This window comes from Chimaeribacter arupi (genome assembly GCF_002858805.1).
Taxonomy (GTDB): Bacteria; Pseudomonadota; Gammaproteobacteria; order Enterobacterales; family Enterobacteriaceae; genus Chimaeribacter; species Chimaeribacter arupi.
On record NZ_PJZI01000041.1, the window covers coordinates 1 to 41791 of the forward strand.

Genomic DNA, 41791 nt, shown 5'->3' on the forward strand with positions numbered 1-41791 from the left:
GGGTGAGCGGGCAGGACGCCCGCGAAAGACGCCCATGACAGGGACTGTCATTAGCGGCGGCCCGAAAAGCCCGGAGGACGCTGGAGGGGAGGCGCGGTAGCGGCCAATAATTCTGCCGGGACACCCAAAGCGCGGGGATGCAAGGGGCGGGCGCTTACGCGCCCCTTGCGCGGTGGCGGCAGCGGGGTTACAGAAGGCGTGCGGACGTATGCCAACGCAACCTTCGCCGATCTAAGAAAAACAGCCAACGCAACATACCTCGATCCCAATAACGTTAAAAATCGCCCGTCTGGCGATCCCCAGACGAAAAAAAACCCACATCGGACAGTGGGTTTGGTTGCAACCGGCAACAAAGGAGGAACTGCTCTTCCTCGCCGACAAGCATACCCGGTTCCCCCCGCGCTGAGATAACCCCAATTGAAAAGTAATTGTGAAGAGTTGTGAGAGCACAAAATGGATACGCCAAAATGTGACAGAGTTTACCAAGGTAACAATCACCTATAGGTAAGAATATTTCCCTGGAAATAGGAATAAGTTTAAAAGACTCTTCTGAGTTATGCGAAATGTGACGCAGATCAATACGGATTTGTGCGAGAAATGCTGGTGCCCGCGGCGCGGTGCCTGCGCTAAGATGTAGTCCTTTGAATTATTTTGCTATTTTTCCTTACAATACTCTCACATGAGTTAAGAAAACGCTTCTCGTATAGTGTCCCTCTTATTTGAGAACGACTGTTCTCGCTTTTCAACCAGAGTGAATACTATGCGCCGCAAACTTCTCTCCATGAGCATTGTGATGCTTCTTTCTGCGTGCGACCAATCGGCTTCCTCCTCTGCCGGCGCGTCTGCGCAGGCACAGGCCCCGGCCGTTGATGTCGTGACGCTGCATGCCCAGCCCGTCAGCCTGACCAGTGACCTGCCGGGTCGCACCAGCGCTGTGCGTACCGCAGAAGTACGCCCGCAGGTCAGCGGCATTATCCAGAAACGTTACTTCACCCAGGGCAGTGAGGTCAAAGCCGGCCAGCCGCTTTACCAGATCGACCCGGCCACCTACCAGGCGGCCTACGACAAAGCCCAGGCCACGCTGCGCAATGCCGCGGCCCTGGCGAAGCGCTATAAGCCGCTGGCCGAGGCGCATGCCGTGAGCAGCCAGCAGTATGAAGATGCCGTTGCGGCACAGAAAGAAGCCGAAGCGGATCTGGAAGCCGCCCGCGTTAACCTGAACTACACCCGCATCACTGCGCCGATCAGCGGCCACATCGGGCGCACGCTCTACACCGAAGGTGCACTGGTCACCAACGGGCAGACGTCTTACCTGACCACCATCCAGCAGCTCGACCCGATCTATGTCGACGTCAGCGAATCCTCGCAGGATCTGCTGCGCCAGCGCCGCGCCCTGGCAACCGGCCAGCTCGCCTCAGACGGTGCCAACGCCGCCAAAGCGACCCTGACGCTGGAAGACGGCACGCAATATTCCCTGCCGGGCCGCCTGGAGTTCTCGGAAGTCACGGTTGACCAGGGCACCGGCTCCGTGACCATGCGCGCCTCCTTCCCGAACCCGGACGGCGAGCTGCTGCCGGGGATGTTCGTGCATGCCACCCTGCAACAGGGCGTGCAGAAGCAGGGCATCCTGGTGCCGCAGGAAGCGATTGGCCATGACGTGAAAGGCAAGCCGTATGTCTACGTGGTGAAAGCAGACAGCACCGCCGAGCAACGCACCATCGAAACCGGCGAGATGATCAACGGCTTTTGGCTGGTCAACAGCGGCCTGAAAGAGGGCGAGCGGGTGGTCACCAATGGCCTGCAAAGCGTGCGCAGCGGCGTCAAAGTCACGGCGACCGAGCAGGCGAAACAGGCTGATGCTGATTCCACCAGGAATCTTTCCCTGACCGATCCGTCCGCACAGTAAGGTTAACGCATGTCTAAATTTTTCGTCGAGCGTCCGATCTTTGCCTGGGTTGTGGCAATCATCGTGATGCTGGCCGGTGCGCTCTCTATTATGCACCTGCCGATCAACCAGTACCCGAACATCGCCCCGCCGGCGATCTCGGTCACCGTGACCTATCCGGGCGCATCAGCCCAGACGGTACAGAACACCGTGGTCCAGGTGATTGAACAGCAGCTCAACGGGCTGGATAACCTGCGCTACATCGAGTCACAAAGTAACAGTGACGGCAGCGCCACCATTATCGCCACCTTCGATCAGGGCACCGACCCGGACATCGCCCAGGTTCAGGTGCAGAACAAGGTGTCACTGGCGGAATCCCAGCTGCCGACTGAGGTGGTGAACCAGGGGATGCGCGTCGCGAAGTACCAGTCGAACTTTATGATGGTGGTCAGCTTGATCGCCGACAGCGGGTCGATGAGCAACTCCGACCTCAGCAACCTGCTGGTGACCAAACTGGAAGACCCGATCACCCGTACCAAGGGCGTCGGCGACTTCCTGATGATGGGCTCCGAATACGCGATGCGCATCTGGCTCGACCCGGCCAAACTCTATAAATACCAGCTGATCCCGAGTGATGTGACCGCCGCGATCAACCAGCAGAACGTGCAGGTGTCGTCCGGTAAGCTCGGCGGCCTGCCGACGGTGAAACAGACCAAACTCAGCGCCACCATCATCGGCAAGACCCGCTTCACCTCCACCCAGCAGTTCAAGGATGTGTTGCTGAAAGTCAACCCGGACGGTTCACAGGTGCGCCTGAGCGATGTGGCCAACATCGATCTGGGGCCGGAAAACTACAGCATCGCCTCGACCCTGAACGGCAAGCCCTCTACCGGTATCGCCCTGCGTCTGGCGAGCGGCGCCAACATCCTCGACACCGCCAAAGCGGTGCGCGAAACGCTGGATGGCCTGAAATCCTCGCTGCCGGAAGGCGTGCGCATCGAGTTCCCGTATGACACCTCGCCGGTGGTCAGCGCCTCTATCGAGGAAGTGGTGAAAACCCTGCTGGAAGCGATCGTGCTGGTGTTCTGCGTGATGTTGCTGTTCCTGCAAAACCTGCGCGCCACCCTGGTGACCACGCTGGTGGTGCCGGTGGTGCTGCTCGGCACCTTCGGCATCCTGGCGGCCTTTGGCTACTCGATCAACACCCTGACGATGTTCGGGATGGTGCTGGCGATAGGCCTGTTGGTGGATGACGCCATCGTGGTGGTGGAGAACGTCGAACGTGTGATGCACGAGGAGAAACTCGACCCGAAAGCCGCCACCATCAAATCGATGGAGCAGATCCAGGGCGCACTGTTCGGCATCGCGCTGGTGCTCTCTGCCGTGCTGATCCCGATGGCGTTCTTCGGCGGCTCAACCGGCATCATCTACCGCCAGTTCTCGATCACCATCGTTTCTGCGATGGCGCTCTCGGTGCTGATGGCGCTGATCTTCACCCCGGCACTCTGTGCCACGATCCTCAAGCAGTATGACGAGGAGAAAGCGCACACCGGTTTTGCCGGTTGGTTCAACCGCATGTTTGACGCGGGCACCCTGCATTACACCCGCAGCGTGCAGGGCGTGATCTCGCGCCGTAACCTGTTCCTGGTGATTTACCTCGGCATCGTGCTGCTGACCGGGTTCCTGTTCACCCGCGTGCCGACCTCCTTCCTGCCGGACGAAGACCAGGGCGTGATGCTGGTGCAGGTGACCCTGCCGCCGAACGCCTCCTCGGAGCGTACCCAGGCGGTGCTCGACACCATGCGCAGCTACCTGCTGGACAAAGAGGGCGCGTCGGTGAAATCGGTGTTCACCGCCAACGGCTTCAGCTTCTCCGGCCGCGGCACCAACGTCGGTATCGCCTTCGTGTTGCTGAAAGACTGGAGCGAGCGCGGTGCAGACCAGACGGTACAGGCGCTGGCCGGCCGTTCCATGGCGCACTTCTCGCAGCAGAAAGAGGCCAAAATCTACGCGCTGGTGCCGCCGGCGGTGATGGAGCTGGGTAACGCCACCGGCTTCGACTTCTTCCTGCAGGACACCAACAACGCCGGGCACGAGGCGCTGATCGCCGCGCGTAACCAGTTCCTCGGTATGGCCGCGAAAGACAAACGCCTGACGGCAGTGCGCCCGAACGGCATGGATGACGAGCCGCAGTATGAGCTGATGATTGATGACGAACGCGCCCGCGCCCTTGGCCTGAGCCTGGAAGACATCAACGACACGCTCTCCGCTGCCTGGGGCTCCAGCTACGTCAACCAGTTCATGTACCAGGACCGCGTGAAGAAGGTGTACATCCAGGGCCGCGCCGCCTCGCGCGTGACGCCGGAAGACCTCAACAAGTGGTATTTCCGCAACAGCAGCGGCCAGATGGTGCCGTACTCCGCCTTCGGCAGCGGCAAATGGGGCTTCGGCTCGCCGCGCTTTGAGCGTTTCAACGGCGTGTCGTCCGTGGAACTGATGGGCTCCCCGGCCAGCGGCTACAGCTCCGGCGACGCCACCAAGGCGGTGATGGAGATTGCTGCCAAGCTGCCGAAAGGGTTCCGCGTGCAGTGGCACGGCATCTCCTATGAAGAGCAGATCTCCGGCTCGCAGGCCCCGGCGCTGTATGCCATTTCCGTGCTGGTGGTGTTCCTCTGCCTGGCGGCGCTGTATGAGAGCTGGAGCATCCCGTTCTCGGTGCTGCTGGTGGTCCCGCTCGGCGTGCTGGGCACCATTGGGGCAGTGCTGATGCGCGGCCTGCAGAATGATGTCTTCTTCCAGGTGGGGCTGCTGACTACGGTGGGGCTGGCGGCGAAAAACGCCATCCTGATTGTGGAGTTTGCCAAAGAGCTGCATGAGCGCGAGGGCAAAGGGATTGTCGAGGCCGCGGTGGAAGCCGCCAAGCTGCGTATCCGCCCGATCATCATGACCTCGATGGCGTTCATCCTCGGTGTGGTGCCGCTGACTCTCTCGCACGGCGCGGGGGCAGGCAGCCAGCACTCCATCGGCACCGCCGTGGTGGGCGGGATGATCACCGCGACCTTCCTGGCGATCTTCTTTGTACCGATGTTCTATGTGGTGGTGGTACGCCTGTTTACCCGCCGCCGCGCAGACCAGACTAAACCTGTGACCGCCAATGGCCACGCGATTGAGAAAACAGACCATGAATAAGCCACTCCGCCTCTCCCTGATGGCGCTGGTGACCCTCGCCACCCTGAGCGGGTGTACGCTTGCACCGGACTATAAACAGCCGGCGATGCCGGTGCCCGCCAACTGGAACCTGCCCACCCAGGGCGTGGCCAACGGCGCGGACATCGGCTGGAAAACCTTCTTCAACGATCCGGCGCTGCAACAATTGGTCAGCCTGACGCTGACCAACAACCGTGACCTGCGGGTGGCGGCACTGAACGTCGAGAGCGCGCAGGCGCAGTTTGATGTAGACCGCGCCGCGCTGCTGCCGACCGTGGCCCTCGGGGCCGGCGGCACCGGGGCGCACCTGCCGGGCGGGCTGTACAACACCCGCACCACCGGCCCGGTGACTTACCACCAGTACCAGGCCAACCTCGGCGTGACTTCCTACGAGCTGGACCTGTTCGGCCGGGTGCGCAGCCTGCGTGACGAAGGGCTGGAAACCTACCTCCAGACCGACGCCACCCAGCGCGCCACCCAGATAAGCCTGGTGGCGCAGACGGTATCCGGTTACCTGTCGCTGTGTGCGGACCGTGACCTGCTGGCGCTGGCGCAACAGACGGTGGCGAGCCAGACCGACTCCTACAACCTGACCAAAGCCAGTTACGATCAGGGCGTGGCCACCACCCAGGATCTGGCGCAGGCCGAAACCACCGTGCGCAGCGCGCAGGCGGACGTGGCGAGCTACAGCCGCCAGGTGCGTCAGGACATCAACGCCCTGAACCTGCTGGCCGGCACCACGGTACCGCAGGCGCTGATTGACGGCGCGACGCTCAAGCGTGACTGGCACTTCCCGGCGATCCCGGCCGGGCTGCCGTCTGACCTGCTGACCCGCCGCCCGGACATCGTCGCGGCGGAACATGCGCTGAAAGCGGCCAATGCCAACATCGGCGCGGCGCGCGCGGCCTTCTTCCCGAGCATCACGCTGACCGGGCAGGGCGGCACCACCAGCGCCAAACTCGGTGACCTGTTCTCCGGCGGCACTGGCTCCTGGTCGTTTATGCCGTCAATCAACCTGCCGATCTTTGACGGCGGCGTGAACCGCGCCAACCTGACCATTGCGGAAGTGTCGAAGAAGATTGAAGTTGCCCGCTATGAGAAGGCGATCCAGCAGGGGTTCCAGGAAGTCTCTGACGGCCTGGCCGGTCAGGCGACCTACCAGGATGAGCTGAAAGCGCGCGAGCTGGACACCGCCGCCAACCAGCGCAACTACGACACCTCAGAGTTGCGTTACAAGCAGGGCGTGGACAACTACCTGAATGTGCTGGTGGCCCAGCGTTCGCTGTATGCAGCGCAACAGGCGGAGATCACCACCCGCCTCGGCCAGCTCAACCAGACCATCACGCTCTACAAAGCCCTCGGCGGCGGCTGGAAGCCTTAATGCCGGCGATGTGAATGAGTGAGTGACTACCCCCAAAGGGCGCCCCGGCGCCCTTTTTTACGTCTGGGGTTCAAGCCCGGCGGTGACCAGGTTGCGGAAGGCGGCGAGCGCCGGGTTGTCACAATCCTGCCGCCACGCCATGTAGACGTCCGCCACCGCGCCCGCCTGCGGCAGCGGGCGGAAGGTGACGCCCTCCATCCGCAGGGACTGCGCCGACGCCGGGACAATCGCCATCCCCAACCCGGCTTTCACCAGCGCCAGGATAGTGTGGGTCTGGCTCAGGAACTGCACATAGCGCGGCAGCACATTGGCCTGGCTGAACAGCGACACAATGCAGTCATAGAAATATTTCCCCTCATTCGGCGAGTACATAATAAACGGCTGCCGGTGCAGCGCCGACAGGCTGAGGGTAGGGGCGGCCGCCAGCGGGTCCGCGGCGGGCAGGGCGATCACCAGCGGTTCACGCAATACCCGCAGGTACTCCAGCGGGAACAGCGGTTGCGGCTGGCGCACAAACGCCACATCCAGCGTGCGCGCCACCAGCGCCTGCACCTGCGCCGCCGACACCATCTCTTTTAAGATCATCTCCACGTCCGGCAGCACCCGGCTGGCCTGGGCGATCAGCGCCGGGATCTGGCTGTAGGCACACACGGCGGTAAACCCCAGCGTCAGCCGCCCGGCCACCCCGGCCGCCACCCGCCGCGCCGAGATCTCCGCCTGTTGGGTAAACGCCAGGATCTGCCGCGCATCACGCAGAAAACTCTCGCCGGAGGCCGTCAGGCGCACCTGCCGGTGGCTGCGGGTCAGCAGCGTGACGCCCAGCGTATGTTCCAGCAGCTGGATCTGGCGGCTCAGCGGCGGCTGGGTCATAAACAGCCGCCGGGCGGCACGGCCGAAGTGCAGCTCTTCCGCCACCGCCACAAAACAACGCAACTGGCTAAGCTCCATGATTCAATTCTTGTATCGGTTGATAGTGTTTCTAACTTAGACCGATATCGATGATGTTTCTATGATGTTAAGTGAATGATAGAAAGATGTTTTAACCGGTAGAGGGTCTGACAGGCCGCCATACCGGGAAACAACCCTAAAAAGCCGTAATAAAAAACACCCTAAAACAACGCCTTATTTTATTTTTTGATAGAACAGTCCCCCTGCCAGCGACGGCATCCAAGGCATAACGCCGCGATCAAGGATGAAAATAACCATGATGATGTGGAGACGACGATGACGACCCCTACCTCTGCCACTTCGCCGGCACAACAGAATCCCCCACGGGCGGCTGTGATTGAGCAGGCGCAGCCGGGCCACTTCCGTTATGTGGTGCTGGCGATGATTTTTCTGATCACCGTGATCAACTATGCCGACCGGGCAACGATGTCGATAGCCGGGACGGAAGTCTCACGCGTGCTGGGCCTCGACCCGATGATGCTCGGGCTGGTGTTCTCCGCGTTTGCCTGGGCGTACGCGCTGGGGCAGATCCCCGGCGGCTGGCTGCTCGACCGCTACGGCGCACGCCGCGTCTACGGTTGCAGCCTGCTGCTCTGGTCGGTGTTTACCATGATGCAGGGCACCGTGGGCTGGTTCGGCGTCACCGGGGTGTATGCCGCAATGGTGCTGTTTGCCATGCGCTTTATGCTCGGGCTGGTGGAGGCCCCGGCGTTCCCGGCCAACTCCCGGATCGTGGCCTGCTGGTTCCCCACCAATGAGCGCGGCACCGCGTCCTCGCTGTTTAACTCCGCGCAATATATGGCGGTGGTAGTGTTCACCCCGCTGATGGCCTGGCTGACGCACGCGCTCGGCTGGGAACATGTGTTTATCTGGATGGGGTCGCTGGGTCTGGCGATCGGCGTGGGCTGGTTTGTGTTCTATAAAGAGCCGCACACCAGCCCGCACCTCGGCAAGGCGGAGCTGGAGCATATCCGCGCCAACGGCGCACTGGTGGATCTGGAGCAGAACCGCCGCCGTGACCGCCGCCGCTTTACCTGGCAGGAGGTGCGGCAACTCTTCACCAACCGCACGTTGTGGGGCATCTATATCGGCCAGTACTGCATTACCGCGCTGAGCTACTTCTTTATCACCTGGTTCCCGATTTACCTGATCAAAGGGCGCGGCATGTCGATCATGGAGGCGGGCTGGGTCGCGGCGCTGCCGGCCATTTGCGGCTTCAGCGGCGGGGTGCTGGGCGGGATGCTCTCCGACTACCTGATCCGCCGCGGGGTGCACCCGTCACCGGCGCGTAAAACCCCCTTTGTGCTCGGCATGTTTATGGCGTCGATGCTGGTGTGGGCGAACGTGGTCTCCACCGACAGCGCGGTGATTGCGCTGATGGCGGTGGCATTCTTCGGCAAGGGGCTGTCCGCCATCGGCTGGGCGGTGATGTCTGACACCGCGCCGGAACAGATGATCGGCCTGAGCGGCGGTGTGTTTAACTGCCTGGGCAACATCGCCGGGATCATCACCCCGGTGGTGATCGGCTACCTGGTGGCGACCACCGGCTCGTTTGAGACGGCGCTGTGGTTTGTGGGGGCGCATGGCCTGCTGGGGATGTTCGGCTATCTGGTGGTGGCCGGGAAATTTGAACGGCTGGTGATTAAGCCACCGGCCGGGAAAGCCTGAACCAGGGCAGGTTGCCGCCACGCAGGCGGCAACCTGAGCATCAGGCGAGGATCACAAAATCGCAGTGCTGTACAGACAGCGTACGGGTACAGACGTCAAACCCATTGCCCGACCCCTGATTGTCCGCATTGCCTTCCACCGTCTGGAAGGTGTGGTCCACCCCGTCAAACGCGAGGCCGGTATGCCGCCAGTGGTCCGGCCCCTGTTTCACCAGGAACAACCCAACCTGCGCCACATCGCTCCACGGCGTGTTGCCGCTGTCGATATGCACTCCGGGAATAAACCGCCCCTGTTCTCTGGCGCTGCGCGCCAGCGCATCACAACTCAGCGATAACGCCAGCGGCAGCGGGATCTCCTGCACGGCACAGGCCTGGCTCAGCACCACATTCACAAAGCCGGCGCACCACGGGACGCCTTCGCCCTCCTGCCCATTGCAATAGAGCCGCACCCACGGGCCGCGGTTCTGACCGCCCAGTTCAACCGGATGCACGGCCAGATGCTGGCGCGCCACCTTCAGCAGGGTTTCCGGCAGCGTGGTCGAGCGGGCGGGCAGCTTCAGCACCCGCAGCATTGGGGCCACCAGCTGCGCCCAGTCCTCGCTGTTTACCGGCCCGTTATCCTGTAACCCGGCAGATTGCCGGAACGCCGCCAGCGCCCGTTGGGTCGCGGCGCCGAAATCGCCGTCAATCACCAGCCCGTGGCCGTGGAACGTCAGCCACTCCTGCACACGCTTCACCGCCCCGGAGCGCGTATCCTGCGCCACCGGGCCGGGGTAATGGGTTTCCGCCTGGATAACATCAAGAGAAGGGTAATCAGACATGGTGTTTACCTCACTGTAGGGAAAACGCCCCGGCCGGGCCGGGGGCCACTGGGTTAAGTTAAAAACCGGGCCAGATTTGATTAAAAACTAACCGTTTGAGGGTAAGGTAAACCGGATACCTGATAAAAAACAGGCGGGCAGCCCCGTTGCCGGAAGGCACATTGATTGTATTGATAAATTACCCTGATGAATCGGAATTTCCTTAGGTTTATGCGCCCGCCAGGCGCTTTCCCACCCCGGCCGGGGCGGGGTAACTCCCGGTTACCGCACTGATTTTTTGCAATCACCCCGATTCACCCCATACTTGGTTAAGCGTCGCCCCCCGACGGCGCGCCTCCCTTTACCGTTATCAGCCAGGAGCCAATAATGAGTAATGCGTTTCTTGAATCGATTACCGCCCGCCGCAGTATCTACTCACTGGGCAGTGAGTTGCCCTGTTCCGAATATGAAGTGATAAGCCTGATCACCCAGGCGGTGAAGCTCAGCCCCTCTGCGTTTAACTCCCAAAGTTCCCGCGTGGTGATCCTGTTTGATGAGCAGCACCACCAGTTGTGGGAGATCGTGAAACAGGAACTGAAAAAGATTGTGCCGCCCGATGCGTTCTTCACCACGGAGAACAAGATCAGCTCGTTTGCTGCCGGGGCAGGCACGGTGCTGTTCTTTGAAGACGACCACGTGATTGATGATTTGCAAAAGCAATATGCGCTGTACGCCGATAATTTCCCGGTCTGGTCGGAACACTCCACCGGCATCGCGCAGTTCTCGGTCTGGTCGGCGCTGGCGCAGGTGAAAATCGGTGCCTCACTGCAACACTACAACCCGCTGATTGACGAGGCGGTACATCAGCAGTGGCATCTGCCCGCCCATTGGCGGCTGCGCGCCCAGATGCCGTTCGGCAGTATCCTCCAGCCGCCGGGTGAAAAGAGTTATATGGCGGACGAAGAACGTTTCCGTATTTTTAAATAAGGGTAATTTGTTTCATCAGGGATTTATAAAAATCCAATATCATTCATAAATTACTTGCCGGGCGAGCAATAGATAGCAGCCTCCCAATAACCCCGTCCGGCATTTTTCCGTTCCCCCCATCCTTGCTGCCGTAACGTGCGGGCAATCAGTCGGTTCATTATGTCGTGCCCCATCAGCAATACCGGGCCATCCCCATGCTCTGCCAGGCTTATCAACCGGGCGGCCGCTGCCTGCGCCCGTTGGTTGGCGGCGATGCGGGATTCCGCCTGCCTGCTGTAGCCGCAGAGCCAGAGCAGGCGCAACAGCAGTGCCCAATGAAAAGGTGACAGGCGCAGCCCGACGGGGTGGAGCTGCGGAAGCTCTGCCTCACGAAACAGGTGCTCAACCCACCTGGGTTGCAGGCCCAACGCCCGCAAGGAAGAGAGCGCTCTGGGCAACGGGCTGCTGACCACGCAGGTGGCGGCCATCGCCTCATGGCGGCTCGTGGCGGGGGGCGTGTCATGGCCGGTCTCCGCCTGATCATACTCTTCTGTCCACCGAGCCATTTCCCCGGCGGTAATGTTGCGCGTCGCGTTAAGGCTGGGTTTTCCATGCCGCATCAGAATGATATCCATCGTCTCTCCGGTGATGTCCTGTTAACGAGGCTACCACAAAACCCTTAACTGCCCGCTCCCCTGTGATTTTCCGATGCTGTCTGTTTTTCAGTCAGTGCGTTTTTCAGCCATACTTAACCCGGCAGAATAACCAGGGCGGATGCTATGTATACACACCGGCTGATTTTTCCCGGCAGCGTGCTGCGCGGGCGTGGGGCGATTGCCCATCTGGGGCGGATGTGCGGGCGGCTGGGGCAGCGCGCACTGTTGGTCGGCGGCAAACGGGCGCTGGCCTTTGCTGAGCCGCTGGTGGTGCGCCAGCTGGAAGAGAGCGGCGTCAGTTACCTCGGCAGTGAGTGGTATGGCGGCGAGTGCAGCGAAACGCAGATCCTGCGGCTGTCCGATCTGCTGGAACGGCACGGGGTGGAAGTGGTGATTGCCGCCGGGGGCGGGCGGGCGCTGGATACCGCCAAAGCCGCGGCCGTGCAGTGCCATATCCCGGTGATGACGCTGCCTACCGTGGCCTCGACCTGTGCGGCAATGACGCCGCTGGTGTTCCGTTACCATGACGACGGCCAGTTCCGCGATATGCAGGCGTTGCCGGAAGGCCCGGCCGCGGCGGTGATTGATGCCGACATCCTGGCGCGCACGCCGCTGCCGGGCTTTGCCGCCGGGCTGGGGGATACGCTGGCAAAATGGTACGAGTACCGCGCCGTGAGCGCAACGCAGGCGAACCAGGCACTGGCGGGGGTGGTGCGCGCCCACAGTGAGCTGTGCCATACGCTGATTGCCGCGCACGCTGCCGATGCCTGTGCCGCCGTGCGGGCCGGGCAGGCCAATGCCGCGCTGGAACAGGTGCTGGATGCGGTGTTCCTCTACGCCGGGCTGACCTCGGTGATGAGCAACGGCGGCCACACCGGCGCGGCCCATGCCCTGTACGAGGGGTTTACCGGCAGCCCACGCACCCGCCATGTGGCGCACGGCCTGCTGGTGGGGTTCGGCAACCTCTGTTTGCTGGCGCTGGAGCAGCGCCATGACCACGAGCTGATTGCCGCCATCGGGCTGGCGCGCGCCGCCGGGATCCCGGCCAGCCTGGAGGAGATCGCCCCCGGCCTGACGCCGCCGGAGATCGCGCCGGTGTTGCAGCGCGCCGTGCGCTCAGCGGACATGGCCAATATGCCGTTCCCGGTGGATGTCCCGATGTTGCAGGCCGCGATTGACCGGGTGCACCGGCTGGCCGCGCAGGGGGTCTGAGGCGTTGCGTCTCGCCAAAACCGGCGTACAATGGCGCCGGAAAAATTCCCCAAGGAGGGAGAGATGAAAAAAATGCCGACAGAGAACGTCTCCCGTCTGGGTTTTATGGCTGGAGTCATCTCCGTACCGGAGAATTTTAACGAGCTGGGTGCAGAAGAGATTGCCCTGATGTTTGGGTAAAAATAGCGCCGGTTGAAAGCGTTGCCATGACCTCGTCCATTAAAAAAGCCGGCATTTGCCGGCTTTTTTGTCTTTACACGCCGGGTGGCGCTTATTGCGGGTACGGCACCCAGTCACCGCCGTTCAGCCGGATATAGGGTTTGCCCTGGTACTGCATCACGATGGCGTTGGCATTCTCAGACACCACCGGCGTTTGCGGCAGGTTCTGCGTCAGGGTTGACCAGTCCACGCTCGGCGCGGTGAAGATTTTGCCGTCCACCGAGCGCGCCACCAGCTCCGACACCGCCAGGTAGCTGCTGGGGGTGGTGATGGTCAGCGGCGTGCTCTGGTGCGGGGCCTGCATCCCGAAGAAGCGGATCCCAGCCGGGATGTGGGTAATGCTCGGGCTTGGGATGTCGCGCAGCCCGGACATCTGCATCTTGTCGCCGGTGACCGCCGCGCCGTGCTCCGGCACAAACACCACCATCACTTTCCGGCCCGATTTCTCCAGCTGGTCAAAGAAGGTGTTGAGTTGGCTGAGCAGCGTGGTGGCGCGGGTTTTGTAGTCCGCTGATTTGGTGGAGCCGATAAAGCGGTTGCCGTCGTGCAGCGCAATCAGGTTAAAGAACGTGGCGCTGCGCGGGCCTTCCTGTTTGGTACCGAGCCAGCGGTTCAGGATCTCCAGGTCGTTATAGATCGGTTCGCCGTCAAACGAGGTCATCTCATGGCCGATGCCCTGTTGCGACATCAGCGGGGACTGCATGTTGGCCTCTTTGCGCAGGTCATCAATGTAGCCGCCGAAGACGCCGGAGTGGTCCATCATCAGCTGCGAGGTGAAGCCGAGTTTAGCGAGGTTGTCGAACAGGTAGCACTGCTGGCCCGCCGGTTTATAGAGGTCAGCGTGTGACGGCTGGCCGCAACTGGCACGCAGCAGGCGGATAGAGGCCGGGCCGCTGTAGGCAGTGGCGGAGTTGAAGTTGTCAAATTTCACGTCAAAGCGTGACCAGAACGGCGAGCTGTCCTGGCCTACCGCCTGCATATCCGCCCAGGCCAGCGAACAGATGTTGATCACCAGAATATCAAACGGCTGGGCATCGGCCGGTAACTGCGCCGGGAAGGCGGTGGCCCGTGCGCGCTCCTGATCGTAAAACTGGTTGAGGTAGGCCGTCAGGTTGGCATTGGTGGGCGGCAGGGTCTGCGCCGGGCCGGCCCCGGCGGCCACCGTGGCGGCACCCGGTGCCGCAGCCGGTGCCGGTGTGCCCGCCGGCGCGGTGGTGACCACGGCAGCCCCCGGTGCAGCGCTGGTCATGCGTTCCGGCAGTACCTGCACCGCCACCAGCCACGCCAGCACACCGACGGTAAAGGTGGTGACGCGCACCCACTGGGAGATAAACAGGTAGGCCACCAGCATCGCAAACGCGATCCCCACCCACTGCCAGTTGATAAAGCGGTCAGCGAGATCCAGCAGGTACCCTGGGCTGAAGCCCGCGACCTGTGTCCCCTCAGACAGGATGGAACGGTAACCCGGCAGCCAGGTGTCATGGTAGAACAACCCCAGCCCGACCGGGATGGCGATAATGTGCCGCCAGCGGTGCAGCCGGGCTGACGGCAGCGGGAACAGCAGGAAGGCCACAAAGATCAGGTTGCTCACCAAATCGAAGTTCAGGTAGCCGTTCCACAGCAGGGCGAACTTCAGCAGGTAATAGTAGTTCCAGGCACCCAGCCCCCGCCAGTGTCGCCACAGGCCGGGTTGGGCGGCAGGCGCGTGCCGCGCGGCAGTATTCTCACTCATGATCGATGGTTTTCTCTTTAGTCGAGCCGTCACGCACCCAGACGCCGGCGGATTTCAGGTAACGGGTAGGGAAGATCCGGGCCTGAAGGCCCTGCCAGAGCCGGGGCAGCGCGGCCCGGCCGGCCCACCCCAGGAAGAAGAAGACAACCGCGGCAATCAGGGAAACCTGGAGAAGATCGGTCATATTCATGGCGCGCCCTCCGTGTGCCCGTGGATGACAGGCAAACTCAGCGGCTGAGGTTGCCGGCGCGGCGGTGCGGCAGGCGCGGCCGGTGCCACCGGGGCGGCGGCCGTGACCGGCAGCGGCGCCTCCTGGGTATCCGGCGCATCCTGCGCGATACGGCTCAGCTGCTCGAGGATGGCGGTGTCCTCATGCCATTCGCGGCGGCTGGTGAAGGCGTCCGTTACCGGCAACTGGAACACGGACTCCAGCGCAATCTCCAGATCCGGCAGGCGGCAGTTGGAGAGGAACAGGTGCAGGTGATGGGCGTCCACCGTCACCAGATCGCCGTCCCGCCGCAGGGTGCAGAGCGACAACGCCTGGCGCGGCAACAGCCCCGGCACCGGCCGCATCGACAGCAAAATGCCTTTGGTGTCCTCCGCCAGCAGGCTGCTGTCGAGCAACGAGCGCACGGTGTCGCAAAAGGCCGGGCGCGCCAGCACGCCGCGTACCTGCAACGGGCGCATCCCGGTAATCAGCCGCTCGACGTCATCCGGCAGGGGGCGGCTGTAACGGCTGCCCTGAATGCCGTCCAGCAGCGTCAGGAAGGTCGACAGCGAGGCGACATGCGGCACCACCAGGTTGGCACCGCAGGCCTGCAACAGCTTCTCATCGGTATAACGCAGGCTCACGGTCATCTCACGTACCGCAATCTTCAGGCCGTTGCCGCCCACCAGCCGCACATGGTGGATCTCACGCGCCAGCGCCGGAATGGCCTGGTTGCTGTGCAGGGCAAAGATTAAGGTCGCGGCGTGCAGGGTTTCCCCACGGCGTGCCAGCTGGGCGTTGTCCTCAAACAGCTGCCAGTTGTTCGAGAGCGGCGGTGCGCCCTCCAGCACACTGCGTTCAGCCAGGTACCAGCTGTCATCACTGCCGCGGAAATCCCCGGTGGGCTGGTCATCCTGCAACGCAAACCCGCCTTCCGGCAAGGTACGCAAATTAAAGCGCTGGTTGGTCACCACGCCTTTATCCGCCGCCCACCAGGCAACCTGATAATAGTTATTCTCCACCTCGCTGCTGAGCGAGGAAAAGCCGAATAAAAGCCGGTGCTGTGATATTAACGCGCTTTTTATTTTATTTGCCCCGGCGCTGTGGCAAATAATAAAAAGTGTGCTACCGAGCTTATTGACGACGCGCCGCATTGCCTGAAGCCATTGCACAATGGCCTCCTGGCCCAATTCCAGCATCAGGGTGGCGGGGGCGTAATAGATAATTAACCCACCGGGTTTTCTGATTAACCGCGCGGCTTCCAGCGGCAGGCGTAATAACGCGGCTTTCTGGGCCGGCAGGGTAAATAACGGCAGGCGCGCAACCGCCGCGCCGGGCAGGGTGCCGAGCACCTCCCTGGGGGGTTCGCCACTGCAAATCAGCGAAATATCAGTGCCTTGCGCCTGGCTTGCCACCACTTGGCGGCACAGCGCACGCGCATTCTCCTGCGTGTCACTGTTTACCCAGTAAAGGCCGCGCACCTGCATGACCGATAATTCATCCCAAAGCTGTTTAATACCGAAGGGAAATGATAGCGCCATGAAATTTTCTGCTTTATGAAAAGTTTGCGGAGGTAAAAACGGAAAAAACTTATAAATGAGTCTAACATTGCCATTTGTAATCACCAACTTTACGCCTAAAAAATAATGACCCGGTAACCGCGGCCCACGGCGGTTCTCCGGTTTTTTAGCGCCGTCTGGCGTGTTGTCCCGTTTAAGGTAACAGGTATGGATAATAAACATCAGCTTACGTTTCAGCCGGACGCCCCGGCTATTAGTGATGATTTTTATGTGCTGCGAAAGACATTTGAGATCCCCGCATTCCGTTATGTCGATATTTCCCGTGCATCACGTATCCCGGCATTATTGGCCCGCTGGCCGCTGCTGGGTGAATTGAGCGTGCAACCCGACCCAGCCATGCCGCCTGCCGGTGATGGGGAGCCTGTCTGAGATGCCGGTGATTGCCATTCAGGGGGTACGGGGCGGTGCCGGCGGCAGTGCCGTGACGGCCGGGCTGGCCTGGGCGCTGCATCAGCTGGCGGAGTCGGTGCTGGTGGTTGACCTCTCGCCGGATAACCTGTTGCGCCTGCATTTCAATATGCCGTTTACCGATGGCCGTGGCTGGGCACAGGCGTTGCACAACAATCAGCCGTGGCAGAACGCCGCCCTGCGCTACAGCGGCCAGCAGGGCGCTGCACCGCTCGACCTGCTGCCGTTTGGCCGGGTGCCGCCGGGGCCATTGCCGGCGCACGTGCCGGACGTCGCTGCGCTCTGCCGCGCCGGGCACTACCAGTGGGTGCTGCTCGACCTGCCCGCCGGGCAGGAAAGCCCGCTTGCGTTGCAGGCGCTGGCGCAGGCTGACCGGCTGTTGCGGGTGGTCACCGCCGAGGGCAATTGCCATGCCCGCCTGCACCAGCAGCCCACCCCGGCCCACAGCGCGCTGCTGGTCAACCAGTTCACCCCGGCCAGCCAGCTCCAGCAGGATATTTTGCTGCTCTGGCAGCAGAGCCTGCCGGGGCTGCTGCCGTTTGTGGTACACCGCGATGAGGCGGTCAACGAGGCGCTGGCCGCCAAGCAGCCGGTAGGGGAATACCGTTCACACAGCCTGGCCGCCAAAGAGATGACGGTGCTGGCCAACTGGTGCCTGATCAACCTGAAAGGGGGCGCGGCATGAACCCGTTACGGCTGTTCCTGATGCCGCCGGTGATGGCGGCGCTGCGCGCCCGTTACCAGGATTACCGCCGCCACCGGGCCGGGGTCGCGGCCAGCGCGCTGATGACGCTCTGGGTGGCGCTGGCCTGGCTGGTGCTGAAGCTGGAATCCCCGGTGTGGCAGCCGGTACGCGCCCACCCGCGCCACTGGTTCCCGCATATTGCGCCGCATAAGCCGCAACTGCTGGATGGCCTGCGCTATCTGTTGCAGGCGGGCTGGCTGTTGCTGACGCTGCCGGGGCGGCAGGTACGCACCCCGCGTGAACGGCGGCTGGTGCCAATCTACACCCGCTGGCGGCAACGGATGATTGAGCGGCTCAACCAGTTGCCGGCGCAGATCGGGGCCGGGCGGCTGGCCAGAAAGGCGCAGCGGCAGGTCGGGCGGATGCCGCCCCTGCTGCGGCGGGTGCTGTATGGCATCACCTGTGCGCTGGCACTGGTGCTGGCGTGGTTCTGTATCTCCCAGCCGTTCGGCCTGTTTGCCCAGTTCACCTTTGTGCTGCTGCTGTGGGGCATCGCGATGCTGGTGCGCAACATTCCCGGCCGCCTGCCGACTTTGATGCTGATCGTGCTGTCGCTGACCATCTCCTGCCGTTACCTCTGGTGGCGCTATACCCAGACGCTGAACTGGGATGATTCCCTGAGCCTGATCTTCGGCCTGACGCTGCTGGTGGCGGAAACCTACGCCTGGGTGGTGCTGGTGCTCGGCTACTTCCAGACCATCTGGCCGCTGAACCGCAAACCGGCCCCGATGCCGGAGGACATCAGCACCTGGCCGCATGTGGATGTGATGGTGCCGACCTATAACGAAGACCTCAGCGTGGTGCGATCCACCCTGTATGCCGCGCTGGGGATGGACTGGCCCAAAGACAAGCTGGAGGTCTGGCTGCTGGATGACGGCAACCGCCCGGCGTTCCGCGCCTTTGCCGAAGAGATTGGCGTGCGTTATGTCGCCCGGCCTACCCATGAGCACGCCAAGGCGGGGAACATCAATAACGCGCTGAAACAGGCCACCGGCGACCTGGTGGCGATCTTTGACTGTGACCACGTGCCGACACGCTCCTTCCTGCAAATGACCGTGGGCTGGTTCTTCAAGGACAAGAAGCTCAGCATCGTCCAGACGCCGCACCATTTCTTCTCGCCCGACCCGTTTGAGCGCAACCTCGGCCGCTTCCGCCAGGCCCCCAATGAAGGGGCGCTGTTCTATGGGCTGGTACAGGATGGGAATGACCTGTGGGACGCCACCTTCTTCTGCGGCTCCTGTGCGGTTATCCGCCGGAATGTGCTGAATGAGATTGGCGGCATCGCAGTGGAGACGGTCACCGAGGATGCGCACACGTCGCTGCGGATGCACCGCCACGGTTACACCTCCGCCTATATCCGCATCCCGCAGGCGGCCGGGCTGGCAACAGAGAGCCTGTCGTCACATATCCGCCAGCGCATCCGCTGGGCGCGCGGCATGGTGCAGATCTTCCGGCTCGATAACCCGCTGTTCGGCAAAGGGCTGAAGCTCTCGCAGCGGCTCTGCTATGTCAACGCCATGATGCACTTCCTCGCCGGGGTGCCGAGGCTTATCTTCCTGCTGGCCCCGCTGGCGTTCCTGCTGTTCCACGCTTACATCATCTACGCCCCGGCGCTGGCGATTGTGCTCTATGTGTTCCCGCATATGGTACATGCCAGCCTCACCAACTCACGCATCCAGGGCAAGTTCCGCCATTCGTTCTGGAGTGAGATCTACGAGACGGTGCTGGCCTGGTATATCGCCCGGCCCACCACCGTGGCGCTGTTCCGCCCGCATGGCGGGGTGTTTGACGTGACGGCCAAGGGCGGGCTGGTGGAAGAGTCCTATGTGGACTGGAAAATCTCCCAGCCTTACCGGGTGCTGATGCTGCTGAACCTCGCCGGCCTTATTTTTGCGGTCTGGCGGTTCGTCTGGGGGCTGCCGGATGAGCGCTTCACCGTGCTGGTGAGCGTGGCCTGGGTTATCTACAACATGATTATCCTCGGCGGTGCCACGGCAGTGGCGTTTGAGGCGAAACAGGTACGGCAGGCACACCGCGTCGAGATCACGCTGCCGGCCGCGCTGATGCGCCCGGACGGCCATATGTTCCCCTGTACGCTGCGTGATTACTCCGACGGCGGCGTGGGGGTGGAGGTGGACGATGCCGCCGAGCACTTCCGCCGGGGGGAGAGTATTCACCTGCTGCTGCGGCGCGGCGACCAGGAGTTCATCTTCCCCTGTGTGATCACCCGCCAGTTCGGCAACCGGCTGGGGATGCACACCGATAACCTCACCGTGCAGCAACAGATCGATTTTGTGCAGTGCACCTTTGCCCGCGCCGATACCTGGGTTATCCAGGGCGACAGCTTCCCCGAAGACCGGCCGCTGGCCAGTTTGCGGGAGGTGATGGCGCTCGGCATCCGTGGCTATCTGCGGATGGCGGAACACCTGCCGGCGTTTATCCGCCCGGTGGTGCAACTCTTTACTTCTCTTTTCGCTGGGGTGCTGTCACTGGTTCCCCGCGGCGTATCGGCTCTACCCGTGGCGCATGGGGCGCAACGGGCAGCGAACTCACCAAGATGATGACACCCATGATGAGACTATTGACCTGTTTTATTGCCGCCCTGTTCAGCCTGAATGCGATGGCCCGGCTTCCGGTAACGCCCCTGGCCGCCTCCCCGGAGACGGTAACCCCGGAGACCGGCAGCGCCCCGGCCCCGGTACGTGACAGGCAGATCGCTTTCCCGCAACTCGCGCCGCCGCCCGGTGCCTTTGTACTGCGCGGTATCGCCCCGGAAGGGCAGATTGAATTCGGGGTACGCAGTGATGAGGTGGTGACCCAGGCGACCCTGAACCTCCAGTTTACGCCGTCACCGTCCCTGATCCCGGTGGAGTCCCAGCTGAAGGTCTACCTGAATGACCAGCTGATGGGGGTGGTCGCCATCGGTGCCGATCAGCTGGGTAAACCCAACCAGGCCCAGTTGCCGATCGACCCGCGCTATATCACCGATTTCAACCGGCTGCGGCTGGTGTTTATCGGCCATTATCAGCGTATGTGTGAGAACCCGTCCAACAGCACCCTGTGGGTGGACATCGGGAAAGGCAGCTCGCTGGATCTGCGTTACCAGAAACTGCCGGTGGATAACGATCTCTCCCATTTCCCGGAGCCGTTCTTCGACGCGCGGGATAACCAGCCGCTGACCCTGCCGATGGTGTTTGCCGCCCAGCCCGGCCTCGGGATGCAACAGGCCGCGGCGAAACTCGCGTCCTGGTTCGGTACCCGCGCACAATGGCGCGGACAGCATTTCCCGGTGCTCTACAACCAACTGCCGGAGAGCCATGCGGTGGTGTTCGCCACCAATGACCAACGCCCCGATTTCCTGCGCGCACTGCCGCCGGTCACCGGGCCGACGGTACAGATGATGTCGCACCCCGATAACCCCTATGTGAAGCTGCTGGTGGTGATGGGGCGTAACGATCAGGACCTGGTGCAGGCCGTGACCGGCATCGCCCAGGGGAATGTGTTGTTCCGCGGGCAACAGGTGGCGGTGAATAAAGTCGAGCAACTCGCGCCGCGCCAGCCGTACGACGCGCCGTTCTGGGTACGTACCGACCGGCCGATGACCCTGGGCGAACTGAAAACCTATCCGGAACAGCTCCAGGCCGACGGTATCCAGCCTTACCCGATTGCGCTCAGCCTGAACCTGCCGCCGGATCTGTTCCTGATCCGCAGCTCCGGTATCACCATGCAGCTGAAATACCGCTATACGCCGCCGGAGCTGGCGAACACCTCCCGGTTGAGCGTCCACCTGAATAACCAGTTTGTGCGCGCCTTCACCCTGCAAACCGGCACCCGTGACAGTACACAACTGCTGCGCCTGCCGCTGCTTGGCCTGTCAGAAGCGGGGCAGAAAGTCTCTATCCCGGCGCTGAAGCTCGGCGCGCTGAACCAGATGCGCTTTGACTTCGAATACACCTCGCTGATTTCCAGCAGCCGTACCGACCGCTGTGAGACCTTTACCAGCGTCAATAACCATGTGGTGGTCGACGACAGCTCTACCATCGACTTCTCCGGCTACCGCCACTTTATGGCCATGCCGGATCTGCGCGCCTTTATCAATGCCGGTTTCCCGTTCAGCCGGCTGGCCGACCTCTCGCAGACGCTGGTGCTGGTGACGCCGCAACCGCAACCGGCACAGCTGACGGCGCTGCTCGATACCCTCGGGCGCATCGGTTCACAGACCGGTTACCCGGCACTGGGGGTAACCATCAGCGATGACTGGGCGAAAGCGAAACAGGCGGATGCCGATATCCTGATGATTGGCGCACTGCCTGCCGACCTGCGCAGCGACAAGTCGATGAGCCTGCTGATGGACGCTACACAAGGCGCGGTGACACAACCGAAACGGCAATCGCCGCTGCCGGATAACAGCGGGCCGGATGCCGATGCCCAGCCCGACAGCCGTACCACCATCAGCGCCGCTGACCCTGTGGCCGCGCTGGTGGGCGTGCAGTCGCCTTACCATGAGCAACGCAGCATTGTGGCACTCCTGGCAGATTCCACCGCCGGGCAAAGCCTGATGAATGACGCCTTGCAGGACAGCGGCAAACGCGCGGCGGTAAGCGGCTCGGTGGCCGTGGTGCGCGCCTCCGGGGTCAACAGCCTGCGGGTCGGCGATGTTTATTTCGTCGGCCACCTGCCGTGGTGGGAACAGGCCTGGAACATGCTGGCCACCCATCCGGGCTGGCTGGCCGTGATGGCCGCGGTGCTGGTGGTGCTGGTGGCATTGCTGCTGTGGCGTGCGCTGCGCCTGCTGAGCCGCCGTCGCGTGATCTCTGAGGATTAACCATGCGGACTTCTTTTCTGCGGCCGGTTTTGCCGCTGGCCCTGAGCCTGACGCTGATGCCGCTGGCCCAGGCGGTGGAGCAGGCCGTTGCGCCGCCGGCGGCCGGGGCCGTTTCCCCCGAAACCTGGCTGCTGGAGCAGGTACGGCTGGGCGAGGCGACCTTCCAGGACGCCCTGGTGCAGCAGTCCCTGCACCGGCTGGAGCTGATGAGCCCCAACAACCCGCAGGTGATCGCCGCGCACCTGCGGCTGGCGCTGCGCCAGGGCAATGTCCCGCAGGCGCAACAGCAGCTCACCAAATTACAACAGATCGCCCCGGATGCGGCGATCACCCGGCAGTCTGCGGTACTGGTGGCGCTGACCCAACCAACGGGCCGCCAGCAGCTGCAACAGGCGCGGTTGCTGGCGACCGCGGGCAGGCTGGTTGAGGCGCGCGCCGCCTATGACGCCGCCTTTAACGGGCCGCCGCCGGGCATCGATCTGGCGGTGGAGTACTGGCGGCTGGTCGCCCGGCTGCCGCAACAGGCCCCGGAGGCGATCCGGGCGTTGCAGGCACTGGACCAACAGACCCCCGGCAACAGCCAGTTACGGCTGGCGCTGGCGCAGATGCTGTTCAGCCAGAACCAGGAGGACGAAGGCTATGCGATGTTGCAGAAGGCGGCGCAGGATGCCACCGGGCGTGACGCCGCCGGGGAACTTTGGCTGGCCCGTATAAAACAGCAGACCGTGACGCCCCAGAGCCTGGCCGCGCTGGACCGCTACCTCACGGTGTTTGACAGCGGCGCACCGGCCACCGCCGGGCAGCAGGAGCGGGCGCGGCAACAGGCCATGCTGGCTGACCCCAACTATCAGGCGCGGCTGCGCGGGCTGGCACAGGTGGAGGGCGGCAGCGGCAAAGAGGCGATTGCGGCGCTGCAACAGGCGTTACGCGCCTCACCGGACGACCCGGATGTGCTGGGCGCGCTCGGCATCGCCTATGCGCGATCCGGCGACCGGGCGCGGGCGATCACGCTGTTTGAGCAGGCGCAAAAAGTCGATAACAACGGGTTCGAAGGCGACAAATGGATCAGCCTGATTAATTCCAACCGTTACTGGTTGCTGATTGAGCAGGGCGACAAGGCGTTACAGGCGAAAGACATCGCCGGGGCGGAGCGCGCCTACCAGCAGGCGGTGCCGCTGGAGAAAGAGGACCCTTATGCCACGCTGGGGCTGGGTGATGCCGCGCTGGCCCGCAACGATCCGGCCGCCGCAGAGCGCTATTACCAGCAGGCGCGGCGCATTGACCCGGCCAATGAAGGCGCGGTGCGCGGGCTGACCAACGTTTACCTGCAACAGTCCCCGGAGAAGGCGCTGGCGTTTATCAATGGCCTGTCGGCGGCGCAGCGCAAACCGCTGGCCGACACCCTCAACCGGTTGCAGGGCGATATACTGAGCGCGAAGGCCGATCAGTTCAGCCAGCAACAGCAGTGGCGTGAGGCGGCTGCCGCGTATGGTGAAGCCCGGCGTTACGCGCCGGATGACGTCTGGCTGGCGTACCGGCAGGCCGGGGCGCTGCGGCAGATCGGGCAGGGTGCGGAGGCGGACCGGCTGTTCCGTGATTTCATGGCTGCCCATCCGCCCGGCGAACAGCAAAACTACGCGTACGCGCTCTATCTCTCCGGCCAGGATCAGGATGCACAGGCGCTGGCGACCCTCAACCGCCTGCCGCGCGCCCAGTGGTCACAGAACATGAAGGAGCTTGAACAGCGGCTGCAACAGCAACAGACGCTGGATCGCGCCCTGGCACTGCGTGCCGCAGGCAACCGGGCGGCGGCCGAAGCCCTGTTACGCAGCCAGCCGCGCCAGACCGCCATTGACCTCACGCTGGCTGACTGGGCGCTGGAAGATGGGGACTACGCGGCTGCCCGCCAGGGCTATCAGGCGGTGCTTACCGCTGACCCTGCCAATCTGGATGCGCAACTGGGGCTGACGGATGTGGCGGTGGCGCAAGGTGACAACGTCACGGCGCGTACCCAGCTACAGCAGCTGGAGAGCCGCCCGGCAGACACCCTGACCCTTAACCAGCAGCGCCGCATCGCCACTGCCTGGCAGGCCGTGGGCGAGCCGCAACGTGCCGCCCGGCTGCTGACGGCGCTCAAACCGGCTGCCCGGCAGGCGGAGCCGGGGCTGACCCCGGCGCTGATCTTCCGGGACAGCGCCCGTATTGAACAGCAGCAGGGGCAGTATGCACTGGCGCGCGAGGATTACGGGCTGGCAATGGTCGCCAGCGGGATAACGCCCGCGGTGCCGCAAGACAATGACAGCTACACCCGGCTGACGCGCAACCAGGCCACGGATGACTGGCTGAAACGCGGCATCCGTGCCGATGCAGCAGACGCATACCGCCAGCAGGACGTCACCTTTACCCTCGACCATGACAACTCCGCCTCCAGCGGCACGCCGGGGTATTCCGATTTCAGCGCCAACACCACCATGGCGCAGGCTGATATGCCGCTCTATGACGGCCACGCGTTTTTACGCAGCGACTATGTGCACATTGATGCCGGCACCTTTGAGACCAGCGACGGCAGTTACAGCGAAGATTTCGGGACCTGTTCCAGCGTCGCCTGTACCACGGACAGAAGCCAGACCGCCAGCGGCGCAAGCATTGCCGCGGGCTGGCGTAACGACCGCTGGAACGCCGACATCGGCACCACGCCACTGGGCTTCGAGGTAGTCGACTGGGTGGGCGGCATCAGCTACAGCGGTGACTGGCGGCAGATTGGCTGGACGGCCACCGCCTCCCGCCGCCCGATCTCCAGCTCGCTGCTGGCGTTCGCCGGGGCCAAAGACCCGAACACCGGCACCACCTGGGGCGGGGTACGCGCGACCGGCATCAGCCTGAGCGGCAGTTACGATCAGGGCGAGGCAAACGGCGTCTGGAGCGATCTCAGCGTCCACCAGATCACCGGCAAAAACGTCGAGGACAACCAGCGTGAACGCCTGATGGCCGGTTACTACTACAAGCTGATTAACGAGGACAACCGCCGCGCCACCATCGGCCTCAACAGCATGTTATGGCATTACCAGAAGGATCTCAGCGGTTACTCGTTGGGACAGGGCGGTTACTACAGCCCGCAGCAATACTTCTCCCTGGCGGTGCCGGTGAACTATCGCCAGCGCACCGAGAACTGGTCATGGCAGCTGGGCGGGTCGGTATCGTGGTCACGCTCGAAAACCGAAAGCCAGCGCCGCTACCCGCTGGGCGGGCTGATTCCCACCGCCTACACCAACCGGGATGACGTCAGCGAGGGCAGCAGCAGTACCGGCATTGGTTACACGTTGCAGGCCCAGCTTGAGCGGCGGCTCACTTCCCACTGGACGCTGGGTGCCGGGGTCGATATCCAGCAGGCCGAGGATTACACCCCGAGCCATTTCCAGATCTATCTCCGTTATTCCGTCGGCGGCTGGCAAGGGGATCTGGATACTCCGCCACAGCCTTTGACACCGTATGCGGATTTTAAATAACAGGTAATAATCGCCACAAGGTTAATTAATCAAGTAAGCAGCACTGTTAATTCGGGGCTGCTTTCTTTTTTGAGTAAGCAGGAAAATAAATTGATTGCCGTTGCTTTATTCTGCGAAGATTGTGCGCCTGACGAGATAACTATGACGAGAAAAAGATAAACTAATCCGGGCCCTAAAAAGGAATGAACAAACGCGGACGGTCTTTGATATCGCCTGGATTGGTTCAATTTTTGGAACGGGCTGATAAGCGAAAGGGAGTCTACAGCTAAAGAATCCCATTTGCTAAAACCATTGAAATACATGGTAATTAATGCTGAAATCAATGTCGCTGCATCAAAATTAGTTACAACAAACAAAGCACTTCTAATAAATAACCCTGTCGCGATAAAAAAGGGGATTAATAAAGAAAAACAAGATGCTTTAAGTGTTGAGCAGAAGAAAAGGGCACGGGTAATACCGATGCGAGAATTATCTCAGGGGGCGTAATATCAGGGCATTGATAAGGATCAAGGGCATGGAAAACAATTGAACAGGGCATTTTCTTGCACCTGTCTTATACCAGGGGCATGGCATTATCATCCTGTTATGCGTCGTATGGAAAATGCAGCCATACTGATGATCGGGCAGTCTATCAGGAGGCATCATGAACGATACGGCATTACTTCATTATTTAACCGAAAGGGAATGTTGCCTGCACCAATCGTGGGTACGTCACGATCGGGGCAGCAACGTAATACCTCATTGCATCCTTTGTTCCGGGAGATTAGCCGATCAGGTGGGTATTCAGCCGGGAAGAGGTGATCAGCGCGTTAGTCAGCGCTCGCTGCCACCGGGTTTTCGCTTGAACGGCTTTCCGCAGGCCTGGCCATGCTGAATTATCTTTTCTACCAGACGCAAGCTGATGGTCAGCAATTTCATGTTGCGCACGGACGTCATTCTGATGCAACACCCAGGCAGGCTGGCAACGTCGTTTTCATCAGGGCACAGCCATGTCTTCAGGGTGATTTTAACATTCCATTATTAATTACAACATTCTATTTACTTACCACATCTGACAGTGCCTCCGATTAGCCCAATCTCTGAAATAAGAAAATCATCCTCTATAACAGCCTGACAGCCCAAAAAGCGGGCAGGGTGCGCGTAAACGCGGCGGATTGATGGAAATACCGGCATATTTTTATCGGCCAGCGCCATCCATCGCCTGAAAACAGGCTTTTTCGGCGTGCGTTACGCCAATTCTGCTGGGGTTTGGGTGCCGCCTATTGGCAGATTTCACGTAGCGCGATCGGCATTCAGGGTGTTTTACTTAGCGGGATATCACCAGGCATATGGACTGGCGACGCCCAAGATAAAAGCAGGCTGCGTTACGGCGTCAGGTAATGAAGAAAAAAACGTGTCGCGGGCGTTAATGCAAAACCTCAGGGGAACCGGCCGGAGATTATCTGTGCCGGTTATCCTGGAGAACCTGAACCAGTCGGTTAACGACAGGATGTTAAAGCATGGTGCTGATACGATGCGGCATGGAAACATTGGAAGCTCAGTGGGTCTAGAGCGTATAGAACGTCTCGGCTATGCAGGGTGACGCTGAGGGCATCGATCTGTAAGTGCACGTGGCCAGAAACGCCGGCCATCAAAATAATAATGCCAAAATACGTGACAACGTCACTGAGAGGTTTGCTGCAAAGATTGCTGCATAGTGTGATCCTGAAAATTGCCCTCTGAGCCAGGTTAACCCGTGCCGGATTCAGGATAAGCCCATGATGGCAAAGGCCAAACACCCAGGACTGCCGTAGCGTTACTAAGGTTCACATAATGTATATTATGTTAAATAAGGTATTTGCCTCCCGCTAGATCAGGATACCTGATTACTCCCTGGCTGCCTGTTGTCCCCCCATACCCCTGCATGGTTCTGAACTTTTCTCTGGCCCGGTGGCTCTGCCTCATCCCTTCCCTTTTGTGCGCCTGCCCGCAAAAAGCCAAATCTTATGGCCGCAGTGCATGGACGGCCCGGCTTTCACGGCATGATGTCCGGTGACGTATTCACTCAAGGACACTGCCATGCGCAAAGATGATCTGCTGACCTTCCTGATGAACCAGACTGATTTCTTTAATCCCGCCGATCGCAGCGAGGTGTTTACCGCAGCCTACCTGGCCCGGCGTTTTGGATTGCAACGCAATACCGCCAGCCACTACCTGAATCAATGTGTGGCTCAGGGCTTGCTGATTAAGGTCAACACCCGTCCGGTTTACTTCCTGCACCGCCAGGCGTTTGAGCAACAGTTTTACCCGCTGTCGAAACCGGCGTATGCAAGTATGGAGGAACTGCTGGCCGACAACCAACAGCCGCCCGCAGTACATGACCATTTTGCGCTGCTGATCGGCTATGACGGCTCGTTGAAAAAGCCAATCGAACAGCTTAAAACCGCCCTGTTCTATCCGGATGGCGGCCTGCCGTTGCTGATTACCGGTGACAGCGGCACCGGCAAAAGTTACCTCGCGCAGCTGATGCACCATTACGCCATCAGCCAGGCACTGATTGAGCCGGACGCGCCCTTTATTACCTTTAACTGTGCACAATATGCCCACAACCCGGAGCTGCTGGCCAGCAACTTGTTCGGGTATATAAAAGGTGCGTTTACCGGCGCAGTCACCGACAAACCGGGTGCGTTTGAAGCCGCCCACGGCGGGATCTTATTTTTGGATGAAGTACACCGGTTACATGCCGAAGGCCAGGAGAAACTCTTTACCTGGCTCGACCGGGGCGAAATCTATCGCGTCGGGGAGACCGCCCGCGGCCATCCCGTCTCGGTCAGGCTGATTTTTGCCACCACCGAAGAGATCCACAGCACCTTTTTAACCACGTTTATACGCCGTATCCCTATCCAGGTGGTGCTGCCGGCGCTGGAGAGCCGGGGCCGGAAAGAAAAAGAGAGGCTGATCCTGCAATTTTTCTGGCTGGAGGCGAAAAAAGTCGCCCGGCGCTTAAGCCTCAGCCCGCGCCTGCTGTCAGTAATGACGCACTATGTCTATCGCGGCAATGTGGGGGAATTAAAAAACAGCGTGAAATATGCGGTGGCCTCCGCCTTCGCCACACAGAACAGCCGGGATGCATTGCGGATCTCGATTCATGACCTGCCGGAAACGCTGATGGCGCACATCCCGGCACTCAACGATATGCCTACCGGCAACGCCGGGGATATTGTGCTGGATCAGGAGACCCACCAGCCCTGGCTCCTGCATCACCACGACCCGCTGACCCTGCTGATCGGCGATACCCAGCGCACCATCCTGACACAGTTTGATGGGTACCGCGCCGGGCACACCGGGTGGGAGGCGTGTGAAAAGCGTATCGGCCATGAGATCGACATGCTGTTTGACCGGCTGGTATTTGATAACCGTGACCGCAGCCACTCCCAGATGCTGTTGCTGACCACCAGCCAGGTGCGTGATGAGTTCTACCGGCTGGAGAAAAGTTACCATATCCACTTCAACGGCAATGGCATCTACGCCCTCGCCCACTACCTGACCCACTGCCCCCATGATGTCCCGCCCCCGGCGCAGGTTGAATTGTGCCGCCAGTTCACGGCCTGGCTGGGGCAGAAATACCCGTTGCTGACGCTGTTCGGGCAGGAGGTGCTGGCCGCCGTGGCACGCAGGCTGGATATCCAGACACAACCTGTTGATCTGGTTATGCTTATCCTGTGGCTTAACAACCTCGGTGTACAGAACAATGCGCTGGTGACCAAAGCCGTGATCCTGGCGCATGGCTACGCGACCGCCAGCAGCATCGCCAACGTCGCCAACCGGTTACTCAAGCAGAATGTGTTTGAGTCATTTGATATGCCGCTGGATGTGACGCCGGAAGCGATCGCCCAGGAAGTCATGGCCTATCTGGCACGTAACCCCCTGGCCGCGAGCCTGATGATCCTGGTGGATATGGGCTCGCTGACCGACATCCACCGCTACTTTACCCACGCCCTCACGACGCCGGTGGCCATCATTAATAATGTCTCAACCCGGATGGCGCTGTATGTCGGCGAACGTATCCTGCACGGCGACCCTCTGGAGGAGATTGCCGCGCAGGTCACGGGCGATCTGCCCATTGAGCAACAGATCATCTGGCCATGCCGCAATAAGCCCAGGGCGATTATCACGACCTGCGCCACCGGCATCGGGGCCGCCACCAACCTGAGTACCCTGCTGAAAGCGAGTATCCCGGCAGAGCTGGCGATTGATGTCGTGGCGTATGAGCATGACGTTTTGACGGATGCCGACCGGCGGGCCGCGATCTTCTCCCGCTTTGAGGTGCTGGCTATCGTCGGCACGCTGGACCCGCAACTCCCCGCTATCCCTTACCTGTCGCTGGAGACGCTGATTGCCGGCCGGGGCGGCGACATCGTGATGGGGATTTTCCGTGGTTTGGTTGACCCGGAAGGCGTCGCTGAGATTAACAACCTGATCATTAAGAATTTTTCACTGCGGCGGGTCATTGAGTCCGTCACCATTCTGGATACCGGAAAAGTGATTAATCAGGTGGAGCAGTTCTTTATGCGTTATGAGCACCTGACCGGGATGCAGATCGCGAATGATAAGAAAGTCGCGCTCTATATCCATATCAGTTGCCTGATCGAGCGGCTGATCCGCCAGGCGGCGATTCAGTCCTGGCCGGTGAACCGTGAACAGTGTCAACGTCGTTACCTGATTCCGCTGCGGGAGGCCTTTAGTGTCATTGAGGGCAGTTACAGTGTCAATATTCCCGACGCTGAGCTTTATTACGTGCACGATATTCTCAATAGTGCGACGGAATTTATTCAATACGATCAGGAGTTTTAACTGCTGGTGCCCGCCTGCCCCGCACGCCGACACTTTATCTGGCATGGGGGTTGCAATAATGCTGTTAAGCCATGTCTATGTTGAGGTCAGGATGAAACGTCACTATGTATTTGCCAGCCACGGCCGCTTTGCTGAGGGAATATTGCATTCTGTCGAACTTATTTTAGGTAAACAGGCAAATATCCATACGCTGTGCGCCTATCTGGAAGAAGAGGATGTCACCGCGCGTATTGATGCGTTAATGAACGCGTTTAGCCAGGAGGATGAGGTCATCATTCTGACCGATATTTTCGCCGGCAGTATTAATAATGAATTTATCCGCTTTATTCACCGCCCCCAGGTTCATTTAGTGGCCGGAATGAATTTACCCCTGATTATTGAGATGTTGATTGCGCCCCCCGGCGGGGACACCGCAGCGTTAATTGAGGAATCGTTGAACAATGCGCGGGAAAGCATCCAGTACTGCAACCAAACCCTTCATTCTGTTGAGTTAACTGACCGGGATTTTTAACCAGGAGAGCCACATGATCACACTGCTGCGGGTCGATCACCGTTTATTACATGGTCAGGTCGCTTTTTCATGGACCCAGTATATCGGGGCCGACTGCATTCTGATCGCCAATGACAGCGTGCCCAATGATGAATTACGCAAGACCACCATTAAGCTGGCCAAACCCCCGTCGGTAAAACTGGTGATCAAAACGATTGCTGACGCGGCAGAGGCATTAAAAAGCGGCGTCACGGATAAATACCGCCTGTTTATTGTGGTGGAATCCGTCAGGGATGCCTGGCGGCTGGCGAAAGCGTTCCCTGATATTACCAGCATTAACCTGGGCGGCGTAAAAGCCAGGGAAGGAAGCCGGACAATTTCAAAGGCGATTAATTTATTGCCGGAAGAGATTGCCCAACTGAATGAATTAATCCAGGCGGGCACGGAAGTGGAAATCCGGCAGGTGCCCAATGACCGGAAAATGTTATTTAACGAGTGTGTCTGATTCCAGGGGGAAACAATGGTAGAGGCACTGTTGCTTGGGCTGGTCGCATTTATTGCGCAGTCAGAATATGCGCTTGGCACCTCCCTGATTTCGCGCCCTGTGGTTACCGGGCTGCTGACAGGGCTGGTGCTCGGCGATGTACAGACCGGGATCATCATGGGGGCGACGCTGGAGCTGGCGTTTATCGGGTCATTCTCTGTCGGGGCGTCGATCCCGCCGGACGTGGTGACCGGCGGCATTCTGGGGGTGGCGTTTGCCATTACCTCCGGCGCCGGCACTGAAACGGCCCTGCTGCTGGGGTTGCCGATCGCCACGCTGACGCTGGTGCTGAAAAATATCTATCTCGGGCTGTTTATCCCGCTGCTGAACCAACGGGCGGATGCCTATGCCGCACAAGCGGATACGCGCGGCATTGAACGGATGCACCTGGTGGCCGGGTTCGGCATGTCGCTGATGCTGGCGGCGGTGGTCACCTTCTCCTTCATGGTGGGCAGTGATGCGGTGAAATCGCTGCTGGAGGCGATCCCGGCGTTCATCAAACATGGGCTGAGTGTCGCTACCGGCATTATCCCGGCACTGGGCTTCGCCATGCTGGCGCGGCTGCTTATCACGAAACAGGTTGCGCCCTACTTCTTCCTGGGCTTTGTCCTGATGGCCTACCTGAAAATCCCCGTGACGGGCATTGCCATCCTCGGCGCGATTATCGCCGTGATCATGGTGAACATGACCCGTCTGAACCCACGCACCGCAACGGTACAAGGAGCCGGGCATGACAATGAAGATGATTTCTGAAGAGCAGGCGGTTGAAACCGTTGAGCCGCACCAGGCGCTGTCGGCGAAAGAGCTGCGCCGCGTATTCTGGCGCTCGTTCCAGATGGAGTTTTCCTGGAACTATGAACGGCAGATGAACCTGGCGTTTGTCTATGCGCTGATCCCGGTGCTGAAAAAGCTCTACCCGCGCAAAGAGGATCTGGCCGGGGCGCTGAAGCGGCACCTGGTGTTCTTTAATACCACACCGCACATCGTCACCCTGATCCTCGGCATCACCGCGGCGATGGAAGAGAAGAACAGCCACCAGCGGGACATGGATGCCGCCTCGGTCGACAGCGTCAAAGCGTCGCTGATGGGGCCGTTGGCCGGGCTGGGGGATTCGTTCTTCTGGGGCACCCTGCGCCTGATTGCCACCGGGATAGGCACCAGCCTGGCGCTGAAAGGCAGTCTCCTGGGGCCGTTGCTGTTCCTGCTGGTGTTTAACGTGCCGCATATTGCGCTGCGTTACCTCTTTACGCGCTGGGGCTATGTGCTGGGCACCGGGGTACTGCAACGGGTGCAACAGAGCGGGATGATGGAGAGCCTGACGTTCGGGGCCGCCATCATCGGGCTGATGGTGGTCGGCGGCATGACGGCCTCGATGATCGACATTACCATCCCGCTGGCCTTCGGCAGTGGTGACGCCAAAACCCAGGTGCAGTCGATCATCAATGAGGTGATGCCCTGCCTGCTGCCGTTGCTGAGTTTTGGCCTGGTTTACTGGCTTTTGGGGAAGAAGGTGAAACCTTTAGCGATTTTGGGCGGCATGGCCGTCGTGGGTATCGCCGGTTCCTGGCTGGGCATCCTTTGAGGGAAATATCATGAGCACATCTTTGCTGAACACCCCGACCATGCTGACCTATATCTATGACGAACCCAACGCGCTGGCGAAAATCGTCCGGGAATACGCGCATACCCTGCTGCCGTTAACTGAGCACCTGCGCGGGCGGCAGATAAACAGCGTCATGATGCTGGCCACCGGCTCCTCCTATAACGCCGCACTGTGCGCCCGCTGCTATTTTGAGGATACCTTCGGCATTCTGGTTGAGATTAAAGAGCCGTACCACTTCACCCACTATGAACGGGTTAACCCGTCCACCTCACTGGTGCTGGCGATATCCCAGAGCGGCAAAAGCGCCTCGACGCTGGCCGCGATGCAAAAGGTGCAGGCGGCGGGCATCCCGGTGTTCTGCCTGACGTCAGATCCCACCAGCCCGGCCGCGCAGGCCGCTGACGGGGTGCTTGACCTTAATACCGGCATTGAGCGCGTCGGGTTTGTGACCAGGGGGTTCAGCGCCACCGTGCTGAACCTGCTGTTGATCGCCCTGCTGATTGCCGGACATCAGGGGGTAATCAGCCCCACGGCGGCGCAGGCTGAGCGCCGGGTGCTGCAGGATCTGGCTCAGGCGCTGCCGGGAGTGATTGAAAAAAGTGAAGCCTTTATCCGGCGTCACCACCGTGCCTGGCAGGCCGCGTCGCGCTATGTGGCGATTGGCTATGGCGCGCTGGTCGGCGTTGCGCGGGAGGCGGAAACCAAATTCACCGAAACCGTGCGGCTGCCCGCCAGCGGGGTTGAGCTGGAAGCCTATATGCATGGCCCCTACCTGGAGGCGAACCCCTCGCACCTGCTGTTCTTTATTGAGGATACGCACAATAGCCGGTTACGGGCGTTGCGCGATTACATGCAGCCCCATGTCAGCCAGGTGTTCACGATAACGCTGGATGATGATGACGCGTCTGACACCGTATTGTCGCTGGGGGTGCCGCTCAGCCACCCGCTTTCCCCGCTGCTGTTGGTTGTGCCGTTCCAGTTACTCTCTTTCCATCTCGCCGCCCTGCGCGGGGTGGATCTCAGCCTCCGTATTTTTGATGACTTTGACCGGGTGTTAAAGAGCAAAATCTAAGTCCACCTTCAGGAGAGATACATCATGTTAGGGTTTAACCAAGACGAGTACCTGACCAGTGCCCGTGAGATCATTGCTGCGCGCCGGACGGCGGAACAGGTCGCTGACGCGATCCACACTGCCGGGTTCAGCAACCTCTTTTTTGCCTCTGTGGGCGGCTCGCTGGCCCCGATGATGGCGATTCAGGAGTTTGCCAAGGAGATGACCAGCCTGCCGGTGTTTACCGAACAGGCGGCGGAGCTGATTGCGAAAGGCAATAAAAAGCTCACCCCTGATTCGGTGGTGATTACGCTGTCAAAATCGGGCGATACCCAGGAGTCGGTGGAGATAGCCCGCTGGTGCCGTGAACAGGGCATCCGGGTGGTGGCGATTACCCGTGAGGAGAATTCCCCGCTGGCACAGGCCGCGACCTGGCATATCCCGATGCGCCATAAAAACGGCGTGGAATTTGAGTATATGCTGCTGTTCTGGCTTTTCTTCCGCCTGCTTTCCCGGCACGGCGATTTTGACGCGTACGCGCAGTTTGCCGACCAGCTGGAGGTGCTGCCGGATAATCTGTTGCGGGCCAAACGCCAATTTGATGGCCGGGCAGCAGAAATCGCCCGTCGTTACCATCAGGCGGACTACATGATGTGGGTCGGCGGCGGGGAAATGTGGGGGGAAGTCTATCTGTTCTCCATGTGTATTCTTGAGGAGATGCAGTGGAAGCGTACCAAGGCGGTGAGTTCAGCGGAGTTCTTCCACGGTACGCTGGAGTTGCTGGAAAAGGGGACGCCGCTGTTTCTGGTGAAGGGCGAAGGGCCATGCCGGGCGCTGGATGATCGGGTTGAACGCTTCGCAGAGAAGATCGGCGTACAGCCGGTGGTGATCGACCCGCGCGATTATGCGCTGGAAGGCATCGATCAGGCGTTCCGCCGGTTGATGGCGCCCTGCCTGGTGTCGACGCTGCTGGTAGACCGGCTGGCAGCCCACTTTGAGCACCAGACCGGCCACAGCCTGGATATCCGCCGTTATTACCGCCAGTTTGAGTATTAATCCTTTTACCGGGGGCGCTGTTGCCCCTGGTTTTTCTTTGCCCTGCGCACCTTATCCCGTCGTATCCCGTCGGTTACCCCTTGGTGATCACCGCCTCTCCAGGGAAATCCCCTTCTCTGCCTGACATTCAGACACTTATAAAGCATTATGCCGCTGGGTGATGGGTGACACTGTCACTTAATCCTGCTTTCGCAGCCCGCTAAGCGAACATAAAAACCAGCGTTGCGTGACGTTGTCACAGAAAAAGCGGGCATTTATCAGGGAGAATGCCCGGCAGTGAGAACGGATCAGGGTGATGGCGGCAACCACGCCGCCAGGAAGAGACAGCACCGACCGGGTAAGCCGGTGCTGTTCAGGTTACGGCGTCCCTGCCGCTGAGACGCGCCAGACGATGTTACCGGCATCATCGGCGATCAGCAGGCCGCCCTGCTGGTCTTGCGCCAGCCCGACCGGCAGGCCGCGCACTTCTTTCTGGTCATCCGTCAGGAAGCCGGTGACCACGGGTTTTGGTTCACCTACCGGTTTGCCGTCACGGAATGCCACCCACGAGACGCGGTAACCGTTCAGCGGTTTGCGGTTCCAGCTGCCGTGCTCACTGACAAACGCCCCGCCGCGGTACTCCGCCGGCAGGTTGGTGCCGGTATAGAACAGCAGGCCGAGCGGTGCCACGTGGGAGCTGAGGGCGTAATCCGGCTTAATCGCCTTCTCGACCAGATCCGGCCGCTGCGGGCGGACGCGCTGGTCAATGTGCTGGCCGAAATAGCTGTACGGCCAGCCGTAGAAACCGCCCTCCTGCACCGAGGTCATGTAGTCCGGCACCAGATCGGCCCCGATCTCATCACGCTCGTTGACAATCGCCCATAACTTGCCGGTCTGCGGTTCCCACTGCAAACCGGTGGGGTTACGCAGGCCGCTGGCGTAGATGCGGCTCGCCCCGCTGGCGACGTCCACCTCCAGCACGGCGGCGCGGCGGTACTCATTGCCGAGGCCGTTCTCGGTGATGTTACTGTTGGAGCCGATCCCGGCATAGAGCTTGGTGCCGTCGGGGCTGGCCAGCAGCGCTTTGGTCCAGTGGTGGTTAATCGGCCCGCCGGGCAGATCCGCCAGCTCTTCGCCCGGATCGGTGATCTGGGTCGCGCCGGGCGTATAGGGGTATTTCCTGATGGCGTCAGCATTGGCGACATACAGCGTGTTACCAATCAACTGCACGCCAAACGGCGAGTAAAGATGCTCCAGGAAAATATGCTTCTCCCAGGTCCCGTTGTTATTGCGCAGCAGCGTGATGCGGTTGCCGCCCGGCCCGCCCTTGCCGGAGGACTGCTGCACCACCCCCATGATCAGCTGCTTCGGCCGGTTCGGCGTTTTCGACGGGCCGTTGGCCTCGACCACCAGCACATCATTATTCGGCAGCACATAGAGCTGGCGCGGGTGCATCAGCCCCTCAGCCACCCGTTCAATCTTCAGCCCGGCGGGCACTTTCGGGGTTTCCCCCGCTTTCCAGGACACGCCGCTCGGCACCTGCATCGGCGGCAGCAGGAAGTTTTTCGCTTCCGGCAATTGCGGGTCGGGGCCGACCTGTTTGTTCGGGTCAAGGGTGCCGCCGTCATCACAGCCGGCCAGGATCACCGAAAGCGCCAGAAGGGAAAGCGTTCGCAGGTTGCTCATCGTGTGACTCCTTGAATCTTCGCGGTTCCGTGGGTACGCAGGGCCAGTTGCAGGTTGGCAAACGCCAGCAGCAGCACCACCAGCGTGGAGAGGATCACCCCTTCCGGCACCACGGCGTAGGCGTCGCGGCTATGGATAAAGGCGTTCACAATCGCCAGCACCACCGCCAGCGCATTGGCCCAGAAGTGCACTTTCACCGGCGAGCTTTGCGGGTAGGCATGGCCGACCCACACCTGCACCAGATTAATCAGCCGCGGGATGATGGCGAGCAGCAGCCCCAGCACAATCAGCCAGCTGGCCGCGTGCGTCCAGAAAAGGTCATAGGTGGTGGCGTAAATAATATCGAAAATCCAGGCGGCGGTGAAAAAGCCGAATGGAAGCGGGTTAAGCAACTCATACAGCGCCACAGCGGGCGCAGAGCGGCGGGGTGTGCTGCCGGTGGAGGCCATTCATAAACTCCTTATCAAAGGGGATAGCCGGTCTGGCCAATCCCAGTCGTTCACACTCAGTAGGTGATACTGACACCGTGGATCACAACAAGCAGAAAAGCCGGGCGCACGGGGGGAATTCACCGGCACCGCCATTAACTATAGAGGAAAAACCAGAAATGCCAGGGAGATCAGGTGATTGATGGGCCCAGAGACAGCCCTGCCGCCGAAAACCGGTGAAAAAGGCCCCATCACAATGGAAAACAGTACGCAAAACGTGACGCTGTCACAGGATTGTCATTAAGGCTGTGCGGCGGCGGCGTAGACTCCGGGCTGCCCTGCCGGAGGATTGATCTGGGCAGGATACCGGGCTTAAGGATGCTGGGCTTAAGGATGAAAGTTTTTATGTATGCACACAGGATAATAAATAACAGGCTGGTTCTTTTTGAAGGGGGAAGCTACCTCGATATTGCATTTTGTTGGAACAGGAACCCGCGGCAAGAACGGCAATTCCGCTTGATCTTCTGCTCCCCCAGTCTTGACCCTGTGGCGGCGGAATCAATGCATCATATGCTGGGCACTGATTTGTATACTCAGTCGGTGCGGGTGGTCAGTTTTTATGATCACAAACAGGAGAAACAGAACCCGCACAACCTGTTTAAAAGGCCTGAGGATGCACCTGCATTATCTTTGCGTGAGCTTCATTATTTATACAGTACCTTGATTGATATCATGTTTACGATAGCAAAAAATGAGAGAATCCATCTTCTGTATTTTGTCGGAGAAAATGAGCAACTTAACGCAATTTATACGCGTTACCTTAGAAAATTTTCAGAACGACACAACCTTATCTGTTTCATCAAAGGAGCATCTTATGCGATATGGACGCCGGGCAGCCCAGCCTGAGGAAAAAATCGATTATCAGGCCATTCGCGCGGGGAAAGCCGCGATGGTAAAACGCTTTATGGCAGCGAAAGCGGAGGCTGAACGCCAGGGCAACGTTGTGATTAAACCTTTGTGATGCGGGTGGCGCAAAAAGCGATTTGTTGGGATACCTTTTTGCGCACACAAGCCTTTTGCGTACTCTGGAAAGCGGCCGCCACGCGGCTAAGCAGCCGCCCGCCCCTCATACACTGTGCGCCGGTTGCCTCGGCAGGGTAAACGCATTCAGCGAGCGCAGCACCGCCAGCTGTTTCACCATCCAGGGGCTGAAGGCCCAGGGGACGGCGGCGGCCCCTTCATAGAGCGACTCCAGCGTCACCCACTGGTAGTCCATCACTTCACTGTGGCGCGGCGTGGGGGTGCTGTCGGTATAGGCACGGAAAATCGGGCAATACTCGTTCTCCACAATGCCGGAGGCGTCAGTGGCGCAGTACTGGAAGTTATCAGTGATTAACGTCACCTCCTCCACCTGCAACCCTATCTCATACAGGCAGCGCCGGTTTACCGCCGCTTCCATGCTCTCCCCTAATTGTGGGTGGCCGCAGACGGAATTGGTCCAGACCCCTGGCCATGCCACTTTATTGATGGCCCGGCGGGTGATCAGCAGCTTGCCTTCGGCGTTGAAGATGTAGCAGGAAAACGCCAGATGCAGTGGGGTATGCGCGGTGTGAACCTGCGATTTATCCATGATCCCAATGTGTTGATGGTTGGCATCCAGCAAAACCACATGTTCCGTTGCACGATTATTCATTACTCACCTTTCTGGCATCCGGCTGACGGGCAGCACGCGCGGTCAATTTAGGATTAATGCTATAGAAAGTATAGGAGAAAGGGATCCCCGGCGCGAACCTTTTCCCGAAACCAAAAACGATTTCCCGAAACGAAACACCAGCAAACGTAAGAAAATACGTCTGCCCCGACCGCTCTTTACGACAAGCGATTTTTAACGCCGGTGCACGGGCCAACCAGCCGGGCTGTCAGCGGGAAAACGCGCCCCCCCCCTGTAAGCTAAGAGAAAAAGCCCGCACTGCGGGCTGAAGAAGGGATTACTCAGGGGTATGCCGGGGGGACGATAACCGGAAACTGAACGTTTTCGACTGGCAAGGCGCCAGCCGGCCGACGTCACCGGGGGCTTGCGGTGGGGTTGCCAGCGGCTGCTCGTCCATCGCGGTTTCCTGCCAGTACGTGATCGGGTGCGCGCTCGTCAGGTGCCCGCTGAGCGGCTGCTGCTCATCAGGGTTGTAGACCCGGATCACCAGCTCTTCCCGGTCTTCCGCTTTTTTCAGCGCACTCAGCACCGGGCCGCTCTCCGCCATCGCCAGCAGGCTGTAGTGGCGTGGGGTGCAAAACGGGGCCGGGTTGAGTTTCATCGCATCATAGGGGATTTTGTTATAACAGCGGATCGGCGTCATGGCGGCGCGCGCCTGTTGCATTACCCCCGCGGCGAGCGGATCACCACTGAAGCTGAACAAACTGAACGCACACTGCAACCGCCCGCGCATCTGGGAATCCGGCGTCGGCAGGCTGATACCGGAGGGCCGCCCCGGCCGTAACAGCAACGATGCCTTGCCCAACATACCGACCGAGCGGAACAGCGTCAGCGCCAGAGTATTGTGATTGGAGTTGTTATGGCGATCGCTGATGACTTCCACCTCGCGCAGCCCTTCGGTGAACAGGGCCAACCCCTGCTTGCCGTCCGTGAGCGCGGCGAAGTTCATCAGTTGCCACACCGGCACCGGGGCCTCTTTCCACCCTTCGGCTTCCCAGTCAGCCATCGCGCTGTCGTTGACCGGCCGGGTGATGCAGCCAAACTGGTTGTCCGCCAGCAGGGTCTGGCTGGTGAACGGCACCGGGATCAGCACCCGCAGCCGGTGGTCATCGGCCTGGTTGTCCAGCGTCATGGCGATGTCGATGCGGCGGCTGTGGTGCGCCAGCGTCACGCGGCACTGCACATCAATATAGCCGTCAGCCCGGCGTTCGGCGCGCTGCGCCAGCGTGGCCGGCACCGCCATCCGCAACCGGATATGGGCGATGCTCTGCCACGGCTGGTGCTCAATGGCGGTGGTCACCGCGCTTTCAGTGGAGTAACGCAGCCACTCCTGCCGTGAGGGCGAATAGTCATACTCGTCGCCGTCATCCGAGCCTTCTTCCAGTTCCAGCACCTGCTCATAACAGCAACCGGTGAGCCGGTCACGAATCGTCAGGGTGCCGTTGGCGTTTACCCGGATGCGGTAATAGGGATTCTCCAGCTGCGCGGCCGCCTGGGAAGGCGCAGGCAGCGCCGCCCCGGCAACGTCGGGGTGGATGGAGAGCGTGCGGTAACCCATCGGCGGCAGCGTCTGCGCCAGCTGGATGTCATACTCCATAAACGGCCGGTAGTTGCCGTAATGCACAATCTGCCGGTCCACCAGCCCTGGGTCTGTTTCCCGGCAGGCGCAGATAAAATAAGGCACCGGATCGCCCTGCTCATCGGTAATCGCAAAACGGCCGGCGCGCAGGCGCACACGGGCCATGATCACCTCATGGCGTTCAAAGGGCATCAGGTTGACCATACAGAGCGCATCAGCCGGTGCGCCGGGCAGCGCGGGCATGTTGTCGGCAATCTTGCGCAGGGTGAACTGGATCAGGCTTTCTGCCTGGTCTTCCGCCCGCTGGAAACGCGCCATCACGTCCCGGTGTACCTGATCACTGCAACAGCAACTGATGCTGTCATGGGCATGGTTTTTCAGGATGCCTTTCCATAGCTTCTCCAGCAGGCCGTGCGGGTAGCCGAACCCCAGTGACCAGGCGATCGTTGCCAGCGGCTCAAGCTGGTTAACGATTTTGTTCTCTATCGCTGCATGGGCCAGTTTGATGTCCATGCGCGTGGAGGAGATCGTCCGGTGGACGCGCATATATTTGCCGTCATTGAATTCGCCGCGCAGCACCGGCAGTTGTGGCCGCAGCGCCTCGATGCGCTCAAAGACCGGCTCAAAGCGCCCCATCACAAACGTGCGCCGGGGGTAGAGGCGGCGCAGGGTCGCCAGCACGTCGTGAATATTCTGCTGGAGCGGCATCTGGTCATGGCCGTTCGGCAGCAGGATGACCTGCGTGAGCGAGGCGTTCTCCAGCACGGTGAAATAGTCGTCCAGCCGTTTGCGCAGGCCCTCTTCATCAGCGGGCAGGTATTTGCCGATGGCGTAGCCCAGCGGCAGCACCTGCACCGCCACTTCGCTGCCGTCCCGGCTTTGCCAG

31 protein-coding genes are annotated in these 41791 nt (G+C 60.7%); 21 read left to right on the plus strand and 10 right to left on the minus strand.

Going from position 1 to position 41791, the window contains the following annotated elements:
* The first annotated feature begins 760 nt into the window (after nt 1-760).
* The 3 genes from CYR52_RS19335 to CYR52_RS19345 are packed head-to-tail and all read left to right on the plus strand — an operon-like array spanning nt 761 to nt 6473.
* Nucleotides 761-1906 carry an efflux RND transporter periplasmic adaptor subunit gene (locus tag CYR52_RS19335; protein WP_072929671.1) on the plus strand — a complete coding sequence of 382 codons (1146 nt, stop codon included), beginning with the start codon at nt 761-763 and terminating at the stop codon, nt 1904-1906.
* 9 nt (nt 1907-1915) lie between these two features.
* Nucleotides 1916-5074, plus strand: a complete 3159-nt coding sequence (locus CYR52_RS19340; protein WP_101829232.1) for an efflux RND transporter permease subunit — start codon at nt 1916-1918, stop codon at nt 5072-5074.
* Complete coding sequence (locus CYR52_RS19345) at nt 5067-6473, plus strand: efflux transporter outer membrane subunit (protein WP_101829233.1); 1407 nt, start codon at nt 5067-5069, stop codon at nt 6471-6473. Before CYR52_RS19340 ends, CYR52_RS19345 begins: the two co-directional genes overlap by 8 nt.
* Nucleotides 6474-6530: 57 nt before the next feature.
* Here the strand turns inward: CYR52_RS19345 and CYR52_RS19350 are convergent, their stop codons facing one another.
* The gene (locus tag CYR52_RS19350) at nt 6531-7421 is read right to left on the minus strand and encodes a LysR family transcriptional regulator (RefSeq protein WP_206602300.1); all 891 of its coding nucleotides are present in this window, start codon (nt 7419-7421) and stop codon (nt 6531-6533) included.
* Between the two features lie 276 nt (nt 7422-7697).
* On the opposite strand from CYR52_RS19350, the gene CYR52_RS19355 reads away from it, so the two are divergent.
* Complete coding sequence (locus tag CYR52_RS19355) at nt 7698-9089, plus strand: MFS transporter (protein WP_101829235.1); 1392 nt, start codon at nt 7698-7700, stop codon at nt 9087-9089.
* A gap of 40 nt (nt 9090-9129) precedes the next feature.
* Here the strand turns inward: CYR52_RS19355 and CYR52_RS19360 are convergent, their stop codons facing one another.
* A complete protein-coding gene (locus CYR52_RS19360; RefSeq protein WP_072929681.1) occupies nt 9130-9909 on the minus strand; it encodes an NlpC/P60 family protein in 780 nt (259 codons plus the stop codon).
* 366 nt (nt 9910-10275) lie between these two features.
* Between CYR52_RS19360 and CYR52_RS19365 the strand changes: the two genes are divergently transcribed.
* Nucleotides 10276-10875 (plus strand): nitroreductase family protein, encoded by a 600-nt coding sequence (locus CYR52_RS19365; protein WP_072929683.1) that lies wholly within the window; start codon nt 10276-10278, stop codon nt 10873-10875.
* 50 nt (nt 10876-10925) lie between these two features.
* Here CYR52_RS19365 and CYR52_RS19370 read toward each other — a convergent pair whose 3' ends face one another.
* The gene (locus tag CYR52_RS19370) at nt 10926-11489 is read right to left on the minus strand and encodes a histidine phosphatase family protein (protein ID WP_101829236.1); all 564 of its coding nucleotides are present in this window, start codon (nt 11487-11489) and stop codon (nt 10926-10928) included.
* Between the two features lie 144 nt (nt 11490-11633).
* On the opposite strand from CYR52_RS19370, the gene CYR52_RS19375 reads away from it, so the two are divergent.
* Nucleotides 11634-12722: an iron-containing alcohol dehydrogenase family protein gene (locus tag CYR52_RS19375; RefSeq protein WP_072929685.1), complete on the plus strand. Its 1089-nt coding sequence runs from the start codon at nt 11634-11636 to the stop codon at nt 12720-12722.
* Between the two features lie 271 nt (nt 12723-12993).
* On the opposite strand, the gene bcsG is transcribed toward CYR52_RS19375, so the two are convergent.
* The 3 genes from bcsG to bcsE are packed head-to-tail and all read right to left on the minus strand — an operon-like array spanning nt 12994 to nt 16422.
* Complete coding sequence (gene bcsG / locus CYR52_RS19380; RefSeq protein ID WP_101829237.1) at nt 12994-14673, minus strand: cellulose biosynthesis protein BcsG; 1680 nt, start codon at nt 14671-14673, stop codon at nt 12994-12996.
* Nucleotides 14666-14863, minus strand: coding sequence for a cellulose biosynthesis protein BcsF (gene bcsF / locus CYR52_RS19385; protein WP_072929690.1), 198 nt, complete (start codon nt 14861-14863; stop codon nt 14666-14668). Before bcsF ends, bcsG begins: the two co-directional genes overlap by 8 nt.
* A complete protein-coding gene (gene bcsE / locus CYR52_RS19390) occupies nt 14860-16422 on the minus strand; it encodes a cellulose biosynthesis protein BcsE (RefSeq protein ID WP_165699102.1) in 1563 nt (520 codons plus the stop codon). The genes bcsF and bcsE overlap by 4 nt, the downstream gene beginning before the upstream one ends.
* 186 nt (nt 16423-16608) lie before the next feature.
* On the opposite strand from bcsE, the gene bcsR reads away from it, so the two are divergent.
* From bcsR to CYR52_RS19450, 13 genes are all read left to right on the plus strand, one after another.
* Nucleotides 16609-16830, plus strand: a complete 222-nt coding sequence (gene bcsR, locus CYR52_RS19395; RefSeq protein WP_072929694.1) for a cellulose biosynthesis protein BcsR — start codon at nt 16609-16611, stop codon at nt 16828-16830.
* A 1-nt stretch (nt 16831) separates the two neighbouring features.
* The gene (gene bcsQ / locus CYR52_RS19400; RefSeq protein WP_101829239.1) at nt 16832-17554 is read left to right on the plus strand and encodes a cellulose biosynthesis protein BcsQ; all 723 of its coding nucleotides are present in this window, start codon (nt 16832-16834) and stop codon (nt 17552-17554) included.
* Nucleotides 17551-20175 (plus strand): UDP-forming cellulose synthase catalytic subunit, encoded by a 2625-nt coding sequence (bcsA, locus tag CYR52_RS19405; protein ID WP_072929698.1) that lies wholly within the window; start codon nt 17551-17553, stop codon nt 20173-20175. Before bcsQ ends, bcsA begins: the two co-directional genes overlap by 4 nt.
* An 8-nt stretch (nt 20176-20183) precedes the next feature.
* Nucleotides 20184-22439, plus strand: coding sequence for a cellulose biosynthesis cyclic di-GMP-binding regulatory protein BcsB (gene bcsB, locus CYR52_RS19410; protein ID WP_072929700.1), 2256 nt, complete (start codon nt 20184-20186; stop codon nt 22437-22439).
* Nucleotides 22440-22441: 2 nt separating this feature from the next.
* Complete coding sequence (bcsC, locus tag CYR52_RS19415) at nt 22442-25945, plus strand: cellulose synthase complex outer membrane protein BcsC (protein ID WP_101829240.1); 3504 nt, start codon at nt 22442-22444, stop codon at nt 25943-25945.
* A gap of 300 nt (nt 25946-26245) precedes the next feature.
* The gene (locus tag CYR52_RS22490) at nt 26246-26431 is read left to right on the plus strand and encodes a hypothetical protein (protein WP_146001357.1); all 186 of its coding nucleotides are present in this window, start codon (nt 26246-26248) and stop codon (nt 26429-26431) included.
* Between the two features lie 1572 nt (nt 26432-28003).
* On the plus strand, nt 28004-30778 hold the full coding sequence (locus CYR52_RS19420; RefSeq protein WP_101829241.1) for a sigma-54-dependent transcriptional regulator: 2775 nt from the start codon (nt 28004-28006) through the stop codon (nt 30776-30778).
* Nucleotides 30779-30869: 91 nt separating this feature from the next.
* The gene (locus tag CYR52_RS19425; RefSeq protein ID WP_072930050.1) at nt 30870-31289 is read left to right on the plus strand and encodes a PTS sugar transporter subunit IIA; all 420 of its coding nucleotides are present in this window, start codon (nt 30870-30872) and stop codon (nt 31287-31289) included.
* Nucleotides 31290-31302: 13 nt separating this feature from the next.
* On the plus strand, nt 31303-31773 hold the full coding sequence (locus CYR52_RS19430; RefSeq protein WP_072929706.1) for a PTS sugar transporter subunit IIB: 471 nt from the start codon (nt 31303-31305) through the stop codon (nt 31771-31773).
* A gap of 15 nt (nt 31774-31788) precedes the next feature.
* On the plus strand, nt 31789-32565 hold the full coding sequence (locus CYR52_RS19435) for a PTS mannose/fructose/sorbose/N-acetylgalactosamine transporter subunit IIC (RefSeq protein ID WP_101829242.1): 777 nt from the start codon (nt 31789-31791) through the stop codon (nt 32563-32565).
* Nucleotides 32543-33394, plus strand: coding sequence for a PTS system mannose/fructose/sorbose family transporter subunit IID (locus CYR52_RS19440; RefSeq protein WP_072929710.1), 852 nt, complete (start codon nt 32543-32545; stop codon nt 33392-33394). Before CYR52_RS19435 ends, CYR52_RS19440 begins: the two co-directional genes overlap by 23 nt.
* Nucleotides 33395-33404: 10 nt before the next feature.
* Nucleotides 33405-34487 (plus strand): SIS domain-containing protein, encoded by a 1083-nt coding sequence (locus tag CYR52_RS19445; RefSeq protein WP_072929712.1) that lies wholly within the window; start codon nt 33405-33407, stop codon nt 34485-34487.
* 24 nt (nt 34488-34511) lie between these two features.
* Complete coding sequence (locus CYR52_RS19450) at nt 34512-35522, plus strand: SIS domain-containing protein (protein WP_101829243.1); 1011 nt, start codon at nt 34512-34514, stop codon at nt 35520-35522.
* Between the two features lie 357 nt (nt 35523-35879).
* On the opposite strand, the gene CYR52_RS19455 is transcribed toward CYR52_RS19450, so the two are convergent.
* Entirely contained in the window at nt 35880-37187 is a 1308-nt protein-coding gene (locus CYR52_RS19455) for a PQQ-dependent sugar dehydrogenase (protein WP_072929716.1), read from the minus strand.
* Nucleotides 37184-37636, minus strand: coding sequence for a DUF2231 domain-containing protein (locus tag CYR52_RS19460; RefSeq protein WP_072929718.1), 453 nt, complete (start codon nt 37634-37636; stop codon nt 37184-37186). Before CYR52_RS19460 ends, CYR52_RS19455 begins: the two co-directional genes overlap by 4 nt.
* Before the next feature lie 372 nt (nt 37637-38008).
* Between CYR52_RS19460 and CYR52_RS19465 the strand changes: the two genes are divergently transcribed.
* Nucleotides 38009-38521 carry a hypothetical protein gene (locus tag CYR52_RS19465; protein ID WP_146001358.1) on the plus strand — a complete coding sequence of 171 codons (513 nt, stop codon included), beginning with the start codon at nt 38009-38011 and terminating at the stop codon, nt 38519-38521.
* Entirely contained in the window at nt 38490-38636 is a 147-nt protein-coding gene (locus CYR52_RS22725; RefSeq protein ID WP_165698439.1) for a hypothetical protein, read from the plus strand. The genes CYR52_RS19465 and CYR52_RS22725 overlap by 32 nt, the downstream gene beginning before the upstream one ends.
* A gap of 105 nt (nt 38637-38741) precedes the next feature.
* On the opposite strand, the gene idi is transcribed toward CYR52_RS22725, so the two are convergent.
* Together idi and CYR52_RS19475 are read right to left on the minus strand one after the other, a co-directional pair.
* Complete coding sequence (gene idi / locus CYR52_RS19470) at nt 38742-39308, minus strand: isopentenyl-diphosphate Delta-isomerase (protein ID WP_072929723.1); 567 nt, start codon at nt 39306-39308, stop codon at nt 38742-38744.
* Between the two features lie 295 nt (nt 39309-39603).
* On the minus strand, nt 39604-41791 hold a 2188-nt coding region (locus tag CYR52_RS19475), incomplete at its 5' end, for a glycoside hydrolase family 38 C-terminal domain-containing protein (RefSeq protein ID WP_101829245.1).

Bases quoted from the DNA above. Each gene is read 5' to 3' on its own strand.
- CYR52_RS22725 (WP_165698439.1), top strand. From the start codon at position 38,490: ATGCGATATGGACGCCGGGCAGCCCAGCCTGAGGAAAAAATCGATTAT.
- CYR52_RS19420 (WP_101829241.1), top strand. From the start codon at position 28,004: ATGCGCAAAGATGATCTGCTGACCTTCCTGATGAACCAGACTGATTTC.
- CYR52_RS19345 (WP_101829233.1), top strand. From the start codon at position 5,067: ATGAATAAGCCACTCCGCCTCTCCCTGATGGCGCTGGTGACCCTCGCC.
- bcsQ (WP_101829239.1), top strand. From the start codon at position 16,832: ATGCCGGTGATTGCCATTCAGGGGGTACGGGGCGGTGCCGGCGGCAGT.
- bcsE (WP_165699102.1), bottom strand. From the start codon at position 16,422: ATGGCGCTATCATTTCCCTTCGGTATTAAACAGCTTTGGGATGAATTA.
- CYR52_RS19350 (WP_206602300.1), bottom strand. From the start codon at position 7,421: ATGGAGCTTAGCCAGTTGCGTTGTTTTGTGGCGGTGGCGGAAGAGCTG.
- CYR52_RS19340 (WP_101829232.1), top strand. From the start codon at position 1,916: ATGTCTAAATTTTTCGTCGAGCGTCCGATCTTTGCCTGGGTTGTGGCA.
- CYR52_RS19445 (WP_072929712.1), top strand. From the start codon at position 33,405: ATGAGCACATCTTTGCTGAACACCCCGACCATGCTGACCTATATCTAT.
- CYR52_RS19435 (WP_101829242.1), top strand. From the start codon at position 31,789: ATGGTAGAGGCACTGTTGCTTGGGCTGGTCGCATTTATTGCGCAGTCA.
- idi (WP_072929723.1), bottom strand. From the start codon at position 39,308: ATGAATAATCGTGCAACGGAACATGTGGTTTTGCTGGATGCCAACCAT.
- CYR52_RS19375 (WP_072929685.1), top strand. From the start codon at position 11,634: ATGTATACACACCGGCTGATTTTTCCCGGCAGCGTGCTGCGCGGGCGT.
- CYR52_RS19430 (WP_072929706.1), top strand. From the start codon at position 31,303: ATGATCACACTGCTGCGGGTCGATCACCGTTTATTACATGGTCAGGTC.
- bcsF (WP_072929690.1), bottom strand. From the start codon at position 14,863: ATGAATATGACCGATCTTCTCCAGGTTTCCCTGATTGCCGCGGTTGTC.
- CYR52_RS19440 (WP_072929710.1), top strand. From the start codon at position 32,543: ATGACAATGAAGATGATTTCTGAAGAGCAGGCGGTTGAAACCGTTGAG.
- CYR52_RS19365 (WP_072929683.1), top strand. From the start codon at position 10,276: ATGAGTAATGCGTTTCTTGAATCGATTACCGCCCGCCGCAGTATCTAC.
- CYR52_RS22490 (WP_146001357.1), top strand. From the start codon at position 26,246: ATGGTAATTAATGCTGAAATCAATGTCGCTGCATCAAAATTAGTTACA.
- CYR52_RS19465 (WP_146001358.1), top strand. From the start codon at position 38,009: ATGAAAGTTTTTATGTATGCACACAGGATAATAAATAACAGGCTGGTT.
- bcsG (WP_101829237.1), bottom strand. From the start codon at position 14,673: ATGAGTGAGAATACTGCCGCGCGGCACGCGCCTGCCGCCCAACCCGGC.
- CYR52_RS19455 (WP_072929716.1), bottom strand. From the start codon at position 37,187: ATGAGCAACCTGCGAACGCTTTCCCTTCTGGCGCTTTCGGTGATCCTG.
- bcsA (WP_072929698.1), top strand. From the start codon at position 17,551: ATGAACCCGTTACGGCTGTTCCTGATGCCGCCGGTGATGGCGGCGCTG.
- CYR52_RS19335 (WP_072929671.1), top strand. From the start codon at position 761: ATGCGCCGCAAACTTCTCTCCATGAGCATTGTGATGCTTCTTTCTGCG.
- bcsR (WP_072929694.1), top strand. From the start codon at position 16,609: ATGGATAATAAACATCAGCTTACGTTTCAGCCGGACGCCCCGGCTATT.
- bcsB (WP_072929700.1), top strand. From the start codon at position 20,184: ATGATGAGACTATTGACCTGTTTTATTGCCGCCCTGTTCAGCCTGAAT.
- CYR52_RS19370 (WP_101829236.1), bottom strand. From the start codon at position 11,489: ATGGATATCATTCTGATGCGGCATGGAAAACCCAGCCTTAACGCGACG.
- CYR52_RS19425 (WP_072930050.1), top strand. From the start codon at position 30,870: ATGAAACGTCACTATGTATTTGCCAGCCACGGCCGCTTTGCTGAGGGA.
- bcsC (WP_101829240.1), top strand. From the start codon at position 22,442: ATGCGGACTTCTTTTCTGCGGCCGGTTTTGCCGCTGGCCCTGAGCCTG.
- CYR52_RS19360 (WP_072929681.1), bottom strand. From the start codon at position 9,909: ATGTCTGATTACCCTTCTCTTGATGTTATCCAGGCGGAAACCCATTAC.
- CYR52_RS19450 (WP_101829243.1), top strand. From the start codon at position 34,512: ATGTTAGGGTTTAACCAAGACGAGTACCTGACCAGTGCCCGTGAGATC.
- CYR52_RS19460 (WP_072929718.1), bottom strand. From the start codon at position 37,636: ATGGCCTCCACCGGCAGCACACCCCGCCGCTCTGCGCCCGCTGTGGCG.
- CYR52_RS19355 (WP_101829235.1), top strand. From the start codon at position 7,698: ATGACGACCCCTACCTCTGCCACTTCGCCGGCACAACAGAATCCCCCA.